The organism is Nocardia concava NBRC 100430 (assembly GCF_000308815.1).
GTDB lineage: Bacteria > Actinomycetota > Actinomycetes > Mycobacteriales > Mycobacteriaceae > Nocardia > Nocardia concava.
In genome coordinates this window covers 1-45,711 of record NZ_BAFX01000196.1, presented here as the reverse complement: position 1 = coordinate 45,711, position 45,711 = coordinate 1, and the positions used below count along the sequence as shown (strand labels likewise).

33 protein-coding genes and 1 pseudogene are annotated in these 45,711 nt (G+C 68.1%); 15 read left to right on the top strand and 19 right to left on the bottom strand.

The window, feature by feature from the left end; all coding sequences use genetic code 11:
* A partial coding sequence (locus ON43_RS38395; RefSeq protein WP_245568970.1) for an FAD-dependent oxidoreductase occupies nt 1–905 on the bottom strand: 905 nt, incomplete at its 3' end.
* A 112-nt stretch (nt 906–1,017) separates the two neighbouring features.
* Here ON43_RS38395 and ligD point away from each other — a divergent pair.
* Entirely contained in the window at nt 1,018–1,980 is a 963-nt protein-coding gene (ligD, locus tag ON43_RS38390; RefSeq protein WP_040815621.1) for a non-homologous end-joining DNA ligase, read from the top strand.
* A 14-nt stretch (nt 1,981–1,994) separates the two neighbouring features.
* Here the strand turns inward: ligD and ON43_RS45295 are convergent, their stop codons facing one another.
* Nucleotides 1,995–2,210, bottom strand: a complete 216-nt coding sequence (locus tag ON43_RS45295; protein ID WP_157514360.1) for a hypothetical protein — start codon at nt 2,208–2,210, stop codon at nt 1,995–1,997.
* Between the two features lie 103 nt (nt 2,211–2,313).
* Between ON43_RS45295 and ON43_RS38380 the strand changes: the two genes are divergently transcribed.
* From ON43_RS38380 to ON43_RS38370, 3 genes are all read left to right on the top strand, one after another.
* A complete protein-coding gene (locus tag ON43_RS38380; protein WP_040815609.1) occupies nt 2,314–2,787 on the top strand; it encodes an NUDIX domain-containing protein in 474 nt (157 codons plus the stop codon).
* Between the two features lie 245 nt (nt 2,788–3,032).
* A complete protein-coding gene (locus ON43_RS38375; protein ID WP_157514359.1) occupies nt 3,033–3,452 on the top strand; it encodes a hypothetical protein in 420 nt (139 codons plus the stop codon).
* A gap of 54 nt (nt 3,453–3,506) precedes the next feature.
* Nucleotides 3,507–3,701, top strand: coding sequence for a hypothetical protein (locus ON43_RS38370; protein ID WP_040815607.1), 195 nt, complete (start codon nt 3,507–3,509; stop codon nt 3,699–3,701).
* A 40-nt stretch (nt 3,702–3,741) separates the two neighbouring features.
* On the opposite strand, the gene ON43_RS38365 is transcribed toward ON43_RS38370, so the two are convergent.
* Complete coding sequence (locus ON43_RS38365; protein ID WP_040815606.1) at nt 3,742–4,389, bottom strand: response regulator; 648 nt, start codon at nt 4,387–4,389, stop codon at nt 3,742–3,744.
* Complete coding sequence (locus tag ON43_RS38360; RefSeq protein WP_040815605.1) at nt 4,386–6,629, bottom strand: sensor histidine kinase; 2,244 nt, start codon at nt 6,627–6,629, stop codon at nt 4,386–4,388. The genes ON43_RS38365 and ON43_RS38360 overlap by 4 nt, the downstream gene beginning before the upstream one ends.
* Before the next feature lie 557 nt (nt 6,630–7,186).
* Between ON43_RS38360 and ON43_RS38355 the strand changes: the two genes are divergently transcribed.
* Both ON43_RS38355 and ON43_RS43145 read left to right on the top strand, forming a co-directional pair.
* The gene (locus ON43_RS38355) at nt 7,187–8,611 is read left to right on the top strand and encodes a lipase maturation factor family protein (RefSeq protein WP_040815604.1); all 1,425 of its coding nucleotides are present in this window, start codon (nt 7,187–7,189) and stop codon (nt 8,609–8,611) included.
* Between the two features lie 6 nt (nt 8,612–8,617).
* Complete coding sequence (locus tag ON43_RS43145; protein WP_051179898.1) at nt 8,618–9,367, top strand: hypothetical protein; 750 nt, start codon at nt 8,618–8,620, stop codon at nt 9,365–9,367.
* Nucleotides 9,368–9,370: 3 nt separating this feature from the next.
* Here the strand turns inward: ON43_RS43145 and ON43_RS38345 are convergent, their stop codons facing one another.
* Nucleotides 9,371–11,638: a phosphocholine-specific phospholipase C gene (locus tag ON43_RS38345; RefSeq protein ID WP_051179896.1), complete on the bottom strand. Its 2,268-nt coding sequence runs from the start codon at nt 11,636–11,638 to the stop codon at nt 9,371–9,373.
* A 194-nt stretch (nt 11,639–11,832) separates the two neighbouring features.
* Between ON43_RS38345 and ON43_RS38340 the strand changes: the two genes are divergently transcribed.
* Complete coding sequence (locus tag ON43_RS38340; protein ID WP_245568974.1) at nt 11,833–12,330, top strand: GtrA family protein; 498 nt, start codon at nt 11,833–11,835, stop codon at nt 12,328–12,330.
* On the opposite strand, the gene ON43_RS38335 is transcribed toward ON43_RS38340, so the two are convergent.
* Nucleotides 12,316–13,542: an MFS transporter gene (locus tag ON43_RS38335; RefSeq protein ID WP_040815603.1), complete on the bottom strand. Its 1,227-nt coding sequence runs from the start codon at nt 13,540–13,542 to the stop codon at nt 12,316–12,318. The genes ON43_RS38340 and ON43_RS38335 overlap by 15 nt on opposite strands.
* 322 nt (nt 13,543–13,864) lie before the next feature.
* On the opposite strand from ON43_RS38335, the gene efeU reads away from it, so the two are divergent.
* Both efeU and efeB read left to right on the top strand, forming a co-directional pair.
* Nucleotides 13,865–15,940, top strand: coding sequence for an iron uptake transporter permease EfeU (efeU, locus tag ON43_RS38330; RefSeq protein ID WP_040815617.1), 2,076 nt, complete (start codon nt 13,865–13,867; stop codon nt 15,938–15,940).
* A gap of 22 nt (nt 15,941–15,962) precedes the next feature.
* Complete coding sequence (efeB, locus tag ON43_RS38325; RefSeq protein WP_040815602.1) at nt 15,963–17,195, top strand: iron uptake transporter deferrochelatase/peroxidase subunit; 1,233 nt, start codon at nt 15,963–15,965, stop codon at nt 17,193–17,195.
* A 60-nt stretch (nt 17,196–17,255) separates the two neighbouring features.
* Here the strand turns inward: efeB and ON43_RS38320 are convergent, their stop codons facing one another.
* The gene (locus tag ON43_RS38320) at nt 17,256–17,909 is read right to left on the bottom strand and encodes a winged helix-turn-helix transcriptional regulator (protein WP_040815601.1); all 654 of its coding nucleotides are present in this window, start codon (nt 17,907–17,909) and stop codon (nt 17,256–17,258) included.
* A 59-nt stretch (nt 17,910–17,968) separates the two neighbouring features.
* Here ON43_RS38320 and ON43_RS38315 point away from each other — a divergent pair, with 59 nt between their 5' ends.
* Nucleotides 17,969–18,415, top strand: a complete 447-nt coding sequence (locus ON43_RS38315) for a PaaI family thioesterase (protein WP_051179894.1) — start codon at nt 17,969–17,971, stop codon at nt 18,413–18,415.
* A gap of 3 nt (nt 18,416–18,418) precedes the next feature.
* Here the strand turns inward: ON43_RS38315 and ON43_RS38310 are convergent, their stop codons facing one another.
* Entirely contained in the window at nt 18,419–19,900 is a 1,482-nt protein-coding gene (locus ON43_RS38310) for a flavin-containing monooxygenase (protein ID WP_040815600.1), read from the bottom strand.
* Between the two features lie 126 nt (nt 19,901–20,026).
* A complete protein-coding gene (locus tag ON43_RS38305) occupies nt 20,027–20,977 on the bottom strand; it encodes a LysR family transcriptional regulator (protein WP_040815599.1) in 951 nt (316 codons plus the stop codon).
* 390 nt (nt 20,978–21,367) lie between these two features.
* On the opposite strand from ON43_RS38305, the gene ON43_RS38300 reads away from it, so the two are divergent.
* Nucleotides 21,368–21,910 (top strand): SMI1/KNR4 family protein, encoded by a 543-nt coding sequence (locus ON43_RS38300; RefSeq protein WP_040815598.1) that lies wholly within the window; start codon nt 21,368–21,370, stop codon nt 21,908–21,910.
* Nucleotides 21,911–21,975: 65 nt separating this feature from the next.
* On the opposite strand, the gene ON43_RS38295 is transcribed toward ON43_RS38300, so the two are convergent.
* The 3 genes from ON43_RS38295 to ON43_RS38285 form a co-directional block, all read right to left on the bottom strand.
* Nucleotides 21,976–22,614: a hypothetical protein gene (locus tag ON43_RS38295; protein WP_040815597.1), complete on the bottom strand. Its 639-nt coding sequence runs from the start codon at nt 22,612–22,614 to the stop codon at nt 21,976–21,978.
* A 142-nt stretch (nt 22,615–22,756) separates the two neighbouring features.
* On the bottom strand, nt 22,757–23,704 hold the full coding sequence (locus ON43_RS38290; RefSeq protein WP_245568969.1) for a tyrosine-protein phosphatase: 948 nt from the start codon (nt 23,702–23,704) through the stop codon (nt 22,757–22,759).
* Between the two features lie 41 nt (nt 23,705–23,745).
* Nucleotides 23,746–25,221 carry a glycoside hydrolase family 5 protein gene (locus tag ON43_RS38285; protein WP_051179900.1) on the bottom strand — a complete coding sequence of 492 codons (1,476 nt, stop codon included), beginning with the start codon at nt 25,219–25,221 and terminating at the stop codon, nt 23,746–23,748.
* Between the two features lie 206 nt (nt 25,222–25,427).
* Between ON43_RS38285 and ON43_RS38280 the strand changes: the two genes are divergently transcribed.
* Both ON43_RS38280 and ON43_RS38275 read left to right on the top strand, forming a co-directional pair.
* Nucleotides 25,428–26,138: a hypothetical protein gene (locus ON43_RS38280; protein WP_040815595.1), complete on the top strand. Its 711-nt coding sequence runs from the start codon at nt 25,428–25,430 to the stop codon at nt 26,136–26,138.
* Between the two features lie 88 nt (nt 26,139–26,226).
* Nucleotides 26,227–27,234 (top strand): alpha/beta hydrolase, encoded by a 1,008-nt coding sequence (locus tag ON43_RS38275; protein ID WP_063712712.1) that lies wholly within the window; start codon nt 26,227–26,229, stop codon nt 27,232–27,234.
* A gap of 286 nt (nt 27,235–27,520) precedes the next feature.
* Here ON43_RS38275 and ON43_RS38270 read toward each other — a convergent pair whose 3' ends face one another.
* The 7 genes and pseudogenes from ON43_RS38270 to ON43_RS38240 form a co-directional block, all read right to left on the bottom strand.
* Nucleotides 27,521–28,474: a LysR family transcriptional regulator gene (locus tag ON43_RS38270; RefSeq protein ID WP_051179892.1), complete on the bottom strand. Its 954-nt coding sequence runs from the start codon at nt 28,472–28,474 to the stop codon at nt 27,521–27,523.
* 84 nt (nt 28,475–28,558) lie between these two features.
* A pseudogene (locus tag ON43_RS38265) lies at nt 28,559–28,849 on the bottom strand (hypothetical protein); the annotation flags it as partial.
* 253 nt (nt 28,850–29,102) lie between these two features.
* Nucleotides 29,103–30,188 (bottom strand): ferredoxin reductase, encoded by a 1,086-nt coding sequence (locus tag ON43_RS38260; protein ID WP_051179890.1) that lies wholly within the window; start codon nt 30,186–30,188, stop codon nt 29,103–29,105.
* A gap of 51 nt (nt 30,189–30,239) precedes the next feature.
* Nucleotides 30,240–31,490: a fatty acid desaturase family protein gene (locus ON43_RS38255; protein ID WP_040815593.1), complete on the bottom strand. Its 1,251-nt coding sequence runs from the start codon at nt 31,488–31,490 to the stop codon at nt 30,240–30,242.
* A 52-nt stretch (nt 31,491–31,542) separates the two neighbouring features.
* A complete protein-coding gene (locus ON43_RS38250; RefSeq protein WP_040815592.1) occupies nt 31,543–32,313 on the bottom strand; it encodes an EI24 domain-containing protein in 771 nt (256 codons plus the stop codon).
* A 69-nt stretch (nt 32,314–32,382) separates the two neighbouring features.
* The gene (locus ON43_RS38245) at nt 32,383–33,420 is read right to left on the bottom strand and encodes a medium chain dehydrogenase/reductase family protein (RefSeq protein ID WP_040815591.1); all 1,038 of its coding nucleotides are present in this window, start codon (nt 33,418–33,420) and stop codon (nt 32,383–32,385) included.
* Nucleotides 33,421–33,526: 106 nt separating this feature from the next.
* A complete protein-coding gene (locus ON43_RS38240; RefSeq protein ID WP_040815590.1) occupies nt 33,527–34,855 on the bottom strand; it encodes a cytochrome P450 in 1,329 nt (442 codons plus the stop codon).
* A gap of 187 nt (nt 34,856–35,042) precedes the next feature.
* Between ON43_RS38240 and ON43_RS46970 the strand changes: the two genes are divergently transcribed.
* Together ON43_RS46970 and ON43_RS38230 are read left to right on the top strand one after the other, a co-directional pair.
* Nucleotides 35,043–45,155, top strand: coding sequence for a type I polyketide synthase (locus ON43_RS46970; RefSeq protein WP_051179888.1), 10,113 nt, complete (start codon nt 35,043–35,045; stop codon nt 45,153–45,155).
* A partial coding sequence (locus ON43_RS38230; RefSeq protein WP_040815589.1) for a phosphopantetheine-binding protein occupies nt 45,152–45,711 on the top strand: 560 nt, incomplete at its 3' end. The genes ON43_RS46970 and ON43_RS38230, both read left to right, overlap by 4 nt.

Sequence of the window (45,711 nt, the reverse complement as noted above, 5' to 3'; positions counted from 1 at the left end):
CCGCTGCCGTCGTCGCCGGCGGTGCCCAGCGGCAGGCCCTCGGCCCACGGGTACTCGGGTGCGTGCCGCGCGACCATCTCGCCATTTGCGATGAATCCACCGGTGGTGAGGATGACCCCGGAGCGGGCCTGGATGCGCACCGCGCGGCCGTAGCGTCGCTCGATGCGGTCCAGTAGCAGCTGTACCGCCCTGCGCAAACCCTGGTGGTATACACCGGGTTTCGATGAGATCCTGGCCAGCGCGGCGAACCGGCGCCGCACCGCGAGGGGCGCGCCACTGATCGTGGTCGCCTCGACTCCGATCACCCGGCCGTCCTCGACCACGAGTTTCGTTGCCCTGGTTCCGATCTGGACCCGGACGCCGTTCTTCGCGGCCGTCGCGGCGAGCGGTCCGAACAGCTTCTTGCCCGAGACCCCGCGCCCGTGTGCGCGATGCCCGCGCTGGCGCGGTGTCGCCAATTCCCGGAAGGCGCCGGAGTTTTCGCTGCCCGAGTAGTAGAGGTAATAGTCGTCGGTCGGGTACGAGGTCTTGAACGGGCACAGCGACGCCTGGAACGGCACTCCGTTCCGGGTCAGCCAGTCGATCATGGCCGGTGACTCCTCGCAGAATCGCCGCAGCGTCGCCTCGCTCACGGTGTCGCCGACCTCGGCCCGCAGATACGCCAGCATGTTCTCGACGTCGTCCTCGACCCCGGCCGCGCGCTGCACCCAGGTGCCGGCGCCCGCGTACACGATGCCGCCCGACAGCGCGGTCGCCCCGCCGCCCAGGTACCGGTCCAGTGCCAGCACCTCGGCCCCGGATTCCCGCGCCGCCAAGGCCGCCGCGACCCCCGCCCCGCCGTATCCGACCACCACGACATCGGCCGAAGAATCCCAGGTCCGCACCGTTGCGACCACCTTTCGCACGAAAAACCGGCTAGCACTGCCCGAATCGCCTGAAACTATAACGTGTTCTAGTTCACCACATTGACCGCGTCGCGGCATGCGGCAGACCGGAATGCCGGTTACCGTCGGACGGGTGGCCAGCAAGTCAGCTCCGTCGATCGAGGTGGAGGTCGGCGAGCACACGGTGCGCGTGTCCAATCCGGACCGGGTGTACTTCCCGGAGACCGGGGCGACCAAGCTCGACCTGGTCCGGTACTACATGAGCGTGGGCGACGGCATCGTCAACGCCCTGCGGGACCGACCCTGCATGCTGCATCGCTTCCCCAAGGGCCTGCCCGGCGGCAAGGTCCACCAGAAGCGGATCCCCGGCGGTGCCCCCGACTGGATTCCCACCGTCCAGCTGTACTTCCCCCGCTACGGCCGCACCGCCGACGAACTCTGCGTCGACAAGCTCGCCGACGTGATCTGGGCAGTCCAGATGTCGACCGTCGAGTTCCACCCCTGGAACTCCCGCCGCTTCGACACCGAACTCCCCGACGAATGGCGCATCGACCTCGACCCCATGCCCGACTGCCCATGGTCCCGAGTCCAACGAGTAGCCGAAGTGGCCCACGAGGTCCTCGACGACCTGGGCGCCGTCGGCTGGCCGAAAACCTCCGGCGGCAAGGGCTTACACATCTACGTCCGCATCGCCCCCGACTTCGGCTTCCAAGACCTCCGCCGAGCCGCCCTCGCCTTCGCCCGAGAAGTAGAACGCCGCGCCCCCGAAGACGTCACCACGGCCTGGTGGCGCAAAGACCGCGACCCGGCCCAACTCTTCGTCGACTACAACCAAAACGCCCGAGACCACACCATCGCGGCGGCCTACTCGGTCCGAGGCGTCCCCGAGGCGACCGTGTCAACTCCGGTGCGCTGGAACGAAATCCCCGAAATCCACCCCGCCGACTTCACCATCAAAACCGTCCCCGCCCGCTACGCCGACCTCGGCGACCTCCACGCCGGCATCGACGAAGCCGTCTTCAACATCGACCCCCTCCTCGAATGGGCCGACCGCGACAAAATCGAAGTAGACCTCGACGCGGAAGGTGGCGACTAGCGATCCGCCCGGGGTCAGCTGGTTTGGTGCGTTTCCAGTGCCTTGCCGATCAACCGCTTCGCGTCCTCCCCGTAAACCGCTTGTCCCGCAAGAATTTCAAAAGTTCGCATGTGCAACCCGATCCCCTCCGAATCGGTGACGATGATAACTCCGTTTTTCGGTTCGACTCCGAGATGATTGTTACCCCGTACCTGTTCCGAGCCAGGGGTTACCAGCACACCGCGCTGCATCTGCGGAGGTTGTCTCCGCACGGCATATTCGAGTCGTTCGCGGACCAGTTCGAGCAGATATGGGGTACGACAACCCCGTACACGACGACACAAGGACTGACCAATGGGCTCACGGCGTGACTACTACCGAGACCCGAACGCGCCCAAGCCCAATTCGCTGAAGCCTGGGGGTTCGGCTCTGGTGGTCGATGAGCACGGCCGCGTGCTCATGCAACGTCGCGGCGACTCCGGCAACTGGTCGTTGCCCGGCGGGATCATGGAGATCGGTGAAACCCTGGAGGATTGCGTGGTTCGCGAGACTCGTGAGGAGACAGGGCTGGACATCGAAATTACCGGCCTCCTGGGTATCTACACCGATCCTGAGCATGTGATCGAATACGCTGACGGCGAGGTTCGGCAACAGTTCGCCGTCGTCTACAACGCCCGCGTGGTGGGTGGAGAAATCCAAGTCTCCGACGAATCCACCGAAGTTCGCTTCCTCTCGCAACGCGAGCTCGAATCCTTACCGGTGCACCCCACCGTCCGCCTGAGACTTCAGCACCACCAGGACCAACGCCACACCCCCTGGCTCGGCTGACTCCGTGAGAATGCACTGACGCACAACTCTTCTCGCGATTTGCCTGCCGGATTGCATGCTCGTCGCTCTTGGGGGCCACACGCCGCCAGACCCTAGTTTTGGGGTCGTGGGTTGGGTTAACGGCTGCATCGGATCATCCGACGAATGGGGTGGGAATGATCACGCGGGTAGGCAGGTCCGTGTGGGAGCGATGTCGGATCGGCCGGTGTCGCGGGCCCTGACATCTGATAGGAGTTTGGATACTCGTGCAGCGAATTTCGAAGTCGTACAACATGAAACGGGGCGCTGCGGCGGCTGTGGGGCTGGGTGTTGCCGCGACGCTCACCGCCTTGTCGGCGCCGTCGGCATCCGCGACCGTCACCAGCATCGCGATTGCGCCCGCCTCTACGTTCGGCACTCATCGTTATGGGACAACCTGCTCGTACACCGTGACGGTGTCGGTCGACGACGACAGTCAGACGGTCTACTTCTTCGAAGAAGGGCAGGGTCCCAGCGGATTTGCCGAGGCGAAGCCTGTCGGCGGCGTGGCGAAGGCGACGTGGACTCCATCGTCCACGAAGGTCACCTACATCTATGCCGTCCAGCCGAATGCCACGGCTCAGATCAGGCAGCCCGTGGACATCGGAACCGGCATCAATGTCGGATCTGCCTGCATTGCAAGCTGATTCACCCAACCTTTGACCCATAGCAGTCTTCGATCTTGTCCCGAGGAGTTTCGAATGTTCGTGAAGCGTGGAGTTCTTGTCGGCGCCCTGATCGCCGCGGCGACCGTGACCGCCGCCGCCCCGGCCATGGCTTCCCCGGCCCCGCTCGAATCCCCCACTCCGGCAGCAACCGAACCGGTTGCGGGCGGGTGGTGCAACCTTGACCCGGCTATCGCCCTGTGGTGCCTGATCGCCAGCCCCTCCGCCTAGGGCTCACCGGTAGCCGGGTGTTGGGTGCGGTCGAAAATTTTCAGAGATCGTCGGTGGTGATCAGGCCGTCGCGGATGGCTCGGGCTACCAAGGCTGCCTTGGTCGGGGCTGAGCGGCCTACCGAGGCGTACTTGGCTCGGATACGTTCGAGGTAGGTGTTCACCGTGCCGACGGTGATGTAGAGCTGTTGGGCTACCAGGGCTTTGGATTCAGTTTGGAACCAGGCCAGCAGGACTTCGCGTTCGCGGTGGGAGAGTTTGGGGCGGTCGTCGGCGTCGGTGCTCATGGCTCGGGCCATGGTGGGGCTGAGGTAGGGGCGGACATCGGCGGCGGCGTGGAGGGCGGCGATGAGGTGGTCGCGGCCTTCGGTTTTGGAGAGGTAAGTGACCGCCCCCAGGTCCAGGCAGTCTCGGACCAGGTGGGGTTCGGTGTGCTGGGAGTAGATGACGACGCGGTGGCCGCGGGTGCAGACGGTGGCGAGGGCAGTGAGATCTGGTGCGCGCTGGTCGAATTGGAGGTCGAAGACCACCGCGTCGAGCGTGCCTCGGTCGGGGCCGGTGGCCGCGAGGAAGGCGGCGGGGTCGGGGTGGTCGGCGACGACCTGGATGTGGGGGTCGGCGGCGGCGCACCAGCCGCGGACGCCGTCGCGGATGAGAGGGTGGTCGTCGACTATGGCGATGCGGATCATCGGGCTCCCTCTGACTCGAAGCGGTGATGCAGTCGCGCCCAGAGCAATTCGCCGGCGGTGACCACCTCGGTGTGCACGGCGGAGTCGGTCAGGGTGGACAACCGGTCGAGGGTTTCGATCGGGCAGTCACCCAGCGCGCTGACCGTGCAGCCGTCGGCGTCGGCGGTCACCACCACGCGGGCGCGGGAACGGCTGGCGTCCAGCATGATTCGAGTCGCGGCCACCAGGTGGCCGCGGACGGCGTCGGGCAGCTCGAGTGCGGCGGGCGCGGTCTCGACGGTGACCGCCACTCCGCGCCGTTCGGCGGCGTCGATTCCGGTGCGCAGGTCCGCGAGCAGCGGATGCCCGACGCCGTCGCGCTGGGTGAACAGGCGGCGCAGCCGGGCGTACTCGGTGCGGGCCGCGGTCCGCACACCCGCATCCTCGGGGCTCAGGGTGCCGTCGGCCAAACCTCTCAGCAGCGGGGTGAATTCGGTCAGCAGTTCGCGATAGCGGCGCACGCATTCCTGTTCGTGCATGCGCGCGACGGCGTCGGTGGTGCGATGTCGCAGGCGTTCCCCGTGCAGGGCGGCCGCCTGCCGGGCCGCGCGGTCGAGGGTGGCCGCGAACCAGGCGGTGAACACCTGCAGGAAGAAGATGGCGGCCGTGTGATACCCGAGCACCGTGAGGTTCTCGGCGCTCGGCGCGCGCACCAGGATCACCGCGCACACCAGCAGCCACCAGGCGGTCAGGGCGGACAGCGCCAGCCGGGGCGGCAGCCGGAAGCCGAGCGCGACCACGGCCCAGCCGGACGCGCCGATCGACCAATTCGCACCTGCGAGAACGGCATCCACCGGAAGCCACGCGGTGAGCACCAGCGAGGCGGCGGTCGCCACGGCCATCAGACCAAGGGTGACGGGCTCGCTGCGGCGTCGGATCAAAGCCGCCAGCGCACACCCCACATTGGTCGCGACCAGCAGTGCGTTCACCACCGTCGGCGGGGTAGCCGCCGCCGTGGTGAGTGTGGACTGCAGCAGGGTGTCGACGACGGCGATGCCCACCATGCCGTACCCGAAATTCCTTCCGAGCCGCTCGATTCCGGTATCGGTCTCGGACTCGTCGAACGAATCCACTTCGGCGGCAACGGGTTCGGTGACCGGCCAGCTGAGCCGCACCTCGGTGCCGCGGCCGCGCGCACTGATGATGTCCGCATCGCCGCCCACCTCCCGCACCCGCTCGATGATGGAGTGCCGGATGCCGTAGCGGTCTTCGCCGGGCGGCCCGTCGAATCCGATCCCGTCGTCGGTGATGACCAGGCGTCCCGCTCCGGCGTCGATCACCGCCTCGCTCGCGTGCGCGTGCCGGTCGACATTGGTGAGCGCCTCGCGGGCCGCGGCGGTGACCGTCCAAGCCAGTGCGCGCGGAATCCGCAGCGGGCCGGGCGTGCGCAGCGTGACCGGGGTGGCGCAGGCGGTGCTCAACTCCCGCAACAGCTTCGACAGATCGGCCTCGGCCTCGTCACCGGGCAGCGGGATACCGGAGTTCAGCACGGTGAGATCGCGCGCCGCCTGCCGTGCGATGCGTTCGGGATCCGCGGCCGCGCCCTGCCCGACCATCAGCAGCGTGGCGGCCGCGGTGTCGTGCATGACCGCCCACTGCTCGTGTTCGTAGCGCCGCCGCGCGGCCGCCACCCGGCTGGCGATGCGGGAGTCGGCGGCCGCGGTCACGGTGCGGTCGTGCACGGTCGCCGCGCGCAGCACCACCCGGCGCACACCGACGGCCAGCAGCCATTCCACCACCAGGTAGCCGACGGACAGATCGGAGAGGAAGCTCCACGGCGTGAGGCCGGGCGTCTCGCGATTGGCGTGGTAGAGCAGCAGCAGGATCACCACGGTCACCGCGGCCGACACCCGCACCCGTTCCGCGATGCCCACCGAGATCACCGTCGCCGCGACGACCTTCACATCGATGAGGTCCTTGGTGCCGATCCCGGACGCGGCCACACTCGTGGTGCCCAGCAGATAGATCGCCACCACCGCGAGGTCGGCCGCGGTCCACCACGGCCCGAGTCGCCGCCCCCACAGGCGCGCCGCCGACCACACCGCCAGCAGGACCGTGACCGCGTGGCCCGGAGCCGGATCGGTCCCGCCGCTCGCCAGGTGCACGACGGTCAGCAGCAGGCAGGCCGCGTGACGGAATCGGATGGCCAGCAGCATCGCTTCCTGCGCGACCGCGGCATGGGTCGGTTCGTCGCGCGGCACCCGGACACGGTACCCAAGCGGATCGGGCCGAGCATGCTGGTAGCGGGGTCCGCTGTCCGTCGAACGTCCGACAGACAGACTTGTCCGGTTCCGGCATTCTCGACCGTGCGGAACGGTGTGCGGCTCCGGCCTGTACCGCTGCTGCGCCCGCGGCCGTTGGCGGGCGGGGAGCTAACGGCCGCCCGGGGCAGCGCCGCGAGAACGTCCGGGGCAGTGCCACGAGAACGTCCGGGGCAGCGCCGCGAGAACGTGTCGAAACCGCGATGCCGCCGCGACCCCGGCCGCGCGATCATGCCGCCCCGCACGGCCTACGCTGTCCAGTGATTTCGAACAGGCAGTCCCTCCCTATCACGACGCAGTCTTAGGAAGAGGCCTCATGAGTAACGAAATCCTGCAGCTGGGTTCGTCCGCACTGAGTCTGACGAGCCAGGTCACCGGCATCATCTCCAATATCGTCGGCATCGTGACGGCCTTCATTCCGCACTGACCGGCACTCCACCGCTGAGTAGGCTTTCTGTGCACGGGTATGCGATACGCACCGGCGCAGGAGGCGCGGGATGGAGTGGTTCATCGCACCGGACTATTGGCTCGCTCGGCAGGTGGTCGAGCGCGGGGTCGCGGCCGTCTATGTGATCGCCTTCGTGGCGGCGGCCCGGCAGTTCAAGGCGTTGATCGGGGAGCACGGCATGCTGCCCGTGCCGCGGTATGTGGCACGGCGGCCGTTCCGCTTGTCTCCCAGCGTGTTTCACCTGCACTACTCCGACCGGTTCTTCGCGGCCGTCGCCTGGAGTGGGGCGTCGGTGTCGGTGGCGCTGGTGGCCGGGCTCGCCGATCTGCTGCCGCTGTGGGCCGCCATGGCGGTGTGGCTACTGCTGTGGGCGGCGTACCTGTCGATCGTCAATGTGGGGCAGGTCTGGTACTCGTTCGGGTGGGAATCGCTGCTGCTCGAGGCCGGATTCCTGGTGATCTTCCTCGGCAATGACGAGGTCGCCCCGCCGGTGCTGACGCTGTGGCTGGCGCGGTGGCTGGTGTTCCGGGTGGAGTTCGGGGCCGGGCTGATCAAGTTGCGCGGCGACCGGTGCTGGCGGGACTTGACCTGCCTGTACTACCACCACGAGACCCAGCCCATGCCGGGGCCGCTGAGCTGGTTCTTCCATCACCTGCCCAAGCCGTTGCATCGAATCGAGGTGGCGGCCAATCATGTTGCCCAGCTGGTGATTCCGTTCGGATTGTTCGCCCCGCAACCGGTGGCGAGCGTGGCGGCGGCGATCATCATCGTCACCCAGCTGTGGCTGGTGCTGTCGGGGAACTTCGCGTGGCTGAACTGGCTGACCATCGTGCTGGCGTGCGCGGCGATCTCGAATCCCGCTGCGGCCCCGGATATGCCGGGCTCACCGCTGTGGTTCACGGTGCTGGTCTTCGCATTCGCGGGCGTCACCGTGGTGCTCAGCTATCTGCCGGTCCGCAATATGCTGTCGAGTCGTCAGCGAATGAATCAGTCCTACAACCCTTTTCATCTCATCAACACCTTCGGAGCGTTCGGCAGTATCGACCGTGTCCGCTACGAGGTGGTGATCGAAGGCACCGAGGATCCGGAGCCGACCGATCACACGCACTGGCGCGAATACGGATTCAAGGGCAAACCCGGTGACCCGCAACGTCTTCCGCGCCAAAGGGCCCCGTACCACCTGCGTCTGGACTGGCTGCTCTGGTTCGCGGCGCACTCGCCGTCCTACGCCCGCCCCTGGTTCGGCGCGTTCCTCGAACGCCTGTTGCGCAACGATCCGGCGACATTGCGCCTGCTGCGCCACAATCCGTTCCCGGACGCGCCGCCCCGCTGGGTCCGGGCCCGGCTCTACGAATACCGCTTCACCACCGTCCGCGAGTTGCTCGACACCCGCGCGTGGTGGGTTCGCACCGTGGTGAGCGAGTACGCGCCGCCGATTTCCTCGAGGGGCGCTCCGGTCGCGCGGCGGACATAATGCGGCATGGGATTTTTCCGGCCGCACGCTCCGGTGGATCAGCTGGAGCGGATGTGGGTCGAGGAGATGCTGCGCTGGTGCGTGGCGGAATTCGGCCCGCGCACCCTGCGCATGCCGGTGGTGCTGCCCACCTCGGATTTCTTCCCGGATGCCTATAACGGGTCTCGCGCGGAGGTGTTGTCCGTGGTCGAGCGGGTGGCCGGGTACATGGGCGTCGGCCGGGATCGCATTGTGGTGGAGTTCGACTCGGTGGGCCCCAGCCTCTCGGACCAGCTCCCTTACCTGGCGGGATCGCCGAGTCACGAAGCCGGGCACTACCGGGTCGAACACGGCCGGTCGGTGGTGTCGCTCGAACTGGCGCGGCTGCGGTCACCGGTCACCCTGGTGGCGACGATCGCCCATGAGCTGGCCCACGAACGCCTGGTGGGGGAGCACCGCATCGACCCCGAGCGGCACGACGGCGAGCAGCTCACCGATCTGGCGACCGTCTTCCTCGGGCTCGGCGTCTTCAATGCGAATGCGGCATTCCAGTTCTCGCAGAACAGTCGCGGCTGGCGCTGGCAGCGGCTCGGCTATCTGTCCCAGCCGATGTTCGGCTACGCGCTGGCCTGCTGGACCGTCATGCGCGGGGATCCGAAACCGGCGTGGGCGCGCCACCTCGATACGAATCCCCGCGTCTACATGAAGCAGTCGCTCAAATACCTGCGCGCCGATCCCGACGCCCTGCCCGAATGGCGTTCCGCCTTCGAGTCCTGACCGTCACGCCGTGCTGCTCGCGCTGCCGTTCTCCAGATGACCGGCGAAATGCCGGACCCAGGCGGAGTTTCCGGCCAGGCTGAGGGTGAGGTCGTACCAGCCCTGGTCGAGCGGCGCGGTGATGTCGCGCTTGGCCCCGGCGTCGATGGTCATGGCGGAACCGCCGCCGACCTGTACCGTCAGCGCGGACCCGCCGGAATTGCTCACGGTGACAACGAAAGTGGGCTGAGCGGCGCTGCCACCGACCGCGGCCGTGGCGGTCAGGGCGGTGGTTTCGGCCGTGCCCGACGCCTCGAACAGGAAGCCGTTGGGTGCGTGCACCGCGAAATCGTAGGACCCGCCGACCTGGAATCGCTCCTGGGCCGTGCCGCCCGCGTCCACCACGGTCTGACGGATCGAATTGTCGTGGTAGGCAAAGGTTTGGAACGGCATGGCAACCGAGCCCTGGTTGCCGAACCTGACCGTCGCGGCCGATCCGGCCACCTCCAGCCACGCGACCGGCTGATACGGCAGCGGCCGCGCCTTGGCCCGGCCCCCGTCCTGCACCGGCATCTGCTGCCCGCCCGGCGACGGCGGGGTGGGCTTGGGCAGGTTCGTCTGCCCGGCCGCGCGGGCGCGTTCGGCATTGGCGTCCGGCAGCGTGGGAATGCTGGTGTCGCGCTTGCCGAAATCGAAGCAGCTGGTCAGGTCGCCGCACACGGCCCGCCGCCACGCCGAGATGTTCGGCTCGTGGACGCCGGTCCACTGTTCGAGGAAGCGCAGCACCGAAGTGTGGTCGAACACTTGGGAATTGACCCAGCCGCCGCGACTCCACGGTGAGATGACCAGCATCGGCACGCGCGGGCCCAGTCCGATCGGCGAATTCCCGCCCAGCAGCGCCCCGGCGCGGCTGATGAGCGTATCCATGTTCGCCGAACCGGATGGCATTCCCAGTGTCGCCGAGCCGGAATTCAGGTCGCTGCCGGTGATTTCGATCGACGGCAGGATCTCGTCGGGGGTGCCGGGCGGCGCGGTCGGCGGCACCAGGTGGTCGAAGAAGCCGTCGTTCTCGTCGTAGTTGACCAGCAGGACCGTCGACTCCCACAGTTTCGGGTTGTCCCACAGGGCTTTCAGGACGCGCTGGAGGTAGGCGGCACCGTCGGCAGGACGATAGGCGGGGTGCTCGGTGTAACCGGCGGGCGCGACGACCCAGGACACTTGCGGCAGACTGCCCGCGGCGCAATCGGAAATGAACTGCTGCAGTACGTAATCGACGTCGCTGCCGTCCACCCCGGCGGGCGCGGGCGTCATTCCGGTGGTGGTCACCTTGGCGCGGTCGGCCAGCTGGCGCACGGCGGGATCGGACGAGGCCGCGGCATCGTGATAGGCCTGGAACAGCCACAGCGGGTTGTCGCCGTAGTCGCCGAGGAAGGCATTGCCGCTGTGCGAGTCGGCGTACACCTGCCACGAAATTCCGGCCTGCTGCAGGCGTTCCGGATACGTGGTCCAGCTGTAGACGGGCCGGTAATCCGGCGGATTGGACGCCGCGGGACCGCCCGCGCGCCCGGCGGCGTCGATGGTGCCGGTCCAGTGGAACAGCCGGTTCGGCGTGGTGGGTCCCTGGATCGAGCAGAAGTAGTGATCGCAGATGGTGAACGCGGCGGCCAGGGCGCGATGGAACGGAATATCGGTCTCGGTGAAGTAGCCCATGGTCATCTTGGACTTGGCCGCGATCCACGAGTGGTACGCGCCGCCGGCCCACGCCATGTGCGTGGTGTTCCAGTCGTGCGCCAGATCGCCGAGATCCTGGCCGTCCACGCGGGTGGTGTCGACATGCCAGGGGAGCAGGAATCCGGTGCTGCTGAACGCATCCGGCTGATGGAACGCGTCGCGGTGCTCACCGCCCGCCGACCCGCTGCTGCTTCCCGCGCCCGAGCCGCTCGCACTGCCGGTGCCCGCCGACCCGCTACCCAGATCGGTGCCCGGCCCACCGGCCATCGCGGTGTCCATCGCCGCCTGCAGAATCGGGTCGTACCCGCCCGCGGGCAACCGCACGGCGCGTTTGTCGCCGAAACCCCTTACGCCGCTCATGGTTCCGAAGTAGTGATCGAAGGACCGGTTCTCCTGCATCAGGATCACCACGTGCTGAACCTGATCCATCGAGCCTGAACGCCCAGGTTCCGCCAGTGCCTCGGCCATGCCCTCGGGCAGCCCGGCCACGCCCGCCGCACCCGCGGCCAGCATCGACCCCAATACCGTCCGCCGATTTGTTCTGGCGAATCCACGTCCCATCAGAAATCTCCGATCCGTCGTCCGTCCCCAGCCCTCTCGGCGCGCCAGACGCTACCGTCCGGTACCCGAATGCGCATCGTTGGCGATTGGTGTCCGGCGGACATCGATTCCGCATGGTGATCACACCGGACCCGCGGAGTTGGCTCGGTGATCACCCGGCGGTCATGTGGCGATGACACCGTGGCCGGGTGCGGATGGAGACGATGCACGACGGTGCGGAGTCGGCGCGGGCGCCTCGGGCGGTGCGCTGGTTCCATCTGGTGTGCGATCGGCTGGTCGCGTTGCTCCCGGCCCGGCTGCGGCGGCACGTCGCGCCGACCTTCGTCGGGTACCTGCTGGTGAGCGGATTGACCTTCACGGTGGATCTGCTGCTGCTCACCGCGCTGCACGCGGTGGTGGCCCTGCCGATCGCGGTGACGGTGGCCTATTGCACCGCGTTCGGGCTGAGCTATCTGCTCAATCGCACGCTCAACTTCGAATCCCACGCCGCCGTCGGCCCCCAGCTCGCCGTCTATGTCGTTGTGGTCGTGGTCAATTACCTGGCCTTCATCCTCGGCGTGACCAGTGCCGTGGCCGCGCTCGGGCTCGACTACCGCCTCGCCCGCATCCTCGGCGGCCTGGGCGAGGGCTTGTTCATGTACTCGGCCATGCGCTGGATCGTCTTCCGGAACCGGACCCTATCGGGCCGATAGCGCGCCGCCGTCGTGCTGCCCGGTGACGTGGCGGCCGCCCAGGACCAGTACGGCCGCGAGGGCAAGGCCGACGCCGCCGGAGATCAGCAGCGGGATCCGGCCGTCGCCGTGCCAGGCCAGTCCGGCCCACAGCCCGGCAATGAGGATGGCTCCGCCGCTCAATCCCTGATAGAGGCCCTGGGCGGTGGATTGCCGTGCCGCCGGGGCGAGGTCGGCGATCCACGCCTTGCCGACGCCGTCGGTCGCGGCGGCGAACCCACCGTAGAGCGGCAGCACCACGAACACCCACGCCGGGCCCGATGCCAGTCCGAGCCCCAGGTAGCCGAACGCGAAACAGGCCAGTCCGGCCGCGAATACGAGGTGTCGCGGCAGCCGATCCGAGACCGCACCGGCCGGGTACGCCAGCAGCGCGTAGGCGAGGTTGTAGAGGATGTACGCGCCGATCACCCCGGCCACCGACAGGCCGAGCTGATGAGCGCGCAGGAGCAGGAGCGAATCCGGGAAGTTCACCAGCGAGAACAGCGTCAGCAGTGTGATGACGCGCTTCAGGCGAGTCGGCAATGGTCCGGCGGCCACGCGCACCGGGCGCGATTCGGGCGCGGAAGTCGCGGGTGCGGCGGGCTTTTCGCGGACGGCGGCGATCAGCACGACCGCCGCGATGGCGGGAACCACCGCGATCAGGAGCAGCGGCCGCATCCGGTGGTCGAGAAGCTCGTACAGGAGCAGCCCGATGGCGGGCCCGAGGACGGCCCCGGCGGTGTCCGCGGCGCGGTGCACGCCGAAGATGCGGCCCTTGGCGGCCGGGTCGGCGTCCACCATGAGCAGGGCATCGCGCGGTGCGCCGCGCACACCCTTGCCGAACCGGTCGACGCAGCGTCCGGCCAGCACGATCGGCCACGAGACCGCCACGGCGACAAGGACTTTGCCCACCGCCGCGAGCCCGTAGCCGAGCGCGATGAGGGGGCGTCTGCGGAAGCGATCGCCGAGCCGTCCGGCCAGGATCTTCGTGACCGCCGCGGCGGCCTCGGCCAGGCCCTCCACCGCCCCCACCACCGCCGCCGGCGCGCCCAGCACGCCGGTCAGGAAGATCGGCAGGATCGGGTAGACCAGCTCGCTCGCGGTGTCGGCGAGAAAGCTGACCCCGCACAGCACTCGCAGATTCGGGGTCAGCCACGCGGGCCAGCGCGTGGCGGTGCCGGATTCGGTGGCCATGGCGGCACGTTAGCGTCCCGCACCCGGTCCGGTCGCGGGAACTTCGGCCGCGAAGATCAGGCCCTCGGACCCTGATGGCGGCCGAGCGCGCGGTGCGATCGTCGAATTCGGCGCGGCCGGTGAGGCATCCGGCCCGAGGTCTAGGAGTTGAGATCGATGGATATGAACGGCATGGATATGCAGTCGCCGGTGATGCGGGTGTGCTGCGCGATCATGATGTGGTTGCAGCAACAGGGCCTGATGACCGGGATGACCATGTGAGTCATCGGTCGGCGGCGGGCCCCGATGGACTGACACATAGGTGTGGCTTACCTTGGCAGCCGTGAGTGTTGCCGAGGCTGTACCCAATCTGCTGATCTGCCTGCGGGAGGGACTCGAGGCGGGACTGGTGGTGACCATCCTGCTCGCCGCCGTGCGCCGGCTGTCCACGCCCGAGCGGCCGGTCTCCACCACGCCGGTGTGGCTGGGCGTGCTCGGCGCGGTCTCGGTGGCGGCGAGTTTCGCGGCGGTGCTGACCTATTCGACCGCTGTCCTGACCAGTTCGGCGCGGGCGGCGGTGGCGGGCGTGCTGAGCGTGCTGGCCGTCGCGTTGGTCACCGCCATGATCTTCTGGATGCGGCGCACCGGGGCCTCGCTGTCGGGGCAACTGCGCGGCGAGGTGGCGCGGGCCGCCGGGCTGGGTGCGGGCGTGCTCGCGGTGACGGCGTTCCTGGCCGTCGGACGTGAGGGGCTCGAGACCACGTTGTTCGTGTGGACCGCCATCAAGGCGGCCGGATCGACGGCAGCCCCGCTGGTGGGTGCGGCGGTCGGGTTGGTGCTCGCGATCGCGCTGTGCTGGTTGCTGTTCCGGCAGTCGGTGCGGCTCAACCTCGGCGTGTTCTTCAACCGGACCGCGGTGCTGCTCATCGTGATCGCCGCGGGCGTGCTCGCCTACGGGCTGGGTGATCTGCAGGAGGCGGGGTGGCTGCCCGGCGCGCGCTGGATCGCGTTCGATCTGACCGCACATGTCGATCCGAATTCCTGGTGGGTTTCGATCCTCACCGGCATCACCAATCTCTCGCCCAAGATGACCGTGCTGCAGGTGGTCGCTTGGATCGCGTACTTGGCCACGGTGATTCCGCTGTTCGTTCGGGCAGGCCGCGTCGAGACTCCCGCGCCCGCTGCCTCGGAACCGGTTGCGGCCGAGTCGGAAGCCGAAGCCGCGCACGCGGACTGGTGGGAGCGGGTCGCGGGTCCGCGCCCGGTGCTGGTCGGGGCGACACTGGTCCTGGTTCCGGTGCTCGCCGCCGCGACCGCCATCGCGCTGCTGCCGTCGGCGGGTGCGAACGCCACCAAAACGGTGACCGTGACCGCCGATGCCTGTGCGCCGGAATGGACTTCGGCCTCCACCGGCACCCAGACCATCTCCGTACGCAACTCCAGCGGAAAGCCCGGCGAGATCGATCTGGTCGATGCCGACGGCGCGGTCGCGGGGGAGATCGAGAACATCGGCCCGGGCACCACCGCCGAGCTCACCGCGACCCTGAATCCGGGCTACTACACGATCGTGTGCCTGCTGTCGGGCCGTCCCGCGCTGTCCTCGCCGCGGGTGCGGGCCACCGGGCCGCAGACCGACGCGCCCTTGGCCTTCAAACCGCCGCGCACCAGCGATCTTCGGGGTCCCAACGACGCCTATCAGGCCTACGTGCGGCAGGTGCTGACCCGGCTCAGCGCGGCCGTCGGCGTGGTCGGCCGGGATCTGAGGGCGCGCAATATTCCCGCCGCGCAGGCGGATTGGCTGCTGGCGCAGCAGGAATGGGAGCGGGTCGGCGCGTCCTACAACAGCTTCGGGGATGCCGGGACCCGCGTCGACGGCTTGCCGGGAGGTCTGCCGGGTGGCGTCGACGATCCGGACTTCACGGGTATGCACCGGCTGGAATACGGCCTGTGGCACGGCCAGAGCCCGGAGCAGCTGTTGCCCGTGGTCGATAAGCTCGGCGCCGATATCGCCGCCATTGCAGATGGTCTGACCAGCACCGATATCGCGGGTGATCCGGCCACTCTGCCGATTCGCTCCCACGAGATCCTGGAAGACGCGCTGCGCGACCATCTCTCGGGTCTCGACGATTCGGGCGGCGGTGCGGCCTATCCGATGACGCTGGCCGATATCGATGTCACCCGGGCGGTTCTGGATCAGCTCGGCTCGCTGGTCGACGAGCGCGACCTGAAGCTGCGCCCGGAGATCACCGCCAAGCTCGACAAGCTGCGCACGGCGCTGCTGGCCACCCAGGACAACGGCCGCTGGCGCGCGCCCGCGCAGACGCCACTCGCGCAGCGGCAAGCGGTGGCCGCCGCCCTGGGCGGGGCCTTGGAGTCGCTGGCCCGGGTGCCGCGGCTGCTGGAAACCAAAGCGAACTGACTCTCACCGAAGGACTTCCACCATGACTGTCAGCCGCCGCCGCTTCCTCTCCGGCGCCGCCGCGGGCGCGGCCGGAACCGCCCTGACCGCGGGTGTGCTCGCCGAAGGGGCCCGGGTCGACGCCGCCTCCGCCGGTGGGCAATCCGCCCTCACCCCGGCCTACCCGTTCCACGGGGAACGCCAGGCGGGCATTCTCACCCCGGCCCCCGCCGATCGCCAGAACGCCTCGTGCTTCGCCGCATTCGATGTGACCGCCGCCAATCGCGCGGAACTCACCGAGCTCATGAAGACGCTCACCGTGCGCGCCCGTGCTCTCACCACCGGTGGCGCGCCGCAGGATCTGGGCCCGAGCCACCCGCCCGCCGACAGCGCGGTGCTCGGCCCCGATATCCCGGCAGATGGTCTGACCATCACCACCGGTGTCGGCGCGAGCCTGTTCGACCAGCGCTTCGGGCTGGCCGATCGCAAGCCCGCGCACCTGACCCCGATGCGGACCTTCCCCGACGATTCCCCGGACCCGGCCTGGATGCACGGCGATGTGCTGCTGCAGCTGTGCGGCCACAACCCCGACACCGTCCACCACGCCATTCGCGACATCACCCGCCACACCCGCGGCGCGCTCCAATTGCGCTGGAAGATCCAGGGTTACAACTCCCCGCCGCGCCCCTCGGGCACCGGGCGCAACCTGCTCGGGTTCAAGGACGGCACCGCCAATCCGACCGGATCCAGCGCCGCCGACCTGGTCTGGGTCGACGCCGCCGACGAACCGGCCTGGACCAAGGGCGGCACCTATCAGGTGGTCCGGCTCATCCGCATGCTCGTCGAATTCTGGGACCGCGTCTCGATTGCCGAGCAGGAGAACATGTTCGGCCGCCGCCGCGAATCCGGCGCGCCCCTGGACGGCTCCAAGGAATTCGACATCCCCGACTACGCCGCCGATCCCGACGCCACCGTCATCCCCGCCGACGCCCACATCCGCCTGGCCAATCCGCGCACGCCCGAGACCGACAACCAGCAGCTGCTGCGCCGGTCCTACAACTACGACCTGGGCGTCGACCCCAACGGCAATCTCGCCACCGGCCACATCTTCACCTGCTTCCAGCAGGACATCCAACGTCAGTTCGAGACCATCCAAACCCGTTTGGCCGGTGAGCCTTTGACCGACTACGTCCAGCCCTTCGGCGGCGGCTACTTCTTCGTGCTGCCCGGTGTCACCGATGGCCAGGACTGGTACGCCCGCGCGCTGCTGTCCTGACCGGCAGCGCTCACGCGGCTACGGGGGCCGGGGGACATACCTGGCTGCTGGGCCGGGCGCTCACGCGGACTCGGCGGCGAGCAGGTATCCGCTGAACCAGGTCGGGAAGGCGCGGCGCAGGTCGCTGGGCCCGGTGAGTGTGATCAGGTGCTCGCGCAGCAGGTGCGCCCAGCTCACCTCGCCGAGCCAATATCGGGTCAGCGCATCGAGATTCGCCTCGATGTGCAGTGCGACCGGGTGGCCGCCGTCCTCGTCGCAGACCGTGACGTCGGGTCGCCGGGCCAGCAGATAGTAGGGCTTCGGGTCGCGATCGGTGAACCGGAATTCGACGAGAGTCGGTGCGGCGGGCAGGTTTTCGGGTACGAGGCGCCGGTGCAGATCCCACAGCAGCGCGTCGGGATCCAGATGCTCGGGCAGCAGTCCGCGCGGATCCCAGTGCGCCGCCCAGCCGCCGAGTTCCTTCAGCAGCGGAGTGAGGGCGAGGCCGGCCTCGGTGAGCGCGTAGCCGTCGTCGTCGCGGGCGATGACACCGGCGCGTTCCAACTCCTTCAGCCGAGTGGACAGCATGGTCTTCGAAATGCGCGGGATACCGCGCTGGACATCGCCGAACCGCCGCTCACCGAGCAGCAGTTCACGCACGATCAGCAGGCTCCACCGCTCACCCAGCACCTCCAGCGCCCGTGCGATGGAACAGAACTGGCCGTATCCACTCATGCACACGATGGTACGGATTCCGTACCGCCCGGCTGGCGGGGCGTCGCTAGTTTGGCCTTGTGAACAGCGAGAACCCCGAAACCGGCCTGGACTTCCTGCGTTCGATCATCGACGGCCGCCGCCCCCAGCCGCCCATTTCCGCCACCCTCGGCTTCGAACTCGTGGGCGCCGAACCCGGTCTGGCGATCTTCGAGGGCGAGACCGGCGAACACCTCTACAACCCCATGGGCTCGGTCCACGGCGGCTACCTGGCCACCCTCCTGGACTCTGCCCTCGGCTCGGCGGTGTGCACGCGGCTGCCCGGCGGGTCCGGCTACACCACCGCCCAGCTCAATGTGAATCTGGTGCGCCCGGCCTTCGCCCACACCGGCAAGCTGCGCGCGACCGGGCGGGCCATTCATGTCGGGCGCACCATCGCCACCGCCGAGGCGCAGCTCATCGGCGTCGCGGACGGCAAGCTCTACGCCCACGCCACCACGACCTGCGCCATCTTCGATGCGCGCTGACTGCTAAACGCGGTCCCCGCTCGGCGCGGAGCGCAGGTGGAAGTCGGCCGGATCCGGGTCGGCGAGCATGGATTCCATGGTGGCGCGGTCGAAGGGGAGGAGATCGATGCTGCCGCCTTCGGTGAAATACCAGGAGTTGCAGCCGGTGTTCCAGACCGTCGGACCCATGGCCTCGGCGACCTCGGATTCGAAGCGGCCGGTGGCTTCCTCGGTGACCTCGACGGTGTCGAATTCGCCTGCGCTCCAACGCTGAATCCAGCGGGTGATGTAGCGGGCCGTCACCTCGGCCGCATGGTGCAGCGGGATCGATCCGGTGGGGGAGTGCGGGCCGAGGACCGTGAAGAAGTTGGGGAAGCCCGGAATCGCGGTCATCCGGTAGGCGCGCGGGCCCTTCTCCCAGGCATCGTCGATCGAAATGCCCTCTCGCCCGGTCAGATTCATCGGGCGCATGTAGTCGTGGGCGCGGAATCCGGTGGCCAGCACGATCATGTCGACCTCGTGGTGGCGGCCGTCGGCGGTCCGGATGCCGGTCGGGGTCACCGCGTCGATGGCCGTGGTGACCAGCTCGGCATTGCGGGCGCGCAGGGCACGGTAGTAGGTGCCCGACAGCACCTGGCGCTTGCACAGCGGCTCGTAATCGGGCGTGAGTTGTTCGCGCAGTTCGGGTTCGGTGATCTGCGCGCGCAGGCTCAGGCGGGCGTACTCCTGGACCGCGCGCCGCCGCCAGCTGGGCCGGGTGACCACATCGGTGAACAGCTTGGCCCCGGTCATGCCCGCCTGGTACAGCGCGCGATTGACCTGCGGCAGCTTGCTCAGTACCGCGCCGACGATCGCGGGCTGCGGAATCTGCATCGGAGCCCAGATCACCCACTGGGGGCTGCGCACGAAGTGGGTGATGTGCGCCGCCTCGGGCTGCAGGGCCGAAACCACCTGCACGCCGGTCGATCCCGTGCCGAGCACCGCGATCCGCCGACCGGCGGTCGCCAGCGAATCGTCCCAGCGCGCGGTGTGCACCAGGTCGCCGGTGAAGTCCCCGAGCCCCGGGATGTCCGGCACGGCGGGATGATGCAGCACGCCGGTCGCCGCGATCACGAAGTCCGCCTCGTAGCGGGTCCCGTCGGCCGTCTCGACGTGCCACTCGGTGCCGGTGAAGTTCGCCGCCACCACCTCGGAATTCAGCCGCACGTGCGACCGCAGCAGCCCGTGCTGCCGGGCGACATCGGCCAGATACCGCTGAATCTCCGGCCCGGGCGCGAAGACATGCGACCAGTCCGGCTTCGGCGCGAACCCGAACTGGTACAGCTGCGACGGCACGTCACAGGTCAACCCGGGGTAGTGGTTCCAATGCCACACGCCTCCGACATCGGATCCCTTCTCCAACATGACGAAGTCGTGGAATCCATTGCGCTGCAATGTGATAGCGCTGGCGATCCCGGACACCCCGGCCCCGATGATGACAATGCGAGGCTGCCGCGACGCGCCCATCCCCAACCTCCTTGTTGGATACCCGTAGAACTCAAATACTGACGGTATTTGGAATGGGTAGGATTGTCAATCGGCCGAGGCCGGGTGCGCACACGGCCGGATTCGGCCGATGGCCCGGGGCGTCGATCAGAGGTGGGGCGGCACCGTGCAGTCGGCGAAGTCGGGTTCCTGCAGGCTGGCGACCAGCTCCGGGTGGGTGTCGCGGACGCCGCGAGCGACCTCGACGAAAGAGCGGACCAGCGGCGATTCCTGTGACCCGCGCCAGGCGACCGCCACCTCGTTGGGCGGGGCGTCGACGATCGGCAGCAGGCGTACGCCCGGGAACGGGATCCAGCGGGCGCAGGCTACGGTGAGGACGATGCCGACACCGGTGGCGACCTTGTGCAGTTCCTCCAGCAGCGAATTCGATCGGGACACCACGGGTGCCGGGGCGCCGCCGCGGAAAGCGGCCAACTCCCAGAACGCATTCCACACGGGATCGTTGGTGGTGGCCCCGAGCAACGGCTCGTCGAGCAAATCGTCGACGAATACCTCGGTGCGGTCGGCGAGTCGATGATTGGTCGGGACCATGGCCATGAGCGGCTCGGCGAACAATGTCTCGAAATGCATGCCCTCATCGACGAAGGGGCGCCTGGCGATCGCCACGTCGACCGTGCCGGTGATCAGACCGGCCGACGGGTCCTCGTAGGTGAAGTGGCGCAATTCCACGGTGATTCCGGGGTGGCGCTTGCGGAACATCGAGAGCATCGGCTCGGTCAGGGTCAGCGCGGCCCCCTCCAATGCGCCTAGGACCAGCCGGTCCTGCTCACCGCGGTGCACCGCGCGGGCCCGCTCGACCGCGGCATCCAGGCCGGTGAGCGCGCCTCGGACATCCTGCAGGAACACCGCGCCCGCGGCCGTCAGTTCGACATTGCGGGTGGTCCGAGAGAACAACACCACGTCCATCGCGTGCTCGAGCTGTTTGATCTGGGTGCTCAAGCCCTGCTGCGAAACATGCAGTCGCTGCGCCGCGCGGGTGAAGCTCAGTTCCTCGGCTACCGCGATGAAGTACTGCAACTGACGGGTGTGAACTTCCATGGCGCGCAGTCTAGGTCGATCCGCAGTCTGAAATGAACCCTATCGCTGAACGGTCCCAGTAATTGACAATTCGCGCTTGTCAACGGTCCGTGAACAATGATTTCTCTTCGGCGCCCGGGTCCACTAGCGTTTTCCAGGGCATTCGCCATCGTCGAAACAGGAAGCGTCCGTTCCGTATTCGAGCCGAATCGATGGTTGGCCCATTGCAGAGCGTTGCCCGGCGGCGGTCGGCTCCAGATGTGCGAGCCCTCCGCTTCCCCCGGGCTCGTACTCGCCTCACGTGGTGCTGAGGCAATGTCGGTACCGCTGGCAACCGTAGCGAGGAGCCGGGGACGGCCAGCGGTATCGGCATCTTCTCCGATCGAGATCCGTCCCCGGCGTCAGGAAACGATGACGAATTGGAAAGCCCTGGTGGGCTCGTTGTACGAGGTGCAGTACCGGGCCGCCGAGCGCATCGGTGAACGGGGGATGGCGCTGCCGCCCAATCGGCCCGCGTCCGATGCGGTGGTCGCGGCCGCCGAGCGGCGGCTCGGCGTGCGCTTCGATCGCGCGTTCCGTGACTTCCTGCGGGTGTGCGACGGCTGGCCGCGATTCGGGACCATTCAACTGTACGGCGCGGCGGACCTCGGCGCGGGGGAGAAATGGCGGCGGGATTCGACGTTCGCAGAGATGTACTTCGCCGCCGAGGCCTCGAGCGCGCTCGTCGTGCCGCACGGATATCGCCGGGTGCTGATCGGGAAAGCCGCTGCGGCACAGCGGTTCATCGTGATGGTGTTCCCGACTGTGCCCGGGATCGGGCCGAGCGCCTGCTGGGACTGTACGGCCGGAATGGACCTGCCCTACCCCGACTTCGGCGCCTGGGCCGAGCTGGAGGCCTCCGCGATCGCCTACGCCCTGGGCGAGGAGCTCGCGGATCGAAGATGCCTGCGTTGATCGCCACCGCCACCGGCATCGGCGGTGCGGCGTGAACCGCTGCACCGCCGATGTTTCCGGGTGCTCTACTTGCTGGAGCCGAGACCACCGAACAGCGAGGTCAGGCTGCTGCTGCCGGACCCGAGGCCACTGCTGCCGGTGTCGGTGCCGCCGCCGGGCGTGCCGCCGACGGTGATCGCGGGGCCCTTCTTGGAGTAATCGGATGCCCCGGCGGTCGACAGGAATGCGATTCCGGTTGTCAGGCTGGTGCCGGTGGCGCATGCGCCGACCTTGTATTGCGCGCTGAAGACCGGTGACGGGGTGCTGCCCGCCTTGGCGACCAACTTCAAATTGGCGGTGGTGAAATCGGCCGCGATGTAATCGGGTTTGATCTCGAGATACGGCTCGACCGGATGGGTGCCGGTGGCATCGGTCACCTTGGCGGAATCGGTGACGTAGGTCAGGCACGAGGGGTGGAAGTCCTTGAACCAGTTGAACGTTTCGTCCGGGTTCTGGGTGCGGTAGAACGCCGTGGTGACGGTGATGGTGTCGCCTACTGCGGGCGTGCTGTCGCTGACCGTGTGGGTGTACTGGGAGCCGTTGCCGTTCCAGGTGAGCGTGGCTGGTTCGGCCCCGGCGGTGCCCGTCCCGAACAGGGTCAGCGCCCCGATTCCGATGGCGGTGGCGGCACCCGCGGCAGTGCGTGTGATTGCTCGTCGTCCCATTGCGATTTCCCTTGTGTCATTCCGAATTGCATTCGATCGTGAGCCCTTTGTGCTCACGCGAAAATGCTAAAATCCGCTGGGACGCAAGAGAAATCACAATATCCGGTTTGTCCACAAGCAATTCTTGTAGCTATCGGCCGAATCAGGTCAGGAGTTTCGCGCGCAGCGCGTCGATGGTGGCCTGATCCAGGCCGAGGCCCTCGTGCACGTATTTGTCCACACTGCCGTAGAGCCGATCTACCTCGTTGAAAGCCGCTTCCAGCCACGACAATTCGACTGCCTGCGGATCGCCCAGTAGGGCATTGCTGGCCAGATAATCGGCATTCACCACATCGCGCGGGACACCCAGGAGTCTCAGTAGGACCGCGGTGGCCCAACCGGTGCGGTCCTTGCCGGAGGTGCAGTGGTACACCGTCGCGCCGCCGGTGTTTCCGGCGATCGAACGCAGCAGGGTGCCGAACGCGACGTCCGAACCGTGGAAGTCGACCATGAACGGATAGCCGATCGACTGCTTCAGATCGGAGGATCCGCTGATCAGGCCGTCGAGCACGGCGCGCCCGAGGGTGATCACCGGGAACTCGTGAAAAGAGATGCCGCTGTCGAAGCTGACGACGTCGGCCACTTTGTATTGCGCGCCCGCCGGAATCCGATCGGGAGCGTCGGAGCGTTCGGAACCATTGCGCAGGTCCACGTCCAGCGTCACCCCGGCAGCGCTCAACTTCGCCAGATCGGCGTCGGTCAGGTCGGCGAGCCGATTGGCGCGGAACACCACACCCGTACGGACCGTGTGCCCGTCCGAAGTGCGATAGCCGCCGATATCGCGGAAGTTGCGGACCCCGTCGAGCCGGATGGCGGTCGAGGCGGGCGCGGGCAGGGTCGACACCGGATCGTTCGCGGCGGCGGAACCGGTCCCGGCCGAGCCGGACGAGCCGAGACCGCCGGAACCGGAACTGCCGGAGCCCGAACCGGATCCGGCGATATCGGCGGGCTGAGCCGAGGCCGGAGCCGCGCCCACGGCCGCGCCGAAGGCGAGCATTCCGGCGAGCGCCACCGCGGCGGCATCGATCCCGGGGGACTTGTATGTGGGCATGGGTGACCTGCTTACATTGGGGGAGAACGAGATTCGAACCGTCAGGACTGCTTGGCCGAGTACGCGCCGACGGCGTTCCCGGTCATTCGCCAGCCGCCCGGCACCTGGGTGAAGGTGACGTCGGAGATGTTGGTGGACTGCACATTCGGGCGCTGATCACCGGGATACCACGCCTCGACGCGTCCGGTGCCGCTGCCGGTGAAACCCTTCGCGTCGACCGTGGCCAAGGTGCCCGGCACCGCGCGCGGGTAGGCGCGGGCGAGTGGGCGGGCGTATCCGGCGGGTTGGCCTAGCGGTGTGCCCGAGGGGCAGGCGACGGGGTTGATATTGCCGGTCGGCTTGTTCGTGCCGCCGCCGTTCACCACGTGCGGGTCCCCGCAGGCCTGCTTCCACGACCACCACGCGCCGCCCAGTCGATTGGCATCGAGCTGGTCGACGAACCGATCCACCTGGGCCGCATCGGAATTCGGATCTCCGAACCAGCCCCACTCGCCGCTCCACACCGGCGCCCTGTACTTGGCCGCGGCGTCCAGGGCGAACTTGAAGCCGACCTCGATGGTCGGGAAGGCGTTGACGATATTGATGGACTCGCTGTAGAGGTGCGGTGAGAACACCGTCAGCGGATCGGTGATGTACTTCGCCGGCGGGGTGGCGTCGATGCCGAGGGCCGACCAGATGGCGCTGGGCTCGAAGATCGCCAGGTGCGGCGGGCTGCCACGCTCGGCCTGCCGGATGGCGGCGATCACCCGCTGGTAGAACTTGCCGAGCTGGTCCGCCGCCGAGAATGGGTCGCGCAGACCGGGATTGGGCTCGTTGAGCAGGTCGTATCCGGCGATGGCGGGCTCATCCCGGAACTCCGCGGCCAGCTTCGCCCAGGTGTCGACCAGATGGCCCTGGACGCCCTGCTTGTCCTCGTAGAAGTTCTGGAACGAACGGGCGACCGCGGGCGCGGTCTCGCGGACGCCGCCGAAATTGCAAGTGGTCCAGCCGTCGGTCAGGGTCGCCCAGGCCGGAGCGCCGTCCCAGCCGATGCCCGGCTTCATGAACAGCGGGCAGCCCTGCCCCTTGGGGGTGCCGACCGCCTTGCCCCAAGCGTCCTGGTGCATGTCCAGCACCGTGTAGATGCCGTTGGCCTTGGCGTCGTCGACGGCCGTGTGAATGCGGGCGACATAGTCCTTGTCGAACGCGCCCGGTGTGGGTTCGAGTGCCGACCAGGCCACATTGAGTCGTACGACATTGAAGCCGAGCGCCGCCATCTGCGCGAAGTCGGTGCCGTCGAGAGGCATGACGGTCGGCAACGGCTGATCGTTCTGCGCATAATCGTTGAGCTGGTTGACATTCGCGCCGCGCAGCAGCACTGTGCGCCCGGTGACGTCGGTGATGACGCCGTTCGACACGGTGAGCTGGGGCAGGGTGAAGCTGACCGGATCCGCCGCCGCCCGCGGGGTCTGCTGGGCCGCGACGCCCGCGCACGACAGGGCCACGGCCATGGCGAGAACTGAGCCTTTCGAAAGCATGCGAGAAACGTAGTAGGTGATCGGTGCCGCGTGGAAACAGTAGTTCACCACCGATTGACAAGGCGGGGTTGTCAATGGTCTCGAAAACGGGATTTAAGTTCTCTTCCATTGTGCTCTAGCGTTTCCCGGGGTGAGCGAAGGCTCGAATTCCACACCGGCTCACTAGTTATCAGTTCCGCGTTCGGACGGAACTGCTGGAAGGAATCATGCGTAAGACCCCGAAATTGGCCGCTGGAATCGCTTCGGCCACATTGGTGATGTCGGGGGCGGGAATTGCCGTCGGCACCGCGCCCGCCCTCGCGGACACTCCCGACTCCTGCGTCCAGACCCAGCATGTCGACTACAACCCCGGCGTCAGCAGTGCCTGGATCACCCACACCTACGACAAATCGGTCTCGGCGGCGAGCGCCGCGGCGGGCACCCTGGTGACCTACAAGATCGTCGTCGGAACCACGAGCATCGGTAATCCGTATGTCAACCGGATCAACGACTTTCCGCCGCCGGGCTTCGATAAACCGGTCAAGACCGTCGTCACCGCCTATCACTTCGGCACGGGTGAGCAGTCCGTCGAGGTGACGCCGGAGCCAGATTACGGCGGCTGGAAGGTGACCAGCACCGGATGGTTCGTGAGCTCCAGCTACCCGGTCACCGCCGAGTTCACCTACAAGGTGCCCGGCTCGGTGACCGACGGCCAGCAGGTCCTCAGCGGCGGCATCGGCGTCGGCGGCACCGTCGGCGTCGGCTCGAACCAGCCGAGCATGGGCGTCTGCTTCATCGGCCGGGGCGCGAATCCCGGTGAGGCCCTGCTGGGCAGCCTCGACCAGGGCGGTCTCGGCTCCTCGCAGAACCAGCTCAGCTCGACCGGCTCGGTGACCGACACCATCACCAATGTGATCAAGCGCCTGATGGGCAGCTGAGTCACCGCCATGAACTCCTGGGCCGTGGTGTGTGCGCGGCCGCCGCGGCCCAGGACCCTTGTGTCACCGTGTTTCCGAGGAGTCAGTCGTGTCGCCCAGACGGACCATTTCGTCGCTCATCGTGTCGTGCGCGGCCGCCGCGGCACTGTTCTACGTCGCTCCCGGCGCGCTGCAGGTTTCCCGTGCCGAAGTCGCCGCTCCGCATCTCGATCACATCGATCGGGCGGGGCAGCGACAGCAGATGTTCCACGTGTATTCGGCTGCCATGCAAAGGGTTATTCCGTTGCAGGTCATCGCGGCCGCGCAGCCGAACTCGCCCACGCTGTATCTGCTCAATGGCGCCAGCGGCGGCACCGACATCACCAACTGGTACAGCCGGACCGATGTCGTCTCGTTCTTCTGGAGCAAGAACGTGAACGTGGTGACTCCGGTTGGCGGTGAATTCTCCTACTACACCGACTGGCAACGCGACGATCCCAATCTGGGCCGCAATCGGTGGGAGACGTTCCTGACCCGGGAGCTGCCGCCCATCATCGACGCGACCCTGCACACATCGGGCGTGAACGCCATTGCGGGCGTGTCCATGTCGGCCACTTCGGCGCTGGACCTGATGTCGGCCGCACCGGATGTGTACTCCGGCGTCGCCGCTTACAGCGGCTGCGCCTCCACCTCCGATCCCGCCGGGCGCGCCTATATTCGCCTGGTGCTGGGCCGCGGCGACGCCGACCCCACGAACATGTGGGGACCCGACGACGACCCGGCCTGGCGCGCCCACGACGCGATCCTCAACGCGGACAGCCTGCGTGGCAAGGCGATCTACCTCGCCAGCGGCACCGGCCTGCCCGGCCCCGCCGAGGCGGTCTCCGGTCAGCCGACCGCCGACCAACTCATCACCAAGGCGAATCAAATGGTGCTGGGCGGCCTGATCGAGGCCGCCACCAACTCCTGCACCCATCAGTTGGCGGATCGCCTGACGGTCTTGGGCATTCCGGCCCAGGTCGACTTCCGCCCCGCCGGTACCCACACCTGGGCCTACTGGCAGAACGACCTCCACAATTCCTGGCCCCTGCTCGCAGCCGCGCTCGGCACGGAATGACAAGCGCCTGGCGTCGACCATGAAAGGGGCCCGGAACCATCAGGTTCCGGGCCCCTTTGTTCGTGGGAGCGGATCCAATTAGGACTTGGAGCCGCCGGAGCCGCTGAACAGGATTTTGGTCAGTTGCGCGACGATCGCGTCGATGATCAATTTTTCGGCGGAACCCATGTTCTTCTCCTTCGGGTGTTTTTCGGATGAGCCGCGCTCATCACGAAAAACGTTATGGGACTGTGGAAAAGAACTGAAATCAAATGTTTTGGATTATCGACAAGTAGGAATTGTTGATTCAGGACGAGGCTGCGACGGGTTGAGGGGCGCGGCGGTGTGGGGCTCGTAGGCGGGCCACCAGGTCCGGATTCGCGTCGCGGACTCGGCGGGCGACTTCGACGAAGGATTGGACCAAGGGGCTTTGGTGGCCGGTGCGCCAACATACGGCGACCTCGCTCGGGGCGGCGTCGGTCACCGGAATCACCCGCACGCCGGGGAATTTGATCCAGGCGGCACAGGGGACCGTCAGTGCGATTCCGGCGCCGGTGGCGACCTGGTGCAGCTCCTCGAGCAGCGTCTTCACCTCGAGGGCGATCGAGGCGGGTCGGCCCTCGCGGTGGGAGTCCAACCGCCAGAAGGCATTCCAGACCGGATCGGTGGGGCCGGAGGCGAGGATCGGATCTTCCAGCAGCTCCGCCGCGGTGACCTCGTCGCGGTCGGCGAGGCGGTGGTGGGCCGGGAGCATCACCATGAGCGGCTGGGTGAACAGCGGCTCGAACCGCAGCCCCGCGTCGACGAAGGGGCGGCGCACGAAGGCGACGTCGACGAGTCCGTTCGCCAAGCCCGCCGACGGGGTGTCGTAGGTGAAGTGGCTCAATTCGACCGTGACTCCGGGGTATTGGGTCCGGAAGGCGGCCAGGATCGGTTCGGTCAGGGTCAGTGCGGCGCCCTCGAGGCAGCCGAGTACCAGCCGGTCGTGTTCGCCGCGATGGACGGCACGGGCTTCCTCGAGCCCGAAATTCAAGTTGCTCAGTGCTTCTCGGACATGTTGCAGGAACTTCGCACCCGCCGCGGTGAGCTCCACCTGCCGCGTCGTCCGGGAGAACAACGTGACGTTCATTTCGTGCTCCAGCTGCTTGATCTGGGTGCTCAGACCCTGCTGGGACACGTGCAGCCGCTGGGCCGCCCGGGTGAAACTCAACTCCTCCGCGACGGCGATGAAGTACTGCAACTGCCGAGTGTGAACTTCCATGCGGGCAGTCTAGGCTGGTCAGACGTTTGAAATGGAACGTTTTGAAAACTCTCGCGAACAATCAGCAATGTTTTTTCGCGGTGTTCAGGGCAGGTGGCGGCGCAGAGCGGCGACCGCCACCAGCAGGCACAGCGCGGGGATCACGAATCCCCAGCCGGCGGCCGCACATTCGAGGGCTACGGCGACGATCGCGCCGCCGATCAGGGCGACGACGCGACCGGCCGCATCGCGATCGAGGGAGCCGCCCACCGCCGCCAAGCCGCCGAGCAAACCGGTGAGGGTGCTCGTCAGATAGTTGGTCGGCTCCCCGCCGTCGGCCACCAGCATGGCCGCGGCCTGCATTCCCATGCACACCGCGGCGACCACAACCACCGCTGCGTGATCGTGAGCATCCTCACCACGAGCGGTACGGCCTTGGGGGACACAGCTTTACAGCCGGTCATCGGAACGCCATCCGTACGTCACCACCCGGGCACGGTGATCGGCGGAAACTATGTCTCGCACCCGGTGCCGGACGATGAGCCTCCACTCGCCCGGTGTCCGCGCTCGACGCGAGAACTCCGTCCTGCGTTCGCGTCCGCCCCACGCATCCGCGGACACCTTCCGGCGCCGGGTGCGCTCCTCGGGGCTAGGCGTCGATCGAGCAGTCTCCCGCTGCGGCGCTGACGCAGGATTGGACCATCTCTCCGGCGTGGTGCTCGAGGCCGGTGCGTAGGTCGCGGGTGTGGCCTTCGGTCACAGTGACCAGGCAGGTCTGGCAGATGCCCACGCGGCAGCCGGAGGGCAGTCGTATGCCGCGCTGTTCGGCGGCTTGGAGGACGGTGGTCGCGCCGTCGGCCTCGACGGCGTGACCCGACCGGGCGAAGGTGATGGTGCCGCCCTCGCCGATGGCCGCGTGTTCCACCTCGAAACGTTCGGTGTGCAGGTGGTTGTCGAGGTCGGCTGCGGCCCAATGGGTTTCGAGATCCTTCAGCATGGGCAGCGGGCCGCAGGCCCAGGTGTCGCGGCTGCGCCAATCGGGGCAGATCTCGTCCAGGTCGGTCGGCGCGAATTTGCCTCGGACGCCGGTGAAATGCAGGTGCGGGGTGAAGCCCGCGTGCTCGATGGCCATTTCCCGCAATTCGTCGCCGAACAGAACGTCGTCGGGTTGGCGCGCGGAGTGGATGTGCACGACGTCGGGCATGGCGCCGCGCCGGGCCAGGGTGCGCAGCATGCCCATGACCGGTGTGATTCCGCTTCCCGCGGTGAGGAACAGCAGTTTCGCGGGCGGCGGTTCGGGCAGCACGAAATCGCCCTGCGGCGCGGCCAGCCGCACGATGGTGCCGGCCGGGACGCCGTTGACCAGATGCCCGGACAGGAAGCCCTCGGGCATGGCCTTGACCGTCACCGAGATCAGCCGTCCAGCGCGCCGGTCCCGCCCGAGCCGGCTCGGCGGGCAGGTCAGCGAGTACGAGCGCCAATGCCAGCGGCCGTCCACCAGCACCCCGATCCCGATGTATTGCCCTGCGGCGAAACGGAAGTCGAAGCCCCGGCCGGGCTTGATGATCAGGGTGGCGGCATCCGCGGTCTCCGGCCGCACCTCGACGATGCGGCCGCGCAGTTCGCGAGCCGACCACAGCGGGTTGAACAGCTGCAGATAATCGTCGGGCAGCAGGGGAGTGGTCAGGCGCGCGACCAGGCCGCGCAGGGGGTTCTGTTCCACGGTGAGAACCATTGTTCGAGTGCTCGATTCCGTCGTCGCCGAGGCGATCGACATGGTGACGGCTCAGCTGACGGCGACCAGGTGGCGCGCGGCGGCGCGGCGACGGCCCTGTTGCAGGGCGGTGCGCAGGCCACGCCGGCGTCCGGTCATCGGGTCGATCCAGGGGCGGCCCCCGACCGCGCGTTCGGATTTGGTCTCGGGCGCGTCGTCACTGCTGCGGCGCAGCAGGGCATTCGGCAGCGACAGCTTCATGATGGTGCGCCACGCCTTGAAGTACTGCACCGGCAGCGGACCGGTGGTGTAAGGGAGGTCGTACTTTTCGCACAGCTCGCGCACCCGCACCGACGCCTCGGCGAGCCGGTTGCTCGGCATATCGGGGAACAGGTGGTGTTCGACGTGATAGGAGAGGTTGCCGGTCATGAAATGCACCAGCGGGCCGCCGCTGATGTTCGCTCCGCCCAGGATCTGCCGCAGATACCATTCGCCGCGGGTCTCGTTGTCGGCGTCGAATTTGGTGAATTTCTCCGCGCCGTCGGGGAAGTGGCCGCTGAAGATGACGGCGTTGGCCCAGATATTTCGGACCACATTGGCGGCTAGGTTGGCGGTCAGGGTGCTGAGGAAGGCCGGACCGGTGAGCAGCGGGAAGAACACGTAGTCCTTGGCGATCTGGCGCGCCGACTTCCGCAGCACGAGCCGCTTGTCCTTCTCGAACTGCTCGCGCACCGGACCGTTCTCGGGCATCCGCCCCGTGATCAGCCGGCCCAGCTGCAAATGCTGAGTGGCCACACCCCATTCGAACAGCAGCTGCAGCGCCAGGTTGATCACGGGCTGGCCCAGATGGAACGGCTTCCAGCGCTGGTCCCGCGTCACCCGCAGCACGTCGTAGCCGACATCGCGGTCCATGCCGAGCACATTGGTGTACTTGTGGTGCAGGTAGTTGTGGGTGATCTTCCAGTGCTCGGCCGGGTCGGCGATATCCCATTCCCAAGTGCTGGAGTGGATTTCGGGATCGTTCATCCAATCCCATTGCCCGTGCAGCACATTGTGGCCGATCTCCATGTTCTCCACGATCTTCGCGGTGCCCAGCAGCGCCACCCCGGCCAGCCACGCGGGCGGCAGGAAGCTGGCGAAAAGCACCGCCCGCCCGCCCAGTTCGAGCGCCCGCTGCAGGCGGATCACCTTGCGGATGTACCGCGCGTCGGCTTCGCCCAGCGAGGCGCGAATCTGCCGCTGAATCTCGTCGAGCTCGGCACCGATCGCCGCTACATCCGCCTCCGAGAGGTGGGCATACTGCTTGATATCCGATATCGCCATGCCGGTTACGGTGCCGTAGGTTACGGTTCCGTAGGTAGGGGCATTTGTCCCGTCAGGTTGTCGCGACGCCGCCGACGGTCGGCTCGTGCAGCAGGTCGCGGGACAGCAGGGTGGCGCCGGCGATGGCGCCCGGCATCAGGAACACCGCGACCACCGGGATCAGGAACGCCAGTCCCAGGGGCAGTCCGAATCCCCAGGCCAGCAGGCGGCGCGACCGCAGCAATGTCAGGTGCTCCCGCAGCTGTATCCCGCGCCGCTGCAACGCGACACCGGTCAACTCCTGGGTGAGGAAGAATCCGGTCACGAACACCGCGATCACCGGCACCACGGTCTGCCCCACCACCGGGATGAAGCCGAGCACGAACAGCAACAGCGCCCACAGCAAGGCGCGCACCAGGATTCGGACACCGTCGCGAATCCCGATCCATATCTCCCGCCACAGTGGCAGTCCCGATTCCGGCGCGGTTCCGTCCGGGGATACCGAACGATCCACCCGCTCGGAGATCGCGTCGTAGAACGGCTGCCCGATCAACAGCGTCACCGCCGTGAACGTCAGCACCGCTACCAGCGCGACCAGTGCGATCAGTCCCACGGTGAACAACCCCCGGAACAATCCCAGCCACGGGCTGGGCCACGCATCCGCGAACCCCGTGAGCGAATCCACCAGATCCCCGCCCCACACCACCATCGAGACCACCGCCGCCCCGTACAGGACCAGCGTGATCACCCCCGGCAGTACTCCGAACCAGAACTGCCGGGGATGCCGCGCCACCCATCGCTGCCCCAGCAGCAGGTACCTGAACCCCGCCCCGAAATCACGCATGCCGGAACCATACTGACCGCCCGATCGCCACGCCGAGCTCGGACCCCGGCGGCCGCACGTGGCGGCGGATCAGCGGGCGTCGGCGACGAGCACGACCTTGCCGGTGACGGAGTGGGATTCGGCGGTGGCCAGGGCCTGCGCGGCCTGCGACAGCGGGAACCGCGCGCCGACCTGTGCGGTCAGTTGTCCCCGCGCGGCCAGTGCGAGCACCGCGCCGAGGTCCGCGGCGAGTTGTGCGCGGAACTTCGCGGGGCGGCGCTTACCGGCCCAGATGTTGTAGAAGTGGGTGTGGCGGCCGTTGGGCAGCGCGTTCCACAGCAGCAGGCGGCCGATCAGCTTCAATACCGGCAGCCTGGAGTTGCCCGCATCGTCCTTGGTGGCGGCCGTGCCGTAGGAGACCAGCGTCCCGCCGTCGGCGAGCAGCCCGAACGAATCGACAATGCCCGCCCCGCCGACGTGGTCGAACACCGCGTCCACGCCCTCGGGAGCGAGCGCCCGCACCTGCGCGACGATGTTGCCCCGGTAGTCCACCGGCTCCGCGCCCAGCGCCCGCACCTGCTCGGCATTGCGCGCCGACGCCGTCCCTATCACCCGCGCCCCGGCCAGCTGCGCCAACTGCACCAGCGTCGATCCGACACCCCCGTTGGCCCCGTGTACCAGCACGGTCTGCCCCGCCCGCACCTTCGCGATCCGATGCAGCATCTGCCACGCCGTAATCCCGTTCACCACAAAGGTTTCCGCATCGGCGGGATCCAACCCGGCGGGCACCGGCACCAAGTCTGCGGCCTCCAACAGCACATGGCTACTCCACCCACCGATCTTCGTCAGCGCCGCCACCCGAGTCCCGACCAACCCCGCCTCGACCCCCGCCCCGACCGCCTCGACTGTCCCGACCAGGTCGTAGCCCGGTACGAACGGATAGGCAGGCTGGTCGTAGTACTTCCCCCGCCGCATCTGCTGCTCGGCGAACGAAACCCCGCTGGCCTCAACCCGAACCAGCGCCTGCCCCGGCCCCGGCGCCCCGATCTCCCGGTGGATGACAAGCAGCCCCGCGGCCTCAACCTGCCCAGGCAACACGATTTCCATGGCAGTGGTGGTAGTCGACATCGTCTCGATCCCTTCGCCTATGAGTGATTGGTCAGTCACTGTTGTATGAGTGACCGTACACTCACTCTCTGAATCGGCGCAATCCCCAGCGGACTTGGATACGGAATCAGCGAGGCTGGAGGGTGATGCGGGCGTTGTTCATGGGGCTGAGGCCGGTGTGGAAGCGGCGTGGGGGTTCGAGGTGGCCGGGGGTGGTTTCGATGCGGCGGTGTTCGAGGATTACTCGGAAGAGGATTCGGGCCTCGGCCAGGGCGAATTGGGCGCCGAGGCAGCGGTGGGGGCCGGCGCCGAAGGTGAGCCAGGTGTGGCCGTTGGGGCGGTCGGTGAGGAAGCGTTCGGGGCGGAAGGTCAGGGGGTCGGGGTAGTGCTGTTCGGATTCGTGGATGAGGAGGACGGGGACGATGACCATGGCGCCCTTGGGGATTGCCACGCCGTTGACGACTGTGTCGCGTAGGGCGCGGCGGCCGGTGAAGGGGGAGACCGGGCGCAGGCGCATGGTTTCGGCTACTACGGCGTCGAGGTAGGCGTCCAGGCGGTCTCGGTCGCCGGAGTCGGCGGCGGCGTCGAGTTCGGCCATGGCTTCGGGGTGCGCGGCGAGCATGGCGGCGATCCAGCCGAGGGTGATCGCGGTGGTTTCGTACGCGCCCAACAGGACTCCGCGCATATTGCGGGCCAGTGCGACGTCGTCGTGCTGATCGAGGTCGGTATCGATATAGCGGGACAGCATGTCCCGGCGGTTCTCGGCGTGGCCGGGGGTGGCCCTGCGCGCGGTGATCTCCTCGATGATCACCGCATCGACGTCGGCCTCGCGGCGCTGCAGCGGGAAATAGGGCGGGGTGTAGCCGCCGAGGAGCGGGGTGAGCAGGGTGACGGCGAGGAAGCCGCGGCTTTCGATTTCACCGAACCACTGCCGCACCGCGTCCCGCAGTCGCTCCCGGCGGCCGGGCGCCACATCGCCGAAGACGACGCCGAGCAGCACGCCGATCGCCAGGTCGTAGCCGACGCGCAGGAACTCGATCGGTTCGCCCACCGGCCAATTCGGGAGTTCACGCTCGACCACCTCCACCATGAGGTCCTCGTAGGAGCGCAAAGCCTTGCTCTGGAAGGGCGGTGAGAACAATCGCCGTTCGCGCCGGTGCGCCTCGCCGTCGAGGAAGATCAGGGTCTCTTTGCCGAACATGCGGTCGTGGCTGGAGAGGCGACTCAGCAGTTGCCCGATCGAGAAGTCGTCGTGATTGGCGAATACCTCTCGCACATCATCCATGTCGTGGGTGACCAGCATGGTGGGGAATCCGGGCGCCGAGACCACGAACCGTTTTCCCAGGTTCAGCAGTGGGGATTGATGCGTGCCGGGCCGCAGGAGTCCGCCGAGCCGGCCGATATGGCGGGTACGAAGCCGGGGCAGCTGGTTCAGCGATATCGCGGTCTGGAGCACGCAGCCATCTTCGCCACTGGATCGACTCCGCGCAATCACGAAATTCCCTTGGCCACAATGATTGTCGCATTTCGTCCGCCCCTATTTTTCGGGGCCCCGGCGGGAGATCTTTGATCTCGCCCAGGTCCGGCGGCGGTGCAAAGATAGCTCTGTCGTGGCTCGGTTTTTCCGTCAGAGGAAGTAGTTCGTGGTCAACACTTTCGTCGAAACACTGTTCGCTCAGGTCGAAGCTCGGCCCGCCGAGTTGGTGTACCGGTTCCTGGACAGTGGTGACGTCGACGGCGTTGTCCGCGAAGTCTCGTATGCCGAGCTCGGATTGCGGGTGCGGGCGATCGCCGCCGCACTGCAGGAGTCGCTGCCCCGGCGCGATTCGGCACCGCGGGCGCTGCTGCTCTATCCGGCGGGCCGGGAATTCGCCGAGGCGTTCCTGGGGTGTCTGGCGGCCGGTGTGGTCGCGGTGCCCGCGCCACTTCCCGAGTGGGACAACCGTTCCCTGCGCAGGCTGCGGCGCATGGTGACCCATGCCGAGGTCGATGTGGTGCTGGCGCCGCAGAAGGTCGTCGCGGACGCGACTGGGCTGCACGGCGAGATTCCCGAACTGGCGGCGGTGCCGTGGCTGGCCACCGATCTGATCGCCGACGATGAGGCAATGCGTTGGCGGGAGCCGGATCTCGGGCCGTCGTCGGTCGCGTTCATCCAGTACACCTCGGGGTCTACGAGCGCGCCGCGCGGCGTTCTGCTCACCCACGAGAATCTGCTGCACAATCAGGCCGCGCTGGCCGACGGGCTCGGGCACGACCGCGCGATCGCCGACTCGTGGGACGGTGCGCTGTTCGCCAGCTGGCTGCCCATGTACCACGACATGGGACTCATCGCGCCGCTGCTGCACACCATTTACATGGGCGCGAATTCGGTGCTGATGTCGCCGCTGCATTTCCTGCAGCGGCCCGAGCGCTGGCTGAAGGCGATCTCCACGTATCGCGCCCATACCAGCGGCGGCCCGAACTTCGCCTACGAACTGTGCGCGCGCAAGATCACGCCCGAGCAGCTCGAAGGGGTGGATCTGACCCGGTGGCGAGTGGCGTTCAACGGCTCGGAGCCGGTGCGGGCCGCGACCATGCGGCGGTTCAGCGAGGCGTTCGCCGGGGTCGGGTTCCGCGCGAAATCCCATCAGCCCGTGTACGGGCTGGCCGAGGCCACGTTGATCGTGACCGCTTCGTCCACGACCGAAGCACCGACAGTTCGCGAGATCACGGGGACCGAGAGTCGCCGGGAGTGGGTCGGTGTCGGGCGGCCGGTCGAGGGGATGTCGATCGCGATCGTCGACCCCGAACACGGCACCGAGCGCGCGGACGGGGTCGAAGGGGAGATCTGGGTCAGCGGAAAGAGTGTGTCCGCCGGGTACTTTCGCGATGCGCATGCCACCGAGGAGGTGTTCGGGGCGACGCTGCCCGGTGACGATCGGCGCTACCTCCGTACGGGTGATCTCGGAATTCGTTCCGGTGGAGAGCTGTTCGTCACGGGCAGGAGCAAGGATCTGCTGATCGTCGACGGGCGCAATCACTATCCACAGGACATCGAAGCGTCTGTCGAGACCGTGCACCAAGGGATTCGGCCGGGTTGCGTCGCGGCGTTCTCCGTCGAGCTCGCGGCGGGGGAGCGGCCGGTCGTGGTGGCCGAGGTCCGGACCGAGGATCCCGGCGAACTGGCCGCGATCGAAGACGCTGTGCGCGGGGCGGTTTCGGCGGAGTTCGGGCTCACGCTCGAGACGGTGCTGTTGATCCAGCCGGGGACGATCTTCAAGACCAGTAGCGGGAAGATCCAGCGGTCGGCGTGCCGGGCGGCCTATCTGTCCGGTGAATTGCTCACGCTGACAGCCGGTCCGCTGCGCTCGCCCGAGGACGAGCTGTACGACTACGAACCGGAAGCGCCGAGCGTGGAGGTCGAGGCCGCCGAGGCGGGGCCGTCCGCGGAGGCGATCCGATCCTGGCTGGTGCTGGAGGTCGCCAAGCAGGCGGCGCTGGATCCCGAGCGCATCGATGTGCATCGGCCGCTGGTCGAATTCGGTTTGGGCTCACACGATCTGGTGGAGCTCGTGATCGAGCTGTCGGACTTCGTCGGGAGCTTCGTCGACACCAATATGTTCTTCGACCATCCCACGATCGACGGCGTGGCCGCGGCGCTCGCGCCCGCCGCACCGATCGAGCCGGGGATCGAGGCCGCGGCTGCCGGGACAGACGAGGGTGCGGATGCCCGCGAGGACGACGCGGACGATGACGCGATCGCGATTCTGTCGATGGCCTGCCGATTCCCCGGCGGCGCGGATTCACCCGAGGCGCTGTGGCGGCTGCTCGACGGCAATGGTGACGCACTGGGCGAGTTGCCCGCGGGCCGCTGGGATATCGAGGGCCTGTACGACCCCGACACCACCGCGACCGGCAAGGCGTACACCTTCCGCGGCGGCTATGTCGATGGCATCGACCGCTTCGACGCCGCCTTCTTCGGCATCGGTCCGCGCGAGGCCGCGGTCATGGATCCGCAGCAGCGGATCATGTTGCAGCTGGCATGGGAGGCGATCGAGCGATCCGGCCGCGATCCGCGCACCCTGCACGGCAGTTCGACCGGCGTATACCTCGGCGTGTACAGCACCGGCTATCTGGCCGATCCCGCGCCCGAACAACTCAATGGTCAAGTCGGAACTGGCATTTCGCCGAGTGTCGCCTCCGGCCGGATCTCCTACACGCTGGGGTTGCACGGTCCTGCGGTCACCATGGACACCGCCTGCTCCTCGTCGATCGTCGCGATGCATTCGGCGATGCAGGCCCTGCGGGCGGGCGAATGCGATCTCGCCCTGGCCGGTGGCGCCACGTTGCTGATGTCGCCGATCGCGCACATCGAGTTGTGCAAGCTGGGTGTGCTGTCACCGTCCGGCAGGTGTGCGCCGTTCTCCGCCGATGCGGACGGCACGGTATGGGCCGAGGGTGCCGGGCTGGTGCTGCTGAAACGGCTCGGCGACGCGCGCCGGGACGGGGATCGGGTACTCGCGGTCATTCGCGGTTCCGCCGTCAATCAGGACGGCCGCAGCCAGGGGCTCAGCGCGCCGAATGGCGCTGCGCAGGAACAGGTGTTGCGTTCGGCGCTGCGGGTCTCGGGTCTGGCGCCGCACGATATCGACTATGTCGAGGCGCATGGCACCGGTACCGCGCTCGGGGATCCGATCGAGGCGCGGGCGCTGGCGCGGGTGTTCGGGCCCGGTCGTGATCCGGCCCGTCCGCTCGGCATCGGATCGCTGAAATCCAATGTGGGACATACGCAGGCTGCGGCGGGTGTGGGCAGTGTCATCAAACTAGTTCTCGCACTGCAGCACGAGCGCATCCCCGCCACCCTGAACGCGAGTGTGCCTTCGGCGCATGTCGATTGGGTGCGCAGCGGGGTGGCCGTCGCGGCCGAGACGCTGCCGTGGCGGCGTGGAGATCGGCCGCGCCGGGCCGGGGTGAGCGCCTTCGGGCTCAGCGGTACCAACGCGCACCTGATCCTCGAGGAAGCACCGCCCGAACCCGTGGCAGCGCCCGAGACCTCGGGCGGTGACCGGAGTGGGGTTGTACTGCTGCCGATTTCGGCGCGAAGTCAGGCCTCGTTGCGGGGTCAGGCCGAGCGGCTGCTCGATCTGGTGGCCGCCGAGCCGGGACTGACGCCGGGACCGGTGGCACGCGCGCTGGTAGTGCAGCGCACGAAGTTCGAGCGCCGTGCCGTCGTGGTGGCGTCCGATCGGGACGAGATGCTCGGCGGGCTCCGTGCGCTGGTGGACAGCGAGCCGTCGACGAACGTCATCGTCGGCGCGGGCGCGGTGCTCACCAATGCGAAGACGGCGTTCGTCTTCCCCGGACAGGGTGCGCAATGGGCCGGGATGGCGCGCGACATGCTCACCAGCTCCGAGGAGTTCCGCGCCGAATTCGAGCAGTGCGACAAGGCATTCGGCGCACTGCTCGGCTGGTCCCTGGTGGACAGGCTGAACGAACTGACCGTCGACGAACTGTGGGAATCACCCATCGTGCAGCCGCTGTTGTTCGCGGCCATGGCGGGGCTCGCGGCGGTGTGGCGCGCGGCTGGCGTGACCCCGGACGCGGTGGTCGGCCACTCGCAGGGCGAGGTCGCCGCCGCCTACTGTGCCGGGGTGCTCGAATTGGGTGACGCCGCACGGATTGTCGTCGCGCGCAGCCGCCTCATGCACGCTGTTCCCGAACCGAGTGCGATGGCGCTGGTCGGCCTGCCCGAGGCGGAGACCCGGGCTCGGCTGGCTGAGTTCGGCGGCCGGGTCACGGTCTCGGCCGTCAACGTCCGACGGTCGACGATGGTGAGCGGTGAACAAGCCGCGGTGGAGGAGCTGCTGGCCGAGCTCGGCCGGGAGGGCATCCACACCAGGCTGCGCGCCTCGGGCACCGGCTTCGGCGGGCACAGTCGGCTGATCGAGGCCATCCGCGAACCGCTTTTGGCCGAACTGGGCGACATCCCCGCGAATGCGCCTGCCACACAGTGGTATTCGACGGTCACGGGTGAGCTCGTGCCGGGCGAGCCGATCGAACCCGAGTACTGGTATCGGAACGCGCGTCAAACCGTGCTGTTCATGCCCACCATCGAGCGCATGATCGCCGACGGCTTCCGGTATTTCGTCGAACTGGGCGTGGATCCCGCGCTGACGGCGGCGGTGCAGTCGGTGTCGGAGGGTCTCGACCGCGAGGTGGTGGCGGTGGGTTCCCTGGTGCGTGACCAGGATGGGCCGACCAGCCTGGCCAGGGCGCAGGCCGCCCTCTACGTCGCGGGCCACGACCTCGACTGGACCGGTTCGGTTCCCGAATACGGCCGGGTCGATCTGCCCACGTACGCCTTCGACGAGCGGCGATTCTGGACCGAGCGCAGTAACCGCGATACCGCGGCGCTCGGGCTCGAAGAGGTTTCTCACCCGGTACTGGGTGCCGTTGTGCCGCAACCGGATTCGAACGGCGTCATCCTGACCGGGCGGCTCTCGCGTCGGCTGCAGCCCTGGGTCGCCGATCACGCGGGACCGAACGCGGTGCTGCTGCCCGGCGCGGCCCTGGTCGAGATGGCGATCCGGGCCGGTGACGAGGTGGACAGCCCGGTCGTGCGTGAACTGGTGCTGCGCGCCCCGCTGCTGGTTCCCGAGCGTGGCGCGGTGCGGATTCAGACCGTCGTCGGCGGCAGCGAAGAGCACCGGACCGTGCGCATCTACGCCCGGGACGAGAACGACCCCGACGCCGGGTGGACGCTGCATGCCGATGGCAGCCTGGTCGACGAATCCGAAATTGCTCCACCGCAGGTGAATTCATCGGTTTGGCCTCCTGCGGCCGCGGAGCGGGTCGATGTCGAGGCCCTTTACGGCGAGCTGTTCGCGCGCGGTCACGAGTACGGCCCGCAGTTCCGCGCGCTGCGGTCGGCTTGGCGGCGGGACGACGAGATCTTCGCCGAGGTCGAACTCGTCGAAGCCGCGCATGCCGACGCCGCGCGGTTCGGCATCCATCCGGCCCTGCTCGACGCCGCCCTGCACGCCACCGTCCTGTTCGCCGAGGACGGCGCGCATCCCCTGCTGCCGTTCGTGTGGACCGATGTCGCGCTGTGGGCCTCGGGCGCAACGGCTTTGCGCGTACGGCTGACCCGATCCGGCGCGAACGCCATCACCATGTCCGCCACCGACCGCAGCGGACGCCCCGTGGTTTCGGGCTCGGTGCTGCTGCGCCCGGTCCCCGCCGCACAGTGGGATGCCGCGTCGGTCGCCTCCGCGCAGCGCCGCCTGTTCCGTATGGAGTGGACGGAGCTCGCACCGCCGACGCCGGAGCGGGCACTCACGGTCTGCGAGTGGAACTCCGCCGCGGCCGGGGACGCCGACGCGATCGTGCTGTCCGTGCCCGAGGGTGAATCACCCGAGCAGGTGCACAAGACCGCACAATACGTCCTGGCCTCGCTGCAAACGATCCTCGGCGACAGCCGATTCGAACGGACGACCGTGGTCGTCCGGACCCGCGGCGCCGTGGCCGTCACCGATGATGCGGTGCCGGATCCGGCGGGCGCGGTCGCCTGGGGGCTGGTGCGCTCGGCCCAGTCGGAACAGCCCGGCCGCATCGTCCTGATCGACACGGCCGATGGGGAGCCGGATCTCGCCGCACTCCTCGCTACCGGCGAGGCTCAACTCGCGGTGCGAGAGGGCGCGGTGTTCCGGCCGCGGTTGGCCCGACTGCCGGAGTCGGCGGGGCGTGCGGTGGAGGGCCGGGTGGTGCCCACAGACGGGGCCGTACTCGTCACCGGAGCGCCGGGTCGGCTCGGATCGGCCCTGGCACGTCATCTGGTGGACGCGTACGGCGTTCGAGATCTCGTGCTGGTGAGCCGCCGTGGCATTGACGGCCCGGGCGGGCGTGAGCTGCGGGACGATCTGGAAACCCGCGGGGCGCGAGTGCGATTCGCCGCTTGCGACCTCACCGATCGCCCGGCGCTGGCGGAGTTGCTCGACGGGCTGCCGTTGGCCGGTGTGGTCCACGCGGCGTGCGTACTCGATGACGGTGTGCTCGCCTCACTGACACCCGAGCGTCTCGACCGGGTGCTGCGCCCGAAAGTCGATGCGGCACAACACCTGCACGAGCTGACGGTGGATCGGGATCTGTCGATGTTCGTGCTGTTCTCCGCGGCGGGCGGGCTTTTCGGCACCCCCGGGCAGGCGAACTACGCGGCCGCCAATGCGTACCTCGATGTGCTGGCGCTGCGCCGCCGGGCGCTCGGGCTGCCCGCGCAGTCGCTGGCGTGGGGTGCGTGGGAGGTCGATATGCACGACCATTACGCGCAGGCCGACATTCGGCGGATCGAGCGCGCGGGTGTGCGTGTGTTCTCGGTGCCGCAGGGCATGGCGTGCTTCGATGCCGCGCTGCGGGTCGGCGATCCACTGCTGGTGCCGCTGCTGCTCGACACCGAGGTGCTGCGGCGCTCTCCCTCCGTCCCGCCGCTGCTGCGCGGGCTGGTCCGCAGGGCGGCGCGCCGAGCCGTCGCCGACCACTCGAGCGCGGATGTGGCCGCGGATTCGCGCTTCGCCGAACAACTTCGGTCACTGCCGCGCCCGGAGGCCACCGCGCTCGCGGTGTCCGCGATCGCCGAGTGGACCGGGCAGGTGCTCGGCCATTCCGGATCCGAGACGGTGTCGGCGCAGGAGACCTTCCAGAGTCTGGGCCTGGACTCCCTGATGGCGATCGAGCTGCGCAACAAGGTGCGCGAGCACACCGGGATCTCGGTCTCCCTCGGCGTCATCCTGGCCGAGCAGAACCTCACCGATCTCGCCAACCATCTCGTCGCAGAAGTATTGCAGCAGGGTGATTCTCGCGCTGGCGAGGAAGAATCCACCTCGGTGCCCGAGGTCGAGGTGCTGCCGGTGACGCGGGACATGATGCGACTGCTGCGCACCGAGCAGCTCGGCATTCCCAGCGCCGCGCAGACCGGCGGCGTCGCCGTGCGACTGCCCGCGCGCATCACCCATTCTCAGCTGTCGGAGGCGTTGACGAGACTGGCCCGCCGACATGCCGCGCTGCGCACCACCATTCGCCCCGGCGAGCACGGGCGACAGCTCGAAATCCACAGGGAACCGCGCGAACTCGCGTCCTGGCGGCAACTCGATCGTCTCGATGACGTCGTCGTGCGGGAATGCTTCCGGGAACTGATGGCCCGGCCGTTCGACCTGGAGACCGGGCCGCTCTGGCGCTTCGAACTGCTCGACGCCGAATCCGCCGATCCGGTACTGCTTTTCGGCGCGCATCACAGCATGAGCGACGTGCAGTCGATGCTGCTGGTGGCCGGTGAGCTCGCCGCGGAGTTGACCGGTGCGCCGCTCGGTGACTCGGTGACCAACCGCGATATGCATCAGCTGCTCGCCGCCCAGCCCAGCGGGCGCGACCGCGGCGATGCCGCGACCGGCCAGTGGCGCGAAGCCTTCGCCGGTGCGCGCCGGCTCGAGCTGACGCTCGCGAATCCGCGCCCGGCGCAGCGCAGTTACGGTGCGGGCGCGATCGCGCTCGAACTGCCCGGCGGGCTGCACGACCGGGTCGCGGACCGCGCACGCGAGCTCGGGCTCACGCCCGCGGCGATCTTCCTCGGCGCGCTGACCGTGCTGCTGGCCCGGCGGCAGCAGGTCGATCGGTTCGCGCTGGCGGTGCCGGTGGACACCCGCATGCATGCCGACGCCACCGATGCCGTCGGGTACTTCGGTGTGCCCGTGCCGTTCCCGGCGGCGGTGGCGGCCGATGAACCGGTCGTCGACGTGCTGCGGCGTACCGGTGAGCGGTTGCGGACCCTGCTCGTGCCCGGCGCGGGCTTCGCGGAGGTGCTCACCGCATTGGCCGCGGAGGGCCTGCATCGCGACAACGCACCGCTCGTGGAGGTGTACTTCAACTATCTGCGTGCCAACTCCGCGGTCGCCGCGACCGAGTTGGTGCCGGTCAGCACCGGCTACTCCGATCTCGACCTGATGGTGGCGGTGCTGCCGGATACCGGGCAGGTGTGGTTCACCTACAACAGCGACATCATCGACGCGGACGCTTGCGCCGAGTTCGGTGCGCAATATCTGGCGATGGTCGAGGCGGCGATCACCGATCCGGGTGCGCCTGCCCGGCCTGAATCTGCGGCGCGGCTGGCGGTTTCCGGTACTCGTGTGGCGCTCGGGGCGACCTTCGCGCTGGGCAGGCTGCCCGAGCTGGTGGCGGCGGCGTCCGCGCAGGCTCCGGATGCCTCCGGTGCCGCGATCAGTGTCACGGAGGCGCCCTATCACCAGGTGCTGGCGGGTCTGCGTGACCCCGCGGGCGTCTTCGCGCAGCCTTCGACCGCGCTCGGCATCGTATTGCTGCGGGCGACCGATCTCGAACGGTTCGGCACGATCTCCGACGATCTGCTCACCGAACTCGCCGCCGAGTACCCGGCCGCCGTGCGCGAATTGGCCGAACGCACGCGCAAGCCGGTTGTCGTCGGCATACTCCCGTCGATGCGGACCGAGGAACGATTGCTCGCCTGGGAGCGGCTGGTCGCCGAACGGCTGCGGGACGTCGCGGGCGTGGCGGTGCTGGAGCCGGGGGAGTGGACGCGGAACCATCCGGTGGACAACCCGTTCGACGAACGCACCGAAGTGCTGGCGCACGTGCCCTTCTCGCCCGAGTTCCAGGCGGCCGTGGCGCTCACCCTCGTCGCGACCGTCGATGCCGTGCGCGAACCCGCGCCGAAGGTGATCGCCGTGGATGGGGACGACACCCTGTGGAGCGGTACGGCGGGCGAGAGCGGCCCCGACACAGTGGTTTTCGATGCGCCGCGGCTGGCGCTGGCGCGGCGGCTGGCCCAGTGGCGCGCGGCGGGGACACTGCTGGTGCTGGTGACCAACAATGACGCCGATATTGTCGAGGCCATCCTGGAACGCCCCGAAAGCCCCTTGCGCCGTGATGATTTCGCGGCCGTCTCCGCGGGCTGGGGCGGTAAGCCCGAGCGGCTGGAGGAGATCGCGCGGACGCTGCGGCTGGGACTCGACAGCTTCTGCTTCCTCGACGACAACCCGGTCGAGGTGGCGCGCATGCGCGCGCAGCTGCCCGAGGTGCTGTCGGTGACGTGCCCGCCCGCCGAGGAACTGGAGTCGTTCCTGACGCGACTGTGGCCGATGACGCCGATCGCCACGACCGCGGAGGATCGGCTGCGCGCCGACTTCTATCGTCAGGAGAACGAACGTGACACCATCCGTGCCGCAACGGAATTCGCGGAGTTCCTGGAGCGATTGGAACTGGAGGTCGATATCGAGCCGCTGACCGACGCCTCCCTCGAGCGCGCCCGTCAACTCGTCCGCCGAACCAACCAGTTCACGCTCGGCACCGTGACCGTCGAGGATCTCGACCGGTGGCGCTCGGAAGGCGAGGTGTGGACCGCGACCGCACGCGACCGGTTCGGCGACTACGGACTGATCTCGATTCTGGCCCTGCGCAAGGACGAGGACGACCTGTGGGTCGATGGCTGGCAACTCAGCTGCCGAGCCCTCGGCCGTGGCGTCGAGGAACGCCTGCTCGAGCGGGTAGCCGAGCGCGCCGACACCCTCGGCTGCACAACGGTGCGTATGGCGGTCGAGCACACTCCCCGTAACGAACCCGCCCGGCGACTGGCCGCACGCCTGCCGGGCGGAACCACCGAGGGGCAACGGCTGGATGTGTCGGTGTCCCCGGACCGGTTGCGGGAGTTCCGATCCTGGGAATCGCGGGCCGAGCAGGTCGGGGAGGAACGGTGACAGATTCGGACGAGCGCATCTCCGTACGGAACTCGGGCCTGGACCGCCGTGCGCGCGGCGAGAGCCTCGAACGTGGCAGCGCCGCAATGGATATCACCGCGCTGCTCGCACGCACCGGGTCCGCGCCCGCTGCCGGGGCTACCCCCGCACCGGGTACGGACACACGGCAGTGGGACGTCGATACGTTGACCGCGGCGATCACCGCGGTCGCGAATCGGTTCGCCCTGACACCGATGGATGTCGACACCGACTTCTTCGACGCGGGCGGCACCTCCGTAGCAGCGGTGGAATTGCTTGCGGCGCTGAGTCGTGAGCTGGGCATCGATCCCGATCTCGATACGGTGTTCTTCGACGCGCGGCCACGCAGGCTGGCGCACATCTGGCTCGCTGACCACCCCGAAGCCCTGGCGGAGTCCGATGATCTCGCCCAACTGTTCGCCGACCTCGCCGGTGCCGATCGGCTTCCGCTGGTGGGGCCGCCGGAGCGGGTCGCGCCGCGGTGCGTTCTCTTGACCGGGGCCACCGGGTTCCTCGGGAGTCACCTGCTGCTGGATTT

What these genes read in the sequence shown, in the direction of transcription:
- ON43_RS45295 (WP_157514360.1), bottom strand. Translation starts at nt 2,210, where the DNA reads ATGCAGCGCGGTGTGCTGGTAACCCCTGGCTCGGAACAGGTACGGGGT.
- ON43_RS38380 (WP_040815609.1), top strand. Translation starts at nt 2,314, where the DNA reads ATGGGCTCACGGCGTGACTACTACCGAGACCCGAACGCGCCCAAGCCC.
- ON43_RS38370 (WP_040815607.1), top strand. Translation starts at nt 3,507, where the DNA reads ATGTTCGTGAAGCGTGGAGTTCTTGTCGGCGCCCTGATCGCCGCGGCG.
- ON43_RS38365 (WP_040815606.1), bottom strand. Translation starts at nt 4,389, where the DNA reads ATGATCCGCATCGCCATAGTCGACGACCACCCTCTCATCCGCGACGGC.
- ON43_RS38355 (WP_040815604.1), top strand. Translation starts at nt 7,187, where the DNA reads ATGGAGTGGTTCATCGCACCGGACTATTGGCTCGCTCGGCAGGTGGTC.
- ON43_RS43145 (WP_051179898.1), top strand. Translation starts at nt 8,618, where the DNA reads ATGGGATTTTTCCGGCCGCACGCTCCGGTGGATCAGCTGGAGCGGATG.
- ON43_RS38345 (WP_051179896.1), bottom strand. Translation starts at nt 11,638, where the DNA reads ATGGGACGTGGATTCGCCAGAACAAATCGGCGGACGGTATTGGGGTCG.
- ON43_RS38340 (WP_245568974.1), top strand. Translation starts at nt 11,833, where the DNA reads ATGGAGACGATGCACGACGGTGCGGAGTCGGCGCGGGCGCCTCGGGCG.
- ON43_RS38335 (WP_040815603.1), bottom strand. Translation starts at nt 13,542, where the DNA reads ATGGCCACCGAATCCGGCACCGCCACGCGCTGGCCCGCGTGGCTGACC.
- efeB (WP_040815602.1), top strand. Translation starts at nt 15,963, where the DNA reads ATGACTGTCAGCCGCCGCCGCTTCCTCTCCGGCGCCGCCGCGGGCGCG.
- ON43_RS38320 (WP_040815601.1), bottom strand. Translation starts at nt 17,909, where the DNA reads ATGAGTGGATACGGCCAGTTCTGTTCCATCGCACGGGCGCTGGAGGTG.
- ON43_RS38310 (WP_040815600.1), bottom strand. Translation starts at nt 19,900, where the DNA reads ATGGGCGCGTCGCGGCAGCCTCGCATTGTCATCATCGGGGCCGGGGTG.
- ON43_RS38305 (WP_040815599.1), bottom strand. Translation starts at nt 20,977, where the DNA reads ATGGAAGTTCACACCCGTCAGTTGCAGTACTTCATCGCGGTAGCCGAG.
- ON43_RS38300 (WP_040815598.1), top strand. Translation starts at nt 21,368, where the DNA reads ATGACGAATTGGAAAGCCCTGGTGGGCTCGTTGTACGAGGTGCAGTAC.
- ON43_RS38295 (WP_040815597.1), bottom strand. Translation starts at nt 22,614, where the DNA reads ATGGGACGACGAGCAATCACACGCACTGCCGCGGGTGCCGCCACCGCC.
- ON43_RS38290 (WP_245568969.1), bottom strand. Translation starts at nt 23,704, where the DNA reads ATGCCCACATACAAGTCCCCCGGGATCGATGCCGCCGCGGTGGCGCTC.
- ON43_RS38285 (WP_051179900.1), bottom strand. Translation starts at nt 25,221, where the DNA reads ATGCTTTCGAAAGGCTCAGTTCTCGCCATGGCCGTGGCCCTGTCGTGC.
- ON43_RS38280 (WP_040815595.1), top strand. Translation starts at nt 25,428, where the DNA reads ATGCGTAAGACCCCGAAATTGGCCGCTGGAATCGCTTCGGCCACATTG.
- ON43_RS38270 (WP_051179892.1), bottom strand. Translation starts at nt 28,474, where the DNA reads ATGGAAGTTCACACTCGGCAGTTGCAGTACTTCATCGCCGTCGCGGAG.
- ON43_RS38260 (WP_051179890.1), bottom strand. Translation starts at nt 30,188, where the DNA reads ATGGTTCTCACCGTGGAACAGAACCCCCTGCGCGGCCTGGTCGCGCGC.
- ON43_RS38255 (WP_040815593.1), bottom strand. Translation starts at nt 31,490, where the DNA reads ATGGCGATATCGGATATCAAGCAGTATGCCCACCTCTCGGAGGCGGAT.
- ON43_RS38250 (WP_040815592.1), bottom strand. Translation starts at nt 32,313, where the DNA reads ATGCGTGATTTCGGGGCGGGGTTCAGGTACCTGCTGCTGGGGCAGCGA.
- ON43_RS38245 (WP_040815591.1), bottom strand. Translation starts at nt 33,420, where the DNA reads ATGTCGACTACCACCACTGCCATGGAAATCGTGTTGCCTGGGCAGGTT.